Consider the following 54,950-nt stretch of genomic DNA (forward strand, 5'->3'; position numbering starts at 1 on the left):
GCCTCGCGGACGCCACAGTGAACCAATGCTTGGCATAAGGTCGGCACATCAGAATTTTGATCCATAGACGGCTCCAGCCGGCAACGTTGCAGTAATTCGGCTCGGATTGCGCCTTGCTATGGCCAGTGGACGCGACCCTTGTTTGGAGAATCCTGATAAAGCGCCACAGGCTTTGGCGTTGTTCCCGCGCCTCGCGCCGTAGGCTGGCCCGTCATGCAGGAAGCAAGCCCACCTGCACCGGCAATCGCCGCGCCGGTCATCGACACCTTCAGAAATTTCCGGCGAGACAGCGTTTGGCTTGGCGCACCGTGTGCCGACCCGCCGTTTGCCTCACCACGATCGTCTTTCATGATCTTTCCTCCCTTAGCAACCCAAAGAAGCGCCGGTGCCGTCAAGTGCCGGGTCAGATCGATTTGAGGTACTCGATCAGATCACGCTTTTCCTGATCGGTCAGATCAAGGCCCAGATGGTCGTCATAGTGTTCGACAACATCGTTGAGCGTGGCGAACCGGCCGTCGTGGTAAAATCCGCCCTTGTGGATCTTTTCCACGTCCCACAAGGCCCGCAAGGACGCCGTCCTGTAGCGCTCGTCCGGAGATCGCATCGCCTGGAAATCGTCGATACCGATCTCATCGGCGGTATGCAGGTTCCAGCCGGGTTCGGTGAAGAGCGGCGGGACGTGGCAAGTGCCGCATTTGGCCTTGTCGTTGAAGAGAGCCTCTCCCTTCTCCGCGGCGGCGCTGTTGAAGGCGCCCTCCGGCGGTTTCGGGGTTGGCAGCGAGAGCTGATAGAAGTGAAGCGCCGGCAGCTTGGCGGTGATCCGATCTTCCTTGTCCTGCTTGTGGCCCTGCTTCGTTCGTGCTGCGACCGGATACTTCTCGGCGTCATCAAGGCGTGGATCGTAAAACACACCCTTGCCGTGCATCTCGAGATTGCCGACATAAGCGTTCCAGTAGCTAACCGTGCCCCAAGCTCCGGTCCAGGTGTGGTTGTTTACACCGGCCAATCCGAACGCCGCCGATTGAGCGTGGCGGCCGTCTTGCCGTCCGGCCGGAATGCTTTGCCGTCGAGGTTCAGTTCGGCATCGAACTTCCCGGGACCCCACGCCTCAACCGCCTTCTTCACCTCCGCTTCGGATATCTGCAGCATCTCGGTGAACGCCGTGAGATCAGGTGCGAGGGCAACGATCGCCCCTATGTTGAGGTCGCGGTTGGGCCAGCCATCGAGCCTGTGCCCGATGCCAGGGGCGTAGGTATCGTCGACCGTCGAATGGCACACGGCGCACTGGATGCCGACCGAGGTCAGCGTCTTTCCATCCTCGGCAAAAAAGCCGGTCACACCGACAACGGCGTTGGCCCTGAGTAGGACGAGCGTGCTGGCCGGGTCCGCGAGATCGACCTCGCCTTTGTTGAGCGCCTCGGCCACGTCCTTGGGAATGGCATTCACATCGACCTTGAGCCCGAGTTCGAGGGCTTTCTGCGGGCTCAGGCCGGGCCCTGTGCCGCCCAGCTTCTCGCCGGCAATCGCTTCATGCAGCTTAAGCTTGCCGCCCCAAAAATCCTCGCTGCCGAACGTGTCGAAGCGGAATGTCTCGCGGCCTTCTCCAGATATCGCTTGGCCTGCTCGGCGGCCGCGTCGTCAAAATCCTTCCCGCTTATCGGTCCTTTTGCGCTCATTTGAGCGACGGCGGGGATCAGCGTTGATGATAGGAAAACAGCGAAAAATACACCGTGGAGACGCTTTTGCATGTCACGATCCTCCCGAAGAAGATTGCCACTCGGGGAACATCTCGGGTTCGCGGGTTCTGGTTCCGCGAAACGGAATGCAGCCGAACGATAATAAACGCTGCACGGGACCAAAAAATTCCGTCACCCCCTGCCGCCTCGTGAGCGATGCCGACAACATGGTGCGGGGACTATCGGGCCGCCTATCTGCCCGTGCGCGAAATCGATGAAGAGAGCGAAACAGACGGGAGCGCGTAGGGCTTCAGTCTACCGCTCTCGCGTAATTAGCGGGTTCGCCAAGCTCGATACTATTCACCGCGGCGAACCCCATCCGGCCGGCCGGCGCCAATACAGGCTATCTATCCCAACTCCCCTAAGCGGCGCCGGCCTTCCCCTTGGTGTTGCCCAATCAGCAATCGTCGGTGGTTTTCTTCATTTGGCCGGGGGCGGCGGTCTTGGCGTCCGTGTCCTGCTGACCAGGGGCGGCCTCCTGCGCGCTGCCGGTCTGCTGGCCAGGTGCGCAATCCTTGGCCGGGTTCGTGCCGCTGGTGGTGGTTGTGTCAGTTCCCTGATCAGTGCTGGGCGTGGTCGTGGTCGTTGTCGTTGTCGTAGAAGTTCCGCCCGAAGTTCCGCTCGTCGTCTGGGCAAAGGAAAGCCCGGCGGAAAGCGCCAACGCGGCCGCTGCCAGAAGTATCCGTTTCATATTTCTTTCTCCTCTGTTAAGCGCACGAACGCGCTCACAAACCAACCTGCGGACAAAAGGAATGTTCCAGTGATGGTGCTCATCCCCGGAATCTTTCCGTGTGCCAAAGGATCTTGCCGTCCACCTTAATCGGCTTGTGGATCATCAATCGCTTGGGAAGGTACTTGGGATGCAATTCGAGCAGGGTAATCGTGATCTGCGGCTTGCAACGAAAAGCATCGGGAGGCAGTAGCATGAACCGCGAACCGCAGCAGCTTGAGGTTATCGTAGAGTCCCGAAACCTCGGCGGCGCCGCGGTCAACGATCCGTTAATATCGGAACTAATCCCAATGAAGCGAGCCGACGGCTTCCAGACAGCTGCTTGGCGGTGAGCTAGTGATGATTGTGGGTCTCCCGATCGAGGGCGCGACGGGCTTCGGCCAAATTCTCGATCAGAACTTCTAGCAGGGTTTCGCTTTCCGGGAGGATATGTCCGCACCGGCGCTCATGCTCTACAGCTCTGTCTTGGAATGACACCGCCCTCTCATAGTGAGTGACGAGGTTGGAATAGAGCTGGTGCATCGTGCTTCTCCCTGGTCAGGCGAAAGCACGTTGCTCGCTCTCAAGCGCTCAATTGCCGGAAGGTTTGGGCGACCGGGAAACCTTACTCTCCCTAAGGGCAAAGCGCCACCGTAAGCCCGCGGTGCCGCGAGGTGCCAACCGCCGGTTGCTAGACGCGACGCAGCCGGCGCGCGTAGGATTTCCGCGCACTGGGCACACCACCCCCGCCCACCCCTCGTGCCTGGTGAACGACTAGGACTCTCGCCCGCCGTGCCGAATGGTGCGGCGGGCTTTTTTGTTCTCTTAAAGGAACACGATCTCGCTACAGCGGTTCGGTGGGGCAAGGCTGCACCGCGTCAGATCGGTGCCAACAATCAGGGAAAGGCAAACCTTCGCCCATAAAACACGACAGACAGGAGCGCACGTCAGACGCTGCTCGGGCGTTGATAAAGGTTTAGCGCCTGGCACGAGATGCAAAGACGGCTCGGCTGCGGGAGCAACGACTAAAGGCCGAAACCACACTTCCTGCTGAATCGGCAGCGAAACCGAAGAGGAACCGAAAGGACAAGAAGGCCTAGCTGCACCCCGCGGATTTCCTTATGGAACGCAACCTTGGGCCCGCGGGTTAGATATCCGCAGCATTGATACGAGACCAATGCTGTGATCGGGGGTCCTCCGATCGGCCCGCGTCCTCTCCCTCAGGACGCGGGCTTTCTTGGCGGAACACCGGGCGCGGGTGCGCGTTTCGCCGGCATGAAGCGACTTCTCAGCGAAATGGCCGCTTTGGCAGATCCAGCTTTTGGGTGGCGTTGGCGGTTGTTCTGATTCCCTACGCCATCGGCGTCGCACTGCTTGTCTGGGTGGCTGGTTGAGGGTTGGTTGTGTTGTTCCTTCCCGGCGCCGTTGGACCGGCTCTTGGTCAAAATTTTACATTAGAAACTTGGAACATAAGTGAGGCAGAGAACATTGTTGGCGCCATGGACAAGAACGATGGCGACAATCTTCCTGAGGGGTTTCGGGGCAACCTGCCCGAGGATCCAGTGATCCTCGCCGATATCAAGAAAAGAATTTCAAGAGAGATCGACGGTAAAATTGGGCCGGACGGTTTGGCGGTCACGGAGGCCGGGCGGGATCGCAATCTGGTTGAGGAATGGGAAGAAGCTGACGCCGCCCTCGACAGCCAACCGTCCGTGGTTCCGTTTTTCCTGGTTCTGTATGTGCTCTCAATGTTGGGCTTGGTAGGGTACGCCATCGCTCGTTGGTACTTTCTATGGCGTGCTTGAGTTTCCTTCTCTCATTTAACTCACAGGCGGCAGCGCCCTGGGGGAGCTGATTTCCTTCACGGTCAACCTCGCCATGGAACAAGCCACGCTGCCTCACGGTGGCGGGCTACCTACCTTGCAGGTCGCTAGTCAGAACTCTAACGCGGCCCATCTCGTCCAACTGCCCTGCATCGTATTTTTTAGATGCCATTTCACGGACGGCATCCAAGCCGAAGTCTTCGATCGCTTCGGTCGATGTCACGACGAGGACACGCTCTGTTCCATCAAAGGCTTCAAGCAACAACTCGAACCGCTCAGTGATTCCCTCTTCGCCAGTAAAAACCAGACCCATATGCCCTCTCCCTGACCAAATAGGAGGGTCTACTGTTCTACCGGAAGCGGCTGGTGCTCCGGCTCGGCATGATGAAGCACCTGGCCAAGATCGCGCTTGTCGAAGTCCTGTCCACAAACGGGGCAATGCTCGAAATGCTCCGCCTCGGGCTTGATTGGCTGGTCGTGGTCCTTGCCTCGATATCCTGTGCCTTCGTTGTTGGTCCGATATCTCATTTCCGCTCCCGCAATACCCTCGCGGCTTCTATCAGGGCTTCACGATCGTTGCCGTTGGCTTCGATGAGTTCGCGGACCTGCTCGATCGTCACGTCATTCTCGCGAGCGAAATATTCCAATTCGTAATCTTCGTCGGCGGACACGCGATTGCGATCGCGAAAGTCTCGCTTGCTCTTATCGTCGGCCATGTCATTCTCCTGATGAGCTTCGGATCGGTGGCAACGTCGAAAACGGGATTTTGTTGCTGCAGCCCTGGGAATCACGTTCCGTTCACTCTGGCTAATGTAAGCCTGCCGCCTAGAATCGAACGGGTGCGTAAAATTGTAAGTACCGGCGTCGGCCGGCTTGAATTCATTCCGCCGATGATGCCTACCTTGGTCGCCAAGCCGCCCCAAGGCGATGACTGGATGCATGAAGCCAAATTCGACGGCTACCGCTCCCAGATCATCATCGACGCCCGGCGGTGCGCGTATCTTCACCCGCCGCGGTCTCGACTGGACCTCCAAATACCGCGATCTGGTCGAGGCAGCCAAAGGTCTCAACGTACAGAACGCCATCATCGACGGCGAAGTCGTCGTCTTGAATGAGGCTGGCCTTTCGGATTTTGCCGCGCTGCGCAAGGCAATCACCAGGCGCCAGCACGACCTCTATTTCGTCGCGTTCGATCTGCTGCATCTCAACGGCCACGACTTGCGCGACATGGCACTGGAGGATCGGCGGGAAATCCTGGCCGGCCTTATAGGGTCTGATAGTCGAATCCGGTTCAGCAAGACGATGCCAGGCGAGGCTAATGCGATCTATCATCTGATCGACGCTACCGGCCTGGAGGGGATGGTATCGAAGCGTCGAGACAGCAAATATCGCAGCGGTCCGACCACCAATTGGCTGAAAACCAAGTCCTTCACCGAAAGCGAGTTCGAGCCTCTCGGAGTTGAACGCGAGAGGGGCAGCCGGCGTTTGCTCTGATGGCTGAGCCAGGCACCAGGAACTATGTCGGCAGTGCGTTTGTGAGCGTCAACCGCGAGATGCGGGAGCGGTTATGGAAGCGCGTGCAGGAACATGCCGGGCCACCGCCCAAGGATATGCCAAAGCGGCCGGCAACGCAGTGGGTCAAGCCGGGCATCAAGGCCCGCGTCAAGCACCTACGCGGCGAGGAAGACTTGCGCCACGCCCTCGCTGCAGGATTTTTGGGATGAAAGCTAGCGGTTGAAAAGCCGTCGGGCGAGCTTGCCGGCGCTAATCTCAGGATTATATTCCTCCCGTTGCGGCGAGCCCTTCAACGGAGAATCGCCATGCCTCAAAAGACCTCGCCGACACTCTGGCCGCCCGCGAAAGCATCTATGTCAATTGCGGACACCCGATGTGCTAAGCTCGACATCCAGGCGCTGATTGACAGGCTTGGCCGCGCCCACGGCTCGATGCATGACGACCTGGTCGGGCTCTTTGTCTGCTCAAATTGCAAGGCTGCCGGCCGTGACCGCCGGCAGGTGTTCTTCACATGCATTCCTGACTACGAAGGCCAGCAGCGGGCACGCAATCGCGATTGGAAGCCAACTTTCGAACGAAGGGGCTGAGGGTGGCCGGCACCTTAGTCAAGTGATGGCTAATATAATGGACCGCTTCATCCAATCGATGGACGAAGCCTATCAAGGGCCGGTGCTATTTTGATGCATGTCGCGAGCTTACTTATCCCCGAGCCACCTTGCTTTCGCTATCCTCGCGATCAGCGTCAGCTATGCCGAAGCCGCGGACCGTAAGGTCGAAACCGCGACGCTCGGTACGTACGCCAATTCGAAGAATCTGCCGGTTTGCACCGCGTCAAGCTCACTCTTCGACGTCCTCGGTGATAAGTGTTTTCTCGTCAAAGGTTCGATGATCTACGGCGACATCGCCGAACTATCCCAGATAGTCACTTTTAGTCGGTAGCCGGCGAAGGTCATGGTTATGCTGCCAGATGGTCCGCGGCACGCCGTCAGGTGCGCACGGGGCGGGCAGTTTGCTCCAGTCCGGAATTCCGATTTGGAGGCCGCCATTGCACAGCTGCCCTGCGACATGCGAGTTTGTCAACCAAATGGCTCATCATGGAGTCTCGTCATGTCCATTCGCCGGATTGCGTTGACCTCGGCAGCGGTCATGCTTGCCTTCACCAACCTCGCCCAGGCCAGGCCGGACACCCGCGCCATGACCTGCCAACAGACGCAGGCGCTAATCCAGAGCCAAGGCTCGGCGGTGCTGACCACCGGACCGAACACCTATGCCCTCTACGTCCGCCGGTACAGCAATGCGTGCGACTGGTCGTTAATCCCAGCGGTAGGGTTTGTGCCGACGCGCGATGGCCAGTGCTTGGTTCATCGATGCGCAGAGCCGCTCTACACTCCTCCCGGCTGACGGTGACGACCATAGCTATTCTGCCGCGCTCTTCGGTAGGAAGCGTAGGAAGCCTTGCCTATGCGAGGTCTGACCTGCACGATTTAGGTGACTTAGTGATTTAGGCGACTTGGGGGAACGTGGGTGGCTAAGATTTGGATGGTGATATTTCTATGCGCCATCGGCGGATGCCAATCCGACGGCAAGTCCAAAACAGTTGCGTGGCTACAGCAGCAGGGCATGGACGAAGGCTCCGCTACATTACTCGCGAGTAACAAGCCGGCGCTTCGCCAATACCTCATGAATAGATCAATGGCTCCTCAGGACGACGCCTATTGCCGATTGCTTGGCGCGCGAGTCGGAACGGATGCCTATGTGCAATGTCGCACGAGCATATCCGCCAATCGGCCGGTAAACGAGCCGCCGCCGCGTCCCAAGCCGGTCACGTGCACGTCGAATGTAGTGCCAGGTGCGGTAAGAACTACATGTCTGTGAGTCCGCGCTTCGATGGAGAGCAGTTGAATGTCCCGACACTACCTTTTTCCCAATGAAGGGGAGCCTCTGCGCATGTCGCTCCGGCTAGTCGAAGGCCTAATATCGGCAAGGATACTCTGCCCCAATATGCCGGCACCAGGCAGCGGGTTCTATCTGCAACTTTAGAATTCGACGAGGCTAAAAAGCCAACACGCATTCTGAGAACCGAACCTTCAGTTTGGGTGTTCGACCAAGATGGTGGCATCCGGCAAGGCTTGCATGAAGCGTTAGCTCTCGCGATGAATATCTTACCAACTCCCGCGCGGGACGGTACGGTTGTTGAACTGCGGCCCCGCACAAAAAAGCAGAAATTGGAGAAAGAGTTTCGCTGGGAGCCGGGCAAGGCATGAGCGCCGGCGTCAAGACAAAGGCGCTGGCTGCATTCGTGCAGCAGTGCCTTGATCCGCTGCCCGATGCCGTCCTCATCGACACCACAATCAGCTCATGCGTCAGGCGCGCCGCCTACCTTGGCGCAAGGCTGATGCTGTCACCAGCCTGGCAAGAGCGGAAACGGCTTACTGGCAAGAGAAAAGCATTCACGCGATGTACGTCCTAGAGGACGAGGATCGATCTAGCGCCTATTCTGACAAACGGATGATCAGCGTCGACAGGAGCCGGCAGGCTGTGGCCGATCAAATCCGAGTTCCAGCGCCCGATCTCCTGGCCGTCCAATGAAAACGAGAAGCCGCAAAGGACCGATACCTGCCGATCAGTGCGGATGAAGTCGCCAAGCTCATCGCGGCGGACGAGGCGTTTCTTGCAGCGCATCCGATTACGAAGCAACCCCGTAGAAAACGCGGGTTGGGCGACCATCACTGAACCCCGGCAAAAACTGCCTAAGCCCGCCGCTGCCTCACGGTGGCGGGCTTTTCATTTAGCGGGATAGCGGCCAAATCTTAGGCTTTTGAACCTTTTGAGTGTTTCCCGTAGGGCCGTTGCAAAAATTCGCCACCTGCACCGCTATCAGAACGGCCCGTTGCTATAGCGTGGTAATCGCGGCCATTACCCCCTATTCGGAATGTAATTTCGCGCATGCTCCCGAGGGGGAGTTAGTTCAAAAAGCTTTATAAGAGCCAATGGCTTAGGCCAATTTAGTTAACAGGTTTCCGGTTAATAGGTCGCTTGGCCGCAGCGCATCGAGGACCACTTCGTAGACACTCCCTGTCTTCCTCGATCTCGACTTCGCCGATACCTACAGCTGCTTACTGCCGGTCCGGGCGATAGACGAGGAAAGCGAGACGGACGGCAGCGCGTAGACTGGGACGCGACCTCTATGCAGAAGACCCGCCGCTACATTTGCGAAGCGACGGGCCTCCGCCCCATTCCCCCATACCTGACCATGCAACTGCCGTGCCAGACTTATTGACCCATCGCGGGACACCTTATGGCTTCTGCGCAGGCCTGGATGTTGCAAACAAGGATATGCCAGTCGGACCAGGCTCGGCTGTGGGAATTCCCACACCGGGGAAAACATTGGAAAAATGCGCTCCCAGTTTTGCTTTCCATGGGCAACCCATCACTCCGTTTCCCTGCCGTGCACGCCGCAGCCTGAATTTCATTCGAGCAGTCGGCCAGACTTTGCCTCGCCCCAAATGTCGAAGCTGGCCAGCGTCGTCTGACCGCCTCATGGAAACTGTCAGGGTGTCTAAAATAGATGGTGAGTAGATGGCTGCTGGACAGAAATCCGCAGTCGCGAGCCGCCCCGCAAGGTCTGGTCGACCAGGGGCTCGCTGTCCGTCGCTTTGGCCAAGGTTTTGGTGATGTCACATCGCCCGCGAAAGGATCTGGACTTTCCGCAAGTCTGCCCGAAAGTCAGGGCCTGGAGCAAAAATATTATTTCGGGGCTGAAAATGCGTCTGGGGGTGCCCCTGCGGTGCCCCGGATGATTTTCGCGGATGCGGGCAAAACCGGCCATCAACTAAGCAATTGATTTTGCGAAGAGAAAACTGGTGCCGCTTAGGTGACTCGAACACCTGACCCCATCATTACGAATGATGTGCTCTACCAACTGAGCTAAAGCGGCCCGGGAAGCCAAGGCCTCCAAGATGCGCTGGGTGATAGACGCAACCCGCCACAAATTCAAGATGGGACTTGGCAATTCGTGCCGGCTCATCCCGGGCCTATAAGCGACCGCCGCACCGATCGGCCATGCGGTTGTGCGAAGCTTCAACGCCAGGTTGTGCGACGTCGCGTTGGCGCTGCATCGGGAAACCGGCGAAAAATGTTGATTCCTTTACCGAAAACCGCCGAAATCGGCTTTGGATGCATCGCCAAGGCAGAATGCGGCCGCTGGCCCGTTGATTGATCGGTCGCCTGCGGCTAACGATCATGACAATGTGACCATTACGTGCAGGGGGTCCCCGTTGGACGCGATCGAAAAAGCGATCCGGAATGCCTTCGAGAAAGGCAATGCCGAAGACCGCGCGTTTCGCGAGCGGGTCTACCGATCGGCCTTCGCCGCACTTGATCGTGCCCTGCAGGCCAACCCGAACGTGACGGTGGAAGTCGCCATCAAGCGCCGCAAGGCGGTGCAGGCCAAGATAACCGAAATCGAATCCGAATTCCTGCCGGCGGTTCCCGCTGTCGGCCGGCCGACCGATGACGACTCTGCAGCACCGGATGTGGAGCAGCCGGCTGGCAGCGACGCCGATGCCGATGCCGAACCCCATGCCGATGCCGAACCGGATGCCGGCGCCGACGCTGAACCGGCGCCGCCGCCCGAGGTCGTTGTCGACGGTCCGGCGGAGCCTCCTGCATCGGTCGCGCCTCTTGCTTCCGACGCCCCCCCAGCTTCCTATGCGCCTCGCTCGCGCGTCTTGCCGGTCGTTCCCGACATCATGCCCGAAGCGGCTTTTCCCGATGCGCCGGAGATCGACTTGTCGTCCCCCCGATCGGCCGGAGACGGCGACGCAGAGGTGATGCCCGACCGCGACGACAGGCGGGTGAGAGGCCCCCGCCTGCCTCTCACCGCGATCTTCCTCGGCGTGACGCTGCTCGCAGCCGCCGGCATCGGCCTCTATTTCGCTGCCCAGACCGGCGTCTTCAAGTCGGCGGCCGAACTCGACACCGCCCCGCCGCAAACGCCACCGACGGTGGAAGACGATGATTTCACGCCGCCAGGCGACACCGCCCCGCCGCTGAACTCCGGCGAGGCGGAGCGCGACTGGATCAATGTGTTTTCACCCAGCGACCCGACGCTTGTCAGCGCGCCTTCGGACGCCAAGGCCGAAGTCATGCAGGACGACAGCGGTTCTTTCCTGCGCATCCGGTCGGGCGCCTCCGGTTCGGCGATCAGCTTCGACGTCGAGCAAGGGGTCTTGGACAAACTCGCCGGCAAGCACGCCACGTTCGACATCATCGCCCGCTCCGAGGAGGGCCAGGAGACGCAGATCTCCGTCGACTGCAATTTCGGCGAACTCGGCGACTGCGGCCGCAAGCGCTACGCGGTCGGCCACGAGCGCAACGAATACCTCTTCGATGTGCGGTTTCCCGACAAGCGTCCGGGCGCTGCCGGCACCATCGCCATCAATTCCGACTTCGACAAGCAGGGCAAGTCGGTCGACATCTACGAGATCCGCGTCGCGATTGTTCCTTGAGCCTCAACGCATCGGCCCGAAAATCGGAATCGATTTTCGGAAAGCACGATGCGTAGATTATAACTGTTAGAGCGTACTTTGTGCGTCCAATTGGACGCACGTCGCTCTAACTATCGAGCAGCGCCTGCAGCGTCTCGATGCGGTCGGCTTCGGCCGCCGGCTTGTCCCAGCGCAGCCGTGAAATGCGCGGAAAGCGCATGGCGACACCGGATTTGTGCCGTGTCGAGCGGTTAAGCCCTTCGAACGCCACCTCCAGCACCAGGCCTTGTCTGCGGTCGGCCCGCACCGAGCGGACCGGGCCGAAGCGCTCGATCGTGTTGTCGCGGACATATTTGTCGATCTGCCTCAGTTCCGCGTCGGTGAAACCGAAATAGGCTTTCCCCACCGGCACCAGTTCCTCCGATCCTTCCGGGCCGGACCACACGCCAAACGTGTAGTCGGAATAGAAACTCGAACGCTTGCCGTGGCCGCGCTGGGCATACATCAGCACGGCGTCGATTGTGTGCGGATCGCGCTTCCATTTGAACCATGGACCTTTCGGCCGGCCGGTGAGATAGGGCGAATCCCAGCGCTTCAGCATCACGCCTTCGATCACCGGATGCAGCGGCTTGCGGCGCAATTCCTCCAGCGCCTGCCAGTCGGAGAATTCGACAAGCGGCGAAAGATCGAAGCGGCTCGGATCGAGCGTCTGCACGAAGCCTTCGAGGCGGCCGCGCCGCTCGCGGAAAGGGTGCATGCGCAAGTCCTCGTCGCCGATCTGAAGCACGTCGTAGCAGCGCATGAAGGCCGGGTATTGCTGCTGGATCTTCGGTCTCACGCTCTTGCGGTTCAGCCGCTGCTGCAGGTCCGAGAACGTGCCGGTCGCCTGCCGGGGATCGCCGACCAGAAGCTCGCCGTCGAGGGTGGCGGAGAAATCCATCGCCTCTGCGAGGTCAGGAAAAGCCCGGGAGACATCGTCGCCGGTGCGCGAGTAGAGCCGGCGAACACCGCCTTCCGATACCGCCTGGACGCGGATGCCGTCCCATTTCCACTCGGCGGCATAGTCGGCCGGATCGAGCTTTTCGAGGTCGCCGTCGTGGATCGGGTTGGACAGCATCACCGGCCGGAACAGCGCCAGCGCTGTCTTTTTGGGTTTTTCCGCCTTGCCCTCCAGCCAGGCGAACAGCTCGGCATAGGGCGGCGTCAGCCCATGCCAGAGTTCTTCAATCTCGGCGATGTCGACCTTGCCGAGATCGGCCAGCGCCTGCTTGGCCAATCGCGCCGAAACGCCGATGCGCAGGCCGCCGGTGACCAGCTTGATGATGGCGAAGCGCGCCGAGATGCTGGCGCTGTCGAGCAGCCGGGCCAGCACCTTCGGCCCGTCGGAACGGCTCGCCGCCTGCAATTTCGCGACGACCTCGGCGAGCGTCGGCTCATGGTTGGCGATATCTGCCGGCGATTGCGGCCAGACCAGCGACACCGTCTCCGCTAGGTCGCCGACATAGTCGTAGGAATAGCCGAACAGCACCGGGTCCATGCGCTCCATGACCAGCGCGCGCAGCATCGCCGGCTTGACCGCCGCGATGGTCAGGTCGCCCGTGATGGCAGCCAGCGCCAGACCGCGATCCGGATCCTCGACGCTGCGGAAATAATCGCTCAACAGCTTCAGCTTGCCGTTGCGCGACGGCGTCAGCACGAGGCGGTCGAGGAGTTCGGCGAAGCGGTTCATAATGCGGGCCGCGCCAATGGGCCAGCCTTGCGTTCTGTCGCGCCGCCGTGAAGCGCTACATCGGCCGTGACCACCATCAATCGCCCTCATCCTCATAGCCGACGAGATGCAGCGGCCTGGCAGCGATGCCTTCGAGTTCGCACCAGCGCACCAGGGCCTCCTCGCGGCCATGCGTCACCCAGATTTCCTCCGCGCCGGTTTCCCTTATCGTGGCGGTCAGTTCGTCCCAGTCGGCATGGTCGGAAACGATCAGCGGCAGCTCGACGCCGCCCTGCTTGGCGCGCTGGCGGATGCGCATCCAGCCGGAGGCAAAGCACGAGATCGGATCGGGAAAGCGCCGCGCCCAGCGGTCGGCGAACGCCGATGGCGGGCCGACGACGATGGCGCCGGTGAAATCCTCCTTGCCGCTGCTTTCGACGGTCGCCGGCTCCAGCGCCCCGAGCTCGATGTCCTGGCTCTGATAGTAGTCGCTTAGCTTGGCCAGCGCGCCGTGGATATAGATCGGCCTGTCGTAGCCGGCGTCGCGCAGCAAGCGCATGACGCGCTGCGCCTTGCCGAGCGCATAGGCGCCGACCAGATGCGCGCGTTCGGGAAACTGCGCCGTCGATTTCAGCAGGCGGGCGATCTCTTCGGTATCGGGCGGATGACGGAACACCGGCAGGCCGAAAGTCGCCTCGGTGATGAACACGTCGCACTTGACCGGTTCGAACGGCTCGCAAGTCGCGTCCCTCTGGCGCTTGTAGTCGCCCGAAGCGACGATGCATGAGCCCTGATGCACGACCTCGATCTGCGCCGAGCCCAGCACATGGCCGGCCGGATGGAAGGTTACGGTGACGCCGTTCAGCGCAATCGCCTCGCCAAGTGCTGCCGCTTGCGTCGTCCCGGCAAAACCCTCGCCGTAGCGCAGCCGCATGATGTCCAGCGTCTGTTGTGTAGCCAGCACCGAGCGGTGGCCGGAACGGGCATGGTCGGAATGGCCGTGTGTGATCAGCGCCCGGCTGACCGGCCGCACCGGATCGATGAAGAAATCGCCGGGCGGGCAATAAAGGCCCTCGGGCCGAGGGTGAAGCAGGTCGCTGGCGCGCATGGCTCCAAGATAGTTGCTAATTCCGGCGCGGGAAGCCTGTTGCAAGTGACTGCTGACTCGGCATACAGGCAACTGTCGGCGGGATCTCCATCACGAAATCGCATCAGGCCTTGTCCGGCGACCCTTTTCGTTCACCTGCGCCACACGTGGCGGCGGCTGCGAAAAAGTCCGATTCGCATGCCCGAAAGGGCAGGACACCGACAAGGAGGACGTTGCATGCGCTGGAACTTGGTGGTCTTGGCATCTTGCCTGGCAATAGCCGGTTGCGTCGGCACCTCGATCGCCGAGCGACAGGACGCGAATGTCCAGTCCTCGCTGCAATATGACAGCGTGCCTTGCGATCAATTGGTGGCGCAACGAAACCGGCTGGCGCAGCAATATCGCCTTCCGCAGGATGCCAAGCCGTCCTTCTCCGATCCCGGGGTGGGCCTCGGCCCGTTCACGCCGGATGCCCGTTCCAAGGCCCAGCGCGACGTCGAACAGGCAAGTGGCCGGATCGACGCCATGAACCGGTCGATCGCCCGCCGCGAATGTGGCAAGCCGGGTTAATACCCCGCGTTGCGATCGACGACGTTCTCGAGCTTCTCGCCGCGCTCGAAGGCGGCCATCTGGCGCAGCATGATCGGCACCAGATGCACGGGATCGGAGGTCGCCGCCGCATGCGGCGTCACTAAGACCTTTGGGTGGCTCCATAGCCGGCTGGTCTTCGGCAGCGGCTCGACCTCGAACACGTCGAGGCTTGCTTCCTTGAGTGTGCCGTCCTCCAGCGCACGCAGAATGTCGGCGTCCTTCTGCAACTTGCCGCGCCCGGCATTGATCAGCACCGAGCCGCCTAGGCCGTTGCGTTTCCTCAACTCCTTCAGCACGCCATAGTTGATGATGCCATGCGTCTGCGCAGTGAGTGGCAAAAGCACCACCAGAATGTCGGTGGCGTTGAGGAAGGGGATCAATCCGGCCTCACCCGCATAGGTTGCAACGCCGTCCATCGGCCGCTCGCTGCGCGACCAGCCATTGACCGCAAAGCCGAGCGACAAAAGCACCGACGCTGCCGCGCGGCCAAGCGTGCCGAGCCCCATGATGCCGACGGAGATGTCGCCGGCCGGCCGCTGCGGCGGCTCGTGCCAGATCTTCTTTTGCTGCTGCGACCGGTAGAGCATGCCCTGGCGATGGTGATCGAGCACCCGCCAGACGACATATTCAGTCATGTAGTGGGTCAAATTGTCGGCCACGACCTTGACGATCGGCACGTCGGGCAAGGTGGGATCGGCGAAGATGTGGTCGACGCCGGCGCCGATCGAAAAGACAACGCGCAGATTGGGCAGGGACGACAGAAGGTTCGGCCGCTGCTTCCAAACCACCGCATAGGTGATTGAAGGATCGCTGGCGCCTTCCGGCTCGAGCGCCACCTCGCGTTCGGTCGATAAGAGTTCGCGCCAACGGCCTGGATGGATACCGGTGAGGGCAAGCAGGACGCGGCCTTTTTCCATGGCGGGTTCGTTTTCCTTTATGCGGGTACAGGCTACTCGCTGACGATGCCGACCGGCGCCGTTTCGATCCTGAATGCGGCCGAGATCAGCGCCTTGGTATAGTCGGTCTGCGGCCGTTCGAAAATCTGTTCGGACGGGCCGGCTTCGACGATCCTGCCATTGCGCATGACGATGACGTCGTTGGCAAGCGCACGGATGACCTTCAGATCGTGGCTGATGAACAGATAGGCGAGGTCGTGCTTCGCCTGCAGGCTGCGCAGGAGGTCGACCACCTGCGCCTGGACGCTCATGTCGAGCGCCGAGGTCGGCTCGTCCAGCATGACGAAGCGCGGGTTGAGCACCATGGCGCGGGCGATGGCGATACGCTGGCGTTGGCCGCCGGAAAACTCGTGCGGATAGCGATTGCGCGTGGCGGGATCGAGCCCGACTTCCCCGAGCACATCGACAATGCGCTTGTCGCGCTCATCGGGCGACAGCTTCGGTTCGTGGATCTTCAGCCCTTCCTCGATGATCTCGGAGACCGACATGCGCGGGCTCAACGACCCGAACGGATCCTGGAAGACGATCTGCAACTCGCGCCGCAGCGGCCGCATGGCGTTGAATGACAGTTCGTTGATATCGCGCCCGTTGAACTGAATGGTCCCGGTCGACGAGATCATCCTGGCCAGCGCCAGGCCGAGCGTCGTCTTGCCAGAGCCGGATTCGCCGACGACGCCGAGCGTCTGGCCGGCGCGCACGGTGACGTCGATGCCGTCGACCGCCTTCACATTGTCGACGATGCGCCGGAAGAAGCCTTTCTTGATAGGAAACCAGACCTTGACGTCCCGGCCCGTCATCACAGGTTTGGCGGCAGCGTTGGGGGCGGGCGGCTTGCCCTTCGGTTCGGCGGCAAGCAGATGCCGCGTATAGCTGTGCTGCGGCTTGGCGAAGATTTCCTTCGTCGGCCCGGTCTCGACGATCTTGCCCTTGGTCATCACGCAGACCCGGTCGGCGATCTTTCTGACGATGCCGAGATCATGGGTGATGAACAGCATCGACATGCCTTTGCGGCTCTTCAACTCCGCCAGCAGCTCGAGGATCTGCGCCTGCACGGTGACGTCGAGCGCTGTCGTCGGCTCGTCGGCGATCAGCAGTTCCGGCTCGTTGGCCAGCGCCATGGCGATCATGACGCGCTGGCGCTGGCCGCCGGAAAGCTGGTGCGGATAAGCGTCGAGCCGCTTCTCCGGCTCGCGGATGCCGACCTCGTTGAGCAGCTCCAGCGTGCGCGCCTTGGCCTGGCGGTCGCCTAGCCCCTGGTGCAGCGTCAGCACCTCGACGATCTGCTGCTCGATCGTGTGCAGCGGGTTGAGCGAGGTCATCGGCTCCTGGAAGATCATGGTGATCTTGTTGCCGCGCACGCGGCGCAATGCCTTCTCGTCGGCAGCGAGCAGGTCGGCGCCCTGGAACAGGATCTTTCCCGACGGATGGCTGGCGGCGGGATAGGGCAGCAGCTTCAGCACCGACAGCGCCGAGACCGACTTGCCGGAGCCGGATTCGCCGACCAGCGCCACCGTCTCGCCCTTGGCGATGTCGAAGGAGATGTGGTCGAGGGCCATCGACTGGCGGCCTTCCTGCGCGAAGGCGACACTGAGGTCGCGCACCGAAAGGAGAGGGGCTTCGCTCATCTGAACGTCTTGCGCGGATCGAAGGCGTCGCGGGTCGCTTCGCCGACGAAGACCAGCAGCGACAGCATCAGCGAGATGACGACGAAGCCGGAAATGCCCAGCCATGGCGCGTTGAGGTTGCGCTGCGCCTGCTTGAGGAGCTCGCCCAGCGAGGCCGAGCCGGGCGGCAGGCCGAAGCCAAGATAGTCGAGCGAGGTCAGCGTCGAGATCGAGCCGCTGAGCAGGAAGGGCAGGAAGGTCAGCGTCGCCACCATGGCGTTGGGCAACAGATGCCGAAACATGATAGTACCGTTGGGTACGCCCAGCGCGCGCGCGGCGTTGACATATTCGAAGTTGCGGGCGCGCAGGAACTCGGCCCGCACCACGCCGACCAGCGCCACCCAGGAGAACAGCAGCATCAGCCCGAGCAGGATGAAGAAGCCGGGCGGCAGGATGGCGGCGACGATGAGGAGCAGATAAAGCACCGGGATCGCCGACCAGATTTCTATGAAGCGCTGGAACAGAAGGTCGGTCCAGCCGCCGAAATAACCCTGCAATGCGCCGGCCGTCACGCCGATCACCGCCGAGCCGGCGGTGAGGATAAGGCCGAACAGCACCGAGACCCTGAATCCGTAGACGACGCGCGCCAGCACGTCGCGGGCCTGGTCGTCGGTGCCCAGCCAGTTCCAGTTGCCGATGACGCAATTGGGGTCGGCGGCACCTTGCGGATACTGGTTGCAACGTGTCTGGACGTCATAGAGCCAGGACGGCTTGGTCGGCGCCGCCTCCGGGATGGCGTTGTTGACGGTCCGGTACGAGTAGCGGACCGGTGGCCAGATCATCCAGCCATGGGCATTGATCTCGTCCTGGATGACCGGGTCGCGGTAGTCGGTGACCGCATAAAAGCCGCCGAACTTCTCCTCGGGATAAGCGACCACGACCGGAAACAGGATTTCGCCCTTGTAGGAGACGAGGACCGGCTTGTCGTTGGCGATCCATTCGGAAAACAGCGACAGCACGAAAAGCACGAGGAAGATCCACAACGACCAGTAGCCGCGCCGGTTGGCCCTGAAATTCTGCAGCCGCCGCTGGTTGAGCGGCGACAGCCAGGGCCGTGCGATCCGGCCCGGCGCTGTTTCGGCTGCGGCCCCGGCCATCAGACGTCTCTCCGCTCGAAGTCGATGCGCGGGTCGACCCAGGTATAGATCAGGTCGGACAGCAGCCCGACGATCAGACCAAGCAGCGAGAAGATGTAGAGATTGGCGAACACCACCGGATAGTCGCGCTCGACCACCGACCTGAAACCGAGCAGGCCGAGGCCGTCGAGCGAAAAGATGTTCTCGATCAGCAGCGAGCCGGTGAAGAAGGCCGAGATGAAGGCGCCGGGAAAGCCGGCGACGACGATCAGCATGGCGTTGCGGAAGATGTGACCGTAGAGAACCCGCCGTTCCGACAGACCCTTGGCGCGCGCGGTCACCACATATTGCTTGCGGATTTCCTCGAGGAACGAATTCTTGGTCAACAGCGTCGTGGTGGCGAAGGCCGACAGCACCAGCGCCGTCAGCGGCAAGGTCATGTGCCAGAGATAGTCGACGATCCGCGCCGGCCAGGACAACTGGTCCCAATTGTCGGAGGTGATGCCGCGCAGCGGGAACCAGTCGTAGAACGATCCGCCGGCAAACAGCACCATCAGCAAGATGCCGAACAGGAAGCCCGGAATGGCGTAGCCGACAATGACGACGCCGCTGGTCCATACGTCGAATGCCGAGCCGTCCTTGACTGCCTTGCGGATGCCGAGCGGGATCGAGATCAGGTAGGACAGCAGCGTGATCCACAGTCCGATCGAGATCGACACCGGCATCTTCTCCAGGATCAGATCGATCACTGAAATGTCGCGGAAATAGCTGTCGCCGAAATCGAACCGGAAATAGTTCCACAGCATCATGCCGAAGCGCTCGAGCGGCGGCTTGTCGAAGCCGAACTGCTTTTCCAGCTTGGCGATGAATTCGGGGTCGAGCCCTTGTGCGCCGCGATATCTCGAACCGGCATCGCCGGCCACGTCGAAATTGCTGGCGCCGGCGTCACCGCCGCCGCCGCCAAGGCGATCGCTGCCGCCCTGGTTGGTCAGCCTGGCGATGACCTGTTCGACCGGCCCGCCCGGCGCGAACTGGATGACGGCGAAAGACACTGCCATGATGCCGAACAGGGTCGGGATCATCAGCAGGATGCGGCGCAGGATATAGGCGCCCATCAGAAATGGTCCTCCGTGAGGAGGGGCACTGTGTTTGGACGGCCTCCCAAGGCAGTCGCGTCAGACCAATTATCGACGCCAGCGCCGCCCCTCGTTGTCCTACCGGACATTTCTCCCCGTGTAGTGACGGGGAGAAAGGGGCTGGCCGCAATCTCGGCGCTTTTACTGCCACGCTTGTGATTGGCGAAACCATCGATGAAGGCGCCCCTCTCCCCGTCACTATACGGGGAGAGGATGCCGGCAGGCAGGTGAGGGGCGGCGCCGACGCCTGCAAGAAATTCACCCTTTGCCAATCTTTGCCGCCTTGTCCTTGTCGAACCACCACAGCGCCTCGACCGGAAAGCCGAAATCGGGCTTCTGCTCGGGAAAGCCGAACATGTCCCAATAGGCGACTCGGTGATTCGCGAGATAATATGTTGGAATCCAGTCTAGCCGCGCGCGCAAGACCCGATCGAGCGCTTTGAGCGCCGTGATCAGTTCGACCCGGCTCTGCGCCTTGCCGGCTGCCTCGATCAGTGCATCGATGGACTTGCTCTCCGTGCCGGGATAATTTCGCATCCCCGGCGTTTTCGCCATCCGCGAATCGTAGAGTATCTCCAGGCCGTCGGCAGTCGGCGTCGCCCCGATCGACCAAGCGAGCAGGGTGAAATCGAAATCGAAATTGCTCTGCCGCTGTTCATATTGCGTCGAATCGACCTGCCGGATCGAAGCGTCGATGCCGATCGTTTTCATGTTCTCGGCCCACGGCGACAAAAGCCGAACGATGCCGTCGTCCTCGGCCAGCATTTCCACCCGCAGTGGCTCGCCCTTTTCATTGACAACGAAATTGCCCGCCCGCTTCCAGCCGGCTTCGGCAAGCAGTCTCGAACCCGCGCGCAGCAGCTTGCGGTCGTGGCCCGAACCGTCGGAGACAGGCTGCATCACCGCTTCGCCGAAGGTTTCCGGCGGCAACTCGGCTCGGAACGGCTCCAGCAGGGCCAATTCCTCGGGCGAGGGCAGGCCCTCGGCCTTGTAATCCGACCGCTCGAAATTCGATTGCGAGCGCTCGTAGGCGCCGTAAAACAGAACCCGCTTGGTCCATTCGAAATCGAAGCAATTGGCGATCGCGCGTCTGACGCGCACATCGCGGAATTGAGCACGACGCTGGTTCAGCGCGACAGCCTGCATGGATGGCGTTTTCTCGCCGGGAAATTCGCGTTTGACGACCCGGCCGTCCTTCAGTGCCGGAAAGTCGTAACCGGTTGCCCATACCCGCGAGGTAAATTCTTCGCGAAAATGCGTGTCCCCCTTCTTCAGGGCTTCAAACGCTGCCTGGCGATTGATGTAAAAATCGATGCGGATGCGGTCGAAATTATAGACGCCGCGGTTCACGGCCAGATCCCTGCCCCAATAGTCGGCGACGCGCTCATATTCGACGGTCTGTCCGGCCGCCACGCGCCCTATTTTGTAAGGTCCGGAGCCGAGCGGCGGTGTCATCGTCGAGGCATCGAAATCATTGACCGTATAAAAGGCTTTGGACACGATCGGCATGGCGACGATCGCAAGGATATTCTGCGCGGATTGTTTGCCGTTGAAGGTGAGGTCCACGGTAACCGGATCGGCCGCAACCGCTTCCGTCATATGCCGCAACGCCTGGGAGAGGTTCGGATGGCCCTTGTCCTTGTAAAGCTTCAATGCGAAGGCGACGTCCTCCGCGGTCATTGGCGAGCCGTCATGGAAGCGTGCTTGCGGTCGTAGGCTGAAGCGGAAGCCATTGCGGTCCGGCGACAAGGTAACCGACTCGGCAAGCCGGCTATAGACCGCATCCGGCTCATCGAGTGCGCTAGCCATCAGCGAATCGAAACAGAGTTCGGTGCGCGGCGGCGATTCCCCTCTCAACACCAGCGAATTCAGCGTGTTGAACGTCAGGAAGCTCTGATTGAAAGTGGAGTTCGGCGGTGCGAAATTCATCTGGCCGCCCTTGGGCGCGTCCGGATTGACATAGTCGAAATGCGTGAAACCTGGGGAATATTTGAGGTCGCCGAAGGCCGACAGACCATGCAGCTTGACCCCCGTCGGGATGGCGGCGAAGGCGCGGCCGGGCAACAGCGCTGCCGTCGTGGCCGCGACGCCCAAGGCCAGAAAGTCGCGGCGGGCCAGCGAGACGCGGCGGGGGAGCGCCGCCATCAATTGCCACTCTTGTATTTTGCCGCCAGCGCGTTTTCCTTGTCCGCATCGATCCACCAGGAATTCTGGTCGACGCCGCTATAGGCCGGCTGCTTTTCCGGGATGCCGAACTTGTTCCAGTAGGCCATCCAGACCGCCGACCGATGGTGTTGCGGCACGACATAGTAATTCCACAGCAGCACCCGGTCGAGCGCATGGGTGGCAGCAACCAGATCGTCACGGTCGGTCGCGAAGATGACGCGGTCGACCAGCGCATCGACGACCGGATTCTTGATGCCGGCGTAGTTGCGCGATCCAGGCGTGTCTGCGGACTTGGAACTCCAGAAGTCACGCTGCTCGTTGCCAGGCGAATCCGACTGCCCCAACTGCGATATGGTGACGTCGAAATCGAAATTGTTGACGCGGTTGATGTATTGGGTCTGGTCGATCAGCCGCAGCGTGGCGTCGACGCCGATCTTGCGCAGATTGGCGATATAGGGACTGGAAAGGACCTGGTCGGTATCGTTCCAGCCGAGGATTTCGAACTTGAACGGCTCGCCTGTCTTGGCATTGACCATCTTGCCGCCCTTGATCACCCAGCCCGCCTTGGCGAAGAGATCGACCGCAGTCTTGAGATACTTGCGTTCCGCCTGCGGCGAATCGTAGACCGGCAGCTTGAATTCCTGGGTGAAGACTTCGGGCGGCAGCTTGTCGCGATATGGCTCAAGGATTTCCAGTTCCTTGCCTTGTGGCAGGCCGCTTGATGCCAGTTCGGTGCCTTGGAAGTAACTGCTGGTACGGGTGTTGGAACCGAAGAACAAGGTACGATTCATGGCCTCGAAGTCGAGCGGGTAAGTCAGCGCGGCGCGCACCAGACGATCCCCAAACAGCGGACGCCTTGTGTTGAGCATGAAGGCCTGCATCGGTTCGGGTGAGGCGGTCTTGAATTCCTGCTTGATGACGTCGCCTGCCTGGACCGCCGGGAAATTATAGGCGGTGTTCCAGCGCCTCGAACTGTTTTCCGACCTGATGTCATGCAGTCCGCCCTTGGTGAAGGCCTGCCAGGCGGCATTGTCGTCGAGAAAGTAGCTGAAACGCTGCCTGTCGAAATTTTCTCGGCCGATCTTCACCGGCAGCTTGGCACCCCAGTAGTCCGGAACCCTCTGCCAGATGATTTCAGAGCCCGGCTTGAAGCTGGCGATCTTGTACGCGGCCGACCCCAGCGGCGGCTCCTGCGTCGGCCTGGTGATGTCGCGCTTCTTGCCGGTGGCGTCGGTACCTTCCCACCAGTGCTTCGGCAGCACGACGAGATCGCCGAGAATCTTGGGCAGTTCCCGGTTGCCCTTCTGGTCGAAATGGAATTCCACCTCGCGGCCGGAAACCGCGACCGCATCGGTGACATTCTCGAAATAGCGGCTGTACATCGGGCTATTGGCCTTCAGCACCTGAAACGACCAGATTACATCGTCGGTGGTGATCGGCTTGCCGTCATGCCATTTGGCCCGCGGATCAAGTCGGTAGGTCGCCGACGAATAGTCGTCGGGATGTTTGTAGGCGTCGGCGATCAGCGGATGGCTGACGCTGCCTTCGTCAGTCGCCTGCTCCATCAGCGTGTCGTAGAGCAATCCGCCGCCGAACGGGGCGAAGCCAGCCGCGGCGGAACCCTGGACGATATAGGGATTGAAGCTGTCGAACGTGCCAAGCACCACCGAATTCAGCGAGCCGCCCTTCGGCGCGTTCGGATTGACGTAATCATAGTGCTGGAAGTTGTCGCCATATTTGGAGTCGCCGATCAGTGACGAGGTGGTGCGCCATTCATCCGCCAAGGCTGCCTGCGGGCCGCCGGCAAAAGCCGCCACAACCAGCATCGATCTGAGAAACGTTCGGCCAACCGTCATGCCTTCTCCTCTGTGCGATAGCTGTTAGCGGACAATCTAGTTCATTTGTCGCTCATGAAAACCGCGACAGGCCGGCTTTGTCGCCGCACATGCGCTTTTCCAATTGAAAAAGCCGGGCTGAACCCGGCTTTTCTAAGAGTTTGTCCATGACAATTGCGTTATTGCGCTGGAGCCGGTGCGGGAGCAGCAGGGGCTGGAGCTGGTGCGGGAGCAGCAGGGGCCGGAGCTGGTGCGGCCGGTGCCGCACCCTCTGCCGGCTTGGCCGGCGCCGCGCCTTCAGCAGGCGCGGCTGCATTCTCGGCCGAAGCGCCGGGTGTCGGCAGCGGCTTCGGATTGTCCGACAGCGTGCGCAGATAGGCGATGACGTTGGCGCGGTCCTCGTCTTTCGGCAGGCCGGCGAAGCCCATCGCCGTGCCCTTCACCAGCTTCTTCGGCGAAAGCAGAAAGTTATTGAGGTGGTCGTACGTCCATTTTTCCGCGCCGCCCTTGGAAAACTCCTTCATGCCGGCCGAATAGGCGAAGCCCGCATGCTCGGCGATGGGACGGTCGACGATATCCCAGAGATCAGGGCCGACCTTGTTCGGTCCGCCTTTTTCGCCGGTGTGGCAGGCCTGGCACTTCTTGAACACGGACGCACCCGCCTCGACATTGGCGTTGGCCAGGAGGTCGGCGATCGGCTTGGCTTCGGCGGGGGCTGCCGGGCCGCCCTCGGCAGGCTCCTCGGTCGCCTCGATGGCGTAGCCGGGTTTTTCCGGTGCTGGGGAGGCGAACAGCGCGTCGGATATGATGCCGACCGAGAAGACGACGAACACGGTTCCGAGCAGGCCGCCGATCAGCTTGTTGATTTCGAAAGAGTCCATACGCCCCAGGCTCCCTTTTCCGGCGGACCGATCCGTCCACTCCGTCCGTCGGTAATCGTGAACCACCCCGCGAGGCGGTCAAATCGGGCGGAAACTAGGTCTTTTGCTCTGGCGTTGCAACACCTATAAGGGCGCTTCCAGTGAGACCTTTTGCCACTTTTCCCTTCCTCTTTTTCGGATGCTTCATCACCCGATGTCCACGCTCATCCTCATCCCGGCCCGCATGGCCTCGACCCGCCTGCCGGGCAAGCCGCTGGCCGACATCGCCGGCGTTCCGATGATCGTCCATGTCGCCCGCCGCGCCGCAGAGGCCAGGCTCGGCCGGGTGGTGGTCGCCACCGATACCCAGAGCGTGGCGGCGGCGGTGCGCACGCACGGTTTCGAGGCGGTGATGACGCGCGTCGGCCATGAATCGGGCTCCGACCGCATCTTCGAGGCGCTGGCCACGCTGGATCCCGGGCGCAAGGTCGAAACCATCGTCAATGTGCAGGGCGACCTGCCGACCATCGATCCCGACATCATCAATGCCGCACTGAGGCCTTTCGAGGATGCGACGATCGACATCGCCACGCTTGGCATCGAGATCGTCCGCGACGAGGAAAAGACCAATCCGAATGTCGTCAAGATCGTCGGCTCGCCGCAGTCGGAGACACGGCTGCGGGCGCTCTATTTCACCCGCGCCACCGCACCTTGGGGCGATGGGCCGCTCTATCATCACATCGGCCTCTATGCCTATCGCCGCTCAGCGCTCGAGCGCTTTGTCGCGCTGCAGCCGTCGCCGCTGGAACGGCGCGAGAAGCTCGAGCAGTTGCGGGCGCTGGAGGCCGGCATGCGCATCGACGCCGAGATCGTGCAGTCGGCGCCGTTCGGCGTCGACACGCCGGACGATCTCGAACGCGCCAGAACCATCCTTTCAACCTGAGACATCTGGACACCTGAGACATTTGGCATGCCTGAAAAAACCAACAGAATAGCCTTCCAGGGCGAGCCGGGCGCCAATTCCGACACCGCCTGCCGCAACATGTTCCCTGATATGGAGCCGTTGCCGTGTCCGACCTTCGAGGATGCTTTCAACGCGGTCGAGACCGGCAAGGCCGACCTCGCCATGATCCCGATCGAGAACACGATTGCCGGGCGCGTCGCCGACATCCATCATCTCCTGCCGGAATCGAAGCTGCACATCGTCGGCGAATATTTCCTGCCGATCCATTTCCAGCTGATGGTTCTGCCGGGCGTCAGGCGCGACCAGATTAAGACCGTGCACAGCCACATCCATGCGCTCGGCCAGTGCCGCAAATATATCCGCAAGAACGGCTGGAAGCCGGTGGTCGCCGGCGACACGGCGGGCGCCGCCAAGCTGGTCGCAGAGCTGAAGGACCGCACCATGGCGGCGCTGGCGCCGGCTCTGGCCTCGACGCTCTATGGGCTCGACATCATCGAGCAGAATGTCGAGGACACCGACAGCAACGTCACCCGCTTCGTCGTGCTGACCAGGAACAGGCAGTGGGCCGAACGTCCCTCGGCCGATGCCAGGATGATGACGACGTTCATCTTCCGCGTCCGCAACGTGCCGGCCGCGCTCTACAAGGCGATGGGCGGCTTCGCCACCAACGGCATCAACATGACAAAGCTCGAGAGCTACCAGCTCGGCGCATTCACCGCGACCCTGTTCTACGCCGACATCGAGGGCCATCCCGACGATCCGCTGGTAAAACTGGCGCTCGACGAGCTTGCCTTCTTCTCGCGCGAAATGCGGATTCTGGGCGTCTACCCGGCCAGCCAGTCGCGTGAGCAGTGGAAGGTGGCGGACTAGCTCAGCGCCTTGCCAGGTGACGAGCATCGGGCGACATTGCTGCGATGTGGCTTCTGAAACTGACGCTCGCGGTCGCTGGATTGTATGCGGCGATTGTTGCGGTCGTGTATGTGCTCCAGTCCTGGCTGATCTTTCCGGCCGGCCTTGCGGGGTTCGGACCCGATCTGCCGGCTGGGGCACGCCATGTCGAACTGGCGACTGAGGATGGCGAGCGCGTCGTTCTGGTCCGCCTGCCGGCGAGGCAGGCGCCGGCCGAGCCACGCCCGCTGCTGATGGGGTTCGCCGGCAATGCCTGGAACGCCGACGCACTTGCCTTCATGCTGCACCAGCTATTTCCCGAACATGAGGTCGCTGCGCTGCACTACCGTGGCTATGCGCCGAGCAGCGGCAGCCCATCGGCCGCCGCCCTGCTCGAGGACGCCCGACGCGCCCATGACCAGCTGGCCAGCGATGCCAAAGCCGGCATCCTCGCGATCGGCCTTAGCATCGGCGCTGCGGTTGCGGCCGATCTGGCGACGTCCCGGCCGTTGCGCGGCATCGTCATGGTGACCCCCTTCGATTCGCTGAGAGAACTCGCCGCTCACCACTATCCCTGGCTGCCGGTGCGCCTCTTGCTGCGGCACCGCATGGAGGCAGCGGAATCTCTGCGCGACCTCGATGTGCCCACGGCCGTCATCACCGCCGAGAACGACACCATCGTACCTGCGGCGCGTTCGGCGCCCCTGCGCGAGGCTGCCCGCGACCTGCGCAGCCACATCGCCATAGCGGCTGGCCACAACGACCTCTATGACCATCCCGACTTCGCCGGAGCGCTACGTGCCTCCGTCGCGGCGGTCATGAGCGATTGAAAAACAATTCGCAGATGTCGGAATTCCGGCGCGACATTCGTCCTTTGCTTGCCGCAATCGAAGAAGGGAGACGACGAGATGAAGGCCTGCCCATGACCCCTACCATCACCGCCTTTGAACGGTCGCCCGATCGCGGCAGGGGACTGGCGCGCGACATGCGTGTTCGCTGGGCGCTCGAAGAAGTCGGCCAGCCTTACAAGGTTCGTCTCGTTTCGTTCAAAGCGATGAAGGAACCCGCGCATCTCGCGCTTCATCCTTTCGGGCAGATTCCGACCTTTGAAGAAGGCGATCTCGCGCTGTTCGAGTCGGGGGCGATCGTGTTCCATATCGCCGAGCGCCATGCGGGCCTGCTGCCAGACGAGGCGAATGCCAGGGCGCGCGCAATCTCATGGATGTTTGCCGCGCTAAACACCGTGGAGCCGCCGATCCTTGAACGCCAAACCGCCGTGCTCCTGGAGCGCGACGAGACCTGGCACGAACAGCGCCTGCCTATGGTCGAAGATCGCATCCGTGACCGGCTGGGCGAGCTTTCCGGTCGTCTTGGCGATGCCGACTGGCTCGATGGCGCGTTCAGCGCCGGCGACCTGATGATGGTGCACGTGCTGCTAAGGTTGAGCGGGTCGGGTATACTGGACGAATATCCGAACCTCTCCGCCTATGTCGCCCGCGGCGAAGCCCGGCCCGCCTACAAGCGTGCTTTCGCCGCTCAACTGGCGGTTTTCACCGGCAAGTCACCAACTTAGCTCAGCGGCGCGTAGTCGATCTCCAAAAACGCCGCGACTTCCGGGATCCAGCGGTCGCGGACGAAGGCGACGTGGTCGGGATGGTCGTTGTAGCCGGAATAGGCAGCCTGGTCGGCGAACTCCATCGAGAAGCCGAAACGATAATCGTTCTTCGGGCTGACCTGCCGCAACTGCTCGAATTTCTCGACGCCCGGTATCGCCGCCAGTATTTTGGCGTCTGCCAGAAATTTTGCCTCCTCGGCCGAGTTCTCCTTGTGCTTCAGCCTGAACACCACTGTATGACGGATCATTTTTGCTTCCCCTGCAGGCTATGCGCTGTCGGCCCAGGCGCGGATGAGGTTGTAGGCGATCGCCCCCTTCGGCGGCGTGACCAGGCCGCCCGGATGCTCGCGGGCCAGCATCGACAGCACGTCGTCGCGAAAGAACCAGCGGCAGTCTTCCAACTCGTTGAGGTCGGCCTGGATGTCGTCGTTGAGCGGCTCGCCGAAGCAGCCGATCATCAGCGAATAGGGAAACGGCCAGGGCTGGCTGGCGTGATAGACGACGCGGCCAAGCCGGATACCGGCTTCCTCCAGCGTTTCACGGCGCACCGCCGCCTCGATCGTCTCGCCCGGCTCGATGAAGCCGGCAAGCGCCGAATACATGCCGGGCGCGAAATGCCGGCCGCGGCCGAGCAGGCATTTTTCACGCGTCGCCGTCAGCATGATCGCCACCGGGTCGGTTCGCGGAAAATGCTCGGTGGCGCAGGCCGGGCAAAGCCGCTTGTAGCCGCCGGCCCGCATCGCGGCTTCAGCGCCGCATTTGCTGCAGAAGCGGTGGCTGGCATGCCAGGCGAGCAGCGCTGCTCCTTGCGCCATCGCGCCGGCCGCCGCCTCGTCGATCAGCCCTTGCATGTAGACCGAGCGATAGTCGATGGCCTTGATGGTATCGGGCAGCTGTTCGGGGTCGATGCCGGCCGGTACGGCGAGCACCGGGCCGCTGTCGGAAAAACCGAGCAGGACGCCACGGTCGAGCGACGCCTCGAGCGGCCGGCTTTCCTCGGCGCCGAACCAGGGGTCGAAGCCGCCACCAATGAGCTTCAGGTAGAGCCGCCCGCCATGCATCAGCAAAAGCCTGGCTGAAGGATCGGCGAACGCCTTTTCGACGGAATCGTCGGCGCGGTTTTCCGATTGCCGGTCGATCATGTTGCCGGCAAAGCCGACGAACTGGCTCGGCTCGCGCAAGGGCGCGTCAAACAGGCGGAAGCTCATCGAGACTCAACTTCAGGATGGACACGGGACAGGCTTATAGCGCCGCCTTTATCTTCTGCGCAAACCGGCGGAGGTCCGAGCGCTCGTAGGGCTCGCGCATACCGTGCCCCCACACCGGGCCCGGCCAGCCGGGATCGCCTTCCGAGCGCGCGATGACATGAACATGCAACTGGCGGACGATGTTGCCAAGTGCACCGCTGTTTATCTTGGTGCAGCCGGTCACGCTTTTCAGCGCCTGCGCCACCATATTGGTCTCGAAGGTCAGCATCGCCTGGTCGAGCGGCGTCAAATCATGGATTTCCTCCGCGCCCGGCCGCTGCGGCACCAGAAGCAGCCACGGCCAGCGGCGGTCGTTCATCACGCGCAACTCGCACAGGCCGAGCCACATCAACTGCTCGCTGTCGGCCTCCAGACGAGCATCCAGCGTGAATCCGGCCTCGAGGCCCGGCGACATCGGCGTTTCCTTCACTTTTGTAGTATTTTTTTACTCCATGGACGCTAGAGCCGCCGCCGTTAGCCCGCAAGAGGGCGGCAAGCGAATCAAGGCCTATCGTGGCGATGATGGTCCGGCGAAGAACTCAGGGTATGGCCTGCCAAGACTTTGGGCTGGAATGAAGTCACCATCTCGCCCCCTCTGGTCTGCCGGCCATGGCTTTCGTTCATCTGTTCTTGCTTTGTGCCGGCCGCTATGCCAGTAGTTTCAACATGGTGCTTATTCGCGCCAGCGATCCGCCTCCGAGGCGGTTTTTTTATTTTCTGGTTTCGCCGCCTGTCACTGCGCCCTTGCATTTCATCGCCGGATTGCCGATATGGGAGCCGGGAGGTTGGTGGTGGACGGTCCACTCGCCAACCGGGTCAGGTCCGGAAGGAAGCAGCCCTAACGAGCCCGGAACGGGTCATTGTTCCAGCCTCCCACCTCTTCGCCTTTCTCCCGCGACATTGACGGCGCCAAGCCCTGCGGGCGAAACTATGCGCAGGAATCGGCCGCCTTGAGCCGCGGCCCTTGGAGCTTTACGGGCGAATGAGCGAAGCCGGAAATTCGGGAACGGAAAAAGCCGCCGCCTATCGCGTTCTGGCGCGCAAATACCGTCCTGCCAATTTCTCCGAACTGATCGGCCAGGAGCCGATGGTCCGCACCCTCACCAACGCTTTCGCCACCGGCCGCATCGCCCAGGCCTGGATGCTGACCGGCGTGCGCGGTGTCGGCAAGACGACGACGGCGCGCATACTCGCGCGGGCCCTGAACTACAAAACATCGACCGTCGACCAGCCTTCGGTCGATCTTGCCGTGCCGGGCGAGCATTGCCAGGCGATCATGGAAGGCCGCCATGTCGACGTCATCGAGATGGACGCCGCCTCGCACACCGGCATCGACGACATCAGGGACATCATCGAGCGCGTGCGTTACGCGCCGGTGTCGGCGCGCTACAAGGTCTATATCATCGACGAAGTGCACATGCTCTCGACGCAGGCCTTCAACGGCCTGCTGAAGACGCTGGAAGAGCCGCCGCCGCACGTCAAATTCATCTTCGCCACCACCGAAATCAGAAAAGTTCCGATCACCGTTCTGTCGCGCTGCCAGCGCTTCGATCTCAGGCGTATCGATGCCGGCACGTTGGTCGCGCACCTCTCCTCGATCGCCGGAAAAGAAGGCATCGCGGTCGATGACGACGCGCTGGCGATGATCGCCCGTGCGGCCGAGGGCTCGGCGCGCGATTCGCTGTCCATTCTCGACCAGGCGATCGCCCATGGCAGCGGCGCGGTCAGCGCCGAAGCGGTGCGCGCCATGCTCGGGCTGGCCGACCGCGCCCGCATCGTCGACCTGTTCGAACATGTGATGAAGGGCGATGTGGCGGCCGCACTGGCCGAATTCCGCAACCAGTACGACACCGGCGCCGATCCGGCCGCTGTGCTGACCGACCTGGCCGAGTTCAACCATCTCGTCACCCGGCTGCGCTTTGTGCCGACAGCCCTCGAGGACGCCTCGCTGTCAGAGGACGAGCGACGGCGCGGCGCCGATTTCGCCAAGGCGCTGTCGGTCAGGGTGCTGTCGCGGACCTGGCAGATGCTGTTGAAAGGCATTCCCGAGGTGCAGTCCTCCAACCGGCCGGTCAGCGCCGCCGAAATGGTGCTGATCCGGCTGGCGCATGCCGCCGACTTGCCGACACTGGACGAGGCGCTGAAATCGCTGGAGGGCGCAGCGTCGGTGCCGAATGGCGCGCCACGTGCGAATGGTGCACCCGCAACCTCTGCCGCCGCAAATCCCGGCCCGGCAAATCCCGGCCCAGCAAATCCCGGTAATGGCGGCGCCAGCGTGGCGCAGACGCGGATGCCGGCGGCCAATGGCGGCGCCCAGACCATGCGGCTGGTCGAACCCGAGCCGATGCCTGCGCCTTTCGTTCCGGCGCCGGAGCCGGTCGCCGATGCGCCGCCGGTGCCGGTGAAATCGCTGGCCGACATCATCGCCCTTGCCGACGCCCAGCGCGACATCGCCTTCAAGGTGCTGGTCAAGCGCTGCGTGCGCCTGGTGCGCATCGAGCCGGGCCGGATCGACGTCAGCCTGACCGACGACGCGCCGAAGATGCTGCTCAACGATCTGACCGCCAAATTGCGCGCCTGGACCGGACGCACCTGGCTGGTGTCGCTGTCGAAGGAAGCGGGCGGCCAGACGCTGGCCGAGATGGAATCGACCAAGCGCGAAAACGCCCTCCTTGATGCCAAGAGCGACCCGACCGTCGCCGCCATCCTGGCGCGTTTTCCCGGCGCCAAGATCATCGACGTGCGCATTCCCGACGCACCGGAAGCCGATGCGGTGGAGGCCGAGGTTCCGATCGAGCCGGCCACCGACGAAGACGAAACCTGAGCAACCGAAGGTCAGCGAAGCAAAAAAATGGGAGCCGGTTTTCGGAGACGATCATGCTTAAAAAAGAAACAAATCAATCGTAGAGGACCACGCGATGAAAGATCTTCTCGGCCTGATGGGCAAGGCGAAAGAAATGCAGGCCAAGTTCCAGGCCATGCAGGACGAGATCGCCACGTTGGAAGCCACCGGACAGGCCGGCGGTGGCCTGGTCAGCGTGACGCTGACCGGCAAATTCGAGATGAAGTCCTTGAAAATCGACCCGTCGCTGTTCAAGGAGGACGAGGTCGAGATTCTGGAGGATCTGCTTCTCGCCGCCCACAATGACGCCAGGGCCAAGGTCGAACAGATGATGCAGGAAAAGACCCAGGCACTGACCGCAGGACTGCCGATACCGCCGGGAATGAAGCTGCCGTTCTAAGAGGCTGTATGCCGGTCGAGCGAGACCATGGCTTTGGCCCGGCCGGCCGCTGCGAAGCTGCGACACTCGAAGGCCATGCCGTCACAGGTGGCCGAAGAGCGCAGCGATCAACACCCACCTGCCGGCCAGCTGTGTCCATTCGGCAACTCTGCTCACTTAATAACGCTTTAGCCATCTTTTTGCCCGAAAGTGTCTCATTCTTGCCGCAACCAGGGGCGGGCTGGCGACAGAATGAGGGGATATCTTTGATCGTGACCCGATGGAAGACGCCGTTGCTGCTCGGCGTCATCACCTCTCCGCTGTTTTTGGCCGCCTGCAGTCAGACCACGCACGGCCTGTCCGTGGCCAGCCTGACTGATACCGCTAGGTCCCGGCCCTACAATCACACAGCGAAGGACAAGGAGTGCCTCCAGCGCGCGATGTTCTTCGAATCCAACCGGTCGAGCCGCGACGGCATGATTGCCGTCGGCACGGTGGTGATGAACCGGCTGCGCTCCGGCAAGCACGGCAACACCATCTGCCAGGTGGTCGGCGAACGCGGCCAGTTCGCGCCGGGCGTGATGACACGGCCGATGAATTCGAAGGCGATGCCCGATGTCGAGGAAGCCGCCGAGGCGGTGCTCAGGGGCGAGCGCAAGGCCAAGCTGAAGAACTCGATGTTCTTTCACACCGCCGGTCTGCGTTTCCCCTACAAAAACATGCACTACACCATGGTCGCCGGCGGCAACGCCTTCTACGAAAAGCGCGGCCGGAACTGGAAACCATTGCCGGACGAGCCCACGGTCGCGGTGGCACAGGCGACGCCGCGGCGGTCGCGCGCCGCAGGGGTGACGCTCATGGCCTCTGCTGCGCCGGCCGCCAAGGCGGCGCCCAGCAAGGTGACCTATGTGACGGCGGTCGCATCGCAACCGGCAAAGGCTACTCCAGGGAAGGCAACGCCGGAGAAGGTGACCTTTGTGGCGATGCAGGAGCCGGACGCTGCCCGTTTCGGCAGCACCGCCGGTGCGCAACCAGCTACGTCATTTTCGGCGGCGCCGGCCGAGCCGACGATGTCGTTTGAATCGACACCCGAGAACACCGATGCCATCGGTGCGATGATCGCCGGCCAGGGCAGGCCGCTGGAAGCCTACTGAGGCGATCGACGGTCGACGTCGGCGCCGCCCCTCATCTGCCTGCCGGCACCTTCTTCCCGGATAGTGACGGGAAGAAGGGATCTGGCCACAACCTTGGCACCCTTCCTGCAACGCCGGAAATTGGCGAAATCATTTGAGATGGCGTCTTTCTCCCCGTCACTATACGGGGAGAAATGCCCGGCAGGGGCAATGAGGGGCAGCGCAAACCTGAGCGATTGTTCGCAGCAGCCGCGCCGCAGGAGAGTTCCAAAACCAATTGAAAAATCCTAAACCGATGCGATGTCGAAGCGAATCGCCGGTCCCGAGATCGAACGCCTGATCCAACTCCTGGCCAAGGTGCCGGGGCTTGGGCCCCGTTCGGCCAGGCGGGCAGCGCTTCACCTCATCAAGAAGAAGGAGCAGTTGCTGTCGCCGCTCGCCGCCGCCATGAGCGAGGCGGTCGACAAGGTGCGCATCTGCTCGACCTGCGGCAATGTCGATACGTCCGACCCCTGCATGATCTGCACCGATCCGCGCCGCGACGCCGGCACGCTCATCGTCGTCGAGGACGTGGCCGACCTGTGGGCGCTGGAGCGGGCGGCCGCCATGAATGTCCGCTATCACGTGCTCGGCGGCTCGCTGTCGCCGCTCGACGGCATCGGCCCCGAGCAGCTCAACATCCGCTCGCTGGTCGACCGCGTCGCCGGCGGCGAGGTCAAGGAGGTGATCCTTGCCGTCAACGCCACCGTCGAGGGTCAGACCACCGCGCATTATCTCACCGATCAATTGTCCGGCTTCGATATCAAGGTGACGCGGCTGGCGCATGGCGTCCCGGTCGGCGGCGAACTCGACTATCTCGACGAAGGCACGCTGGCCGCCGCGCTGCGCTCGCGGACGGCGTTTTGAGGAAGGGGGGCCTATTGAGATGATTGCATTCCGTCGCGCCCCCCTCTGTCCTGCCGGACATCTCCCCCACGAGGGGGGAGATTGGCTGTCGCGCCTGTTTTCGCCAGTCTTCAATGTTGCAAGATTGGCGACAAAATCAAAGCTGCGAATCTCCCCCCAAGTGGGGGAGATGTCCGGCAGGACAGAGGGGGGCGCGACAGAACGCGGACTTTGCAGATTGGCTGCTTTTTTTCTCGCCGCACTGACTGCATTCCTCCTCGCCACCCCCGCCTCCGCCACAAAACTCGACACCCAGTTCCGTGCCTGGCTCAAAAACGACATCTGGCCCGAAGCCAACGCCAACGGCATCTCCAGAAAAACCTTCGACGCCGCCTTCGACGGCATCAAACCGAACCTCAAACTGCCCGACCTGGTAATGCCGGGCAAAAAGGCGACGACGCCGCAAAAGCAGCATCAGGCGGAGTTCGGTTCGCCCGGCGCCTATTTCGCCGAAAAGACGGTTCGCGCCGTGACCGCTGGTGGGCGCACCCGCAAGGCGGCCAATGCCAGGACCATTGCTGCGATCGAGAAGCGCTACGGCGTGCCGGGCGAGGTGCTGCTGGCGATCTGGGGCCGCGAGAGCGGCTTTGGCGCGGCGAAAATGCCTTACGACGCCTTCGAAGTGCTGGGGACCAAGGCCTTCATGGCGACCAGGAAGGATTTCTTCCGCACCGAGCTTATGGCAGCGCTCGAGATCGTCGAGCGCGGGCTGGCCCCGGTCGGCGCGATGAAATCGTCATGGGCCGGCGCACTCGGCCAGCCGCAGTTCATGCCGAGTTCGTTCCTCAAACATGCCGTCGACTTCGATGGCGACGGTCGGGTCGACATTTGGAACTCGGTGCCGGACACGCTGGCCTCGATCGCCAACTACCTCGTCCATTATGGCTGGGTGAAGGGCCGCGGCTGGGGTTTTGAGGTGACGGTGCCGGAAGCGGTCTCCTGTTCGCTCGAAGGCCCGGACCAGGGCAAGAGGATTTCCGAGTGGGCTGATCTGGGCATCAAGCGCATCGCGGCAAGACCGTTCCCGGCGCGCGAATTGAAGGCCGAAGGCTTTCTTCTGATGCCGGCCGGGCGCAGCGGTCCAGCCTTCATCGTCACGCCCAATTTCTACGTGCTGAAGCAATACAACACCAGCGATCTCTACGCCCTGTTCATCGGCCACGGCGCTGACCGCATCGCCAACGGCGACAGCAATTTTTCGGGGCGCTGGGGTGCGGTCGGCGGGCTCCACAGGTCCGACATCGCCACCTTGCAGCGGGCGCTGGAGGCCGAGGGCTACGACGTCGGCAGCGCCGACGGCCTGCCCGGTTTCAAGACGCGCCGGTCGATCGGCAAATGGCAGGCCAGGAACGGTCGCGCCGCCACCTGTTTTCCCGACGCCGACCTGGTCACCGCGTTGAAATAGGGCGACTGCGGGTGTCGATTCCGGCGGCGGCGTCTGGCTGATCCTGGCCCAACAAACAGCTTTGCAAATGCTCGTTGCCGCGCCTGAAACCGCCGGATATGGTGAGGCGGAACTGGATAAAAATCACCAGGGCGACCGGTTCAGGGTCACCGTTCGATTAGAGCGCCGCGCGTCCGTTGGACGCGCAAAGGACGCTCTAAGACTTTGAACTACACATCGTGCTTTCCGAAAATCGATTCCGATTTTCGGGCCGATGTGTCAAGTGAATGCCAAACCCTGAGCCGGGAACTCAGGTCAACAAAAACAGGGAACAGTTAAAAATGATGATGGAAAAGTTTGCCCTACGCTCCCGCTTCGTGCTCGCCGGCGCAGCCATGTCCGCGCTGCTTCTGGCCGGTGCGCCTGCCCTTGCGGTCACGCCGGCCGACACGCTGGTCGAGGGTTTCGCCATCGACGACATCATCTCGATGGATCCGGGCGAGGCGTTCGAGCTGTCGACCGCCGAGGTCACCGGCAACACCTACGACCTGCTTGTCCGCCTCGACTTGAGCGACACCTCCAAGGTCAAGGGCGATCTCGCCGAAAGCTGGACTGTCTCCGACGACGGATTGACCTACACTTTCAAGCTCAAGCCCGGCCTGAAATTTGCCTCGGGCAATCCGATCACTGCGGCTGATGTCGCCTATTCGTTCGAGCGCGCCATCAAGCTCGACAAGAGCCCGGCCTTCATCATCGGCCAGTTCGGCATCAATGGCGACAACGTCACCGAGAAGGCCAAGGCCGTCGATGACACGACGTTCCAGTTCACGGTCGACAAGGCCTATGCGCCGAGCTTCGTCCTGAACTGCCTGTCGGCAACGGTCGCGTCGGTCGTCGACGCCAAGCTGGTCAAGGAACATGCTGCCGCGGTGACGCCCAGCGCCGACTACAAATACGACAACGACTTCGGCAACGCCTGGCTGAAGACCGGCTATGCCGGCTCCGGCGCCTTCAAGCTGCGCGAATGGCGGGCCAACGAGGTCGTCGTCATGGAGCGCAACGACAATTACCACGGCGAAAAGGCCAAGCTCGCCCGCGTCATCTATCGCAACATGAAGGAAAGCTCGGGCCAGCGCCTGGCGCTGGAGGCCGGCGATATCGACGTTGCCCGCAATCTCGAGCCGAACGACCTCGACGCCATCGCCAAGAACGCCGATCTCACCACCACCAGCGCGCCGAAGGGCACGGTCTTCTACATCAGCCTCAATCAGAAGAACCCGAACCTCGCCAAGCCGGAGGTTCGCCAGGCCTTCAAATATCTCGTCGACTATGATGCCTTGAGCTCGACCATCCTCAAGGGCATCGGCGAGATCCACCAGACCTTCCTGCCAAAAGGCGTGCTTGGCGAGCTGGACGAAAATCCGTTCAAATTCGACCTCGCCAAGGCCAAGGAACTGCTCGCCAAGGCCGGCATGGCCGACGGCTTCAGCGTCACCATAGACGTACGCAACACCCAGCCGGTGACCGGCATGGCGGAATCGTTCCAGCAGACGCTCGGCCAGGCCGGCGTCAAGCTGGAGATCATTCCCGGCGACGGCAAGCAGACGCTGACCAAATACCGCGCCCGCAATCACGACATCTATATCGGCCAGTGGGGCCAGGATTATTTCGATCCGAACTCCAACGCCCAGACCTTCGCCAGCAACCCCGACAATTCGGATGAAGGCAAGACCAAGACGCTGGCCTGGCGCAACGCATGGGATATTCCGGACTTGACCAAGCAGACCGAAGCGGCCCTGCTCGAGAAGGATCCGGCCAAACGCGCCGCAATGTATCAGGATCTGCAGAGGAAGATTCTCGAAACCAGCCCTTTCATCATCGTTCACCAGCAGCTGGAAGTGGCCGGCCTGCGCAAGAACCTCAAGGGTTTTGCGCTCGGCCCGAGCTTCGACACCAATTTCGTCAGCCAGATCACCAAGGAATGATGCCGGCGGACGCGCCGCATGAGTACTGTTGAAAGCGAAGCGACCGCAGGGCGCGGCAGCGCCCGCGCTGTCGCTGTCGCCTCGTCGATCGCCCGTTTCCTGGTCATCGCGATAACCACCTATCTCGGTCTTCTCGCGGTGACCTTCTTCATCGGCCGGGTCATCCCAATCGACCCGGTGCTGGCGGTGCTCGGCGACCGGGCGCCGGCCAATGTCGTCGAGCGCACCCGCCGCGAGATGGGGCTCGACCTGCCCCTGATCGAGCAGTTCTACATCTATGTGAAGAATGCCCTGAACGGCAATTTCGGCACCTCGGTGCTGACCACCAATCCGGTGATGACCGACATCCGCCGCGCCTTTCCGGCGACGATCGAGCTGGCGACGCTGGGAACGCTGATCGGTGCTTTGCTTGGTGTGCCGCTCGGCGTGCTGGCCGCGGTCCGGCGCGGCAGCATCATCGACCAGATCGTGCGGATCATCGGCTTGGTCGGCTACTCCGTGCCGATCTTCTGGCTGGGACTGCTGGCGCTCGTGCTGTTCTACGCCAGGCTGCAATGGGTGGCTTTTCCCGGCCGCCTCGATATCGTCTACGAATACACCTTCACCCCGATCACCGGCTTTTATCTCCTGGATGCGCTGTGGCAGCGACAGTGGGATGTGTTTCGCGATGCCTTCCGCCACATCATCCTGCCGGCCTCGCTGCTTGGCTATTTCTCGCTCGCCTATATCAGCCGGATGACGCGATCGTTCATGCTGAACGAGCTTGCCCAGGAATATATCGTCGCGGCGCGCGCCAAGGGCCTGTCGGAAACACGCATCATCTGGGGCCACGCGCTGCGCAACGCCGCCGTGCCGATGGTCACCGTGATCGCGCTCTCCTATGCCGGTCTGCTCGAAGGCTCGGTGCTCACCGAGACCGTGTTTTCCTGGCCGGGTATCGGCCTCTACATCACCAATTCCCTGCAGAACGCCGACATGAACGCCGTGCTCGGCGGCACCATCATCATCGGCTCGGTGTTCATCGGCATCAATCTCCTGTCCGACCTGCTCTACCGGGTGCTCGACCCAAGGACCAAGGTACGATGAGCGCTGAAGCAATCCAGAGCCGCCGCGACTGGCTGCTCAGCGAGCGGCCGGCGTCGCGCATGCAGGCCAGGCTCGGCCGCGCCTATGTCGCGTGGCGGCGCTTTTCAGCCAACCGGCTGGCGTTTCTCGGCCTGCTCATCATCATCGCTTTGCTGGTGGTCGCCGCCTTTGCCAATGTGCTGGCGCCCTATTCGCCGACATTCGGCGACCTCAAGGGCTCGCGGCTGCTGGCGCCAAGTGCCGAGCACTGGTTCGGCACTGACGACCTTGGCCGCGACATCCTTTCGCGCGTCATCTTCGGCTCGCGATGGACGCTTTACGTCGTCATTCTCGTCGCAGTCATCGCCGCTCCTATCGGCCTGCTGGTCGGCACCGTCGCCGGTTATGCCGGCGGCTGGATCGATGCGATCCTGATGCGTATCACCGACATCTTTCTCGCCTTTCCGAAGCTGATCCTGGCGCTGGCCTTCGTCGCCGCACTCGGCCCCGGCATCGAGAATGCGGTGCTCGCTATTGCCGTCACCTCATGGCCGCCCTACGCCCGTATCGCGCGTGCCGAAACGCTCACCGTGCGCAATTCGGATTACATCAAGGCGGTGCAATTGATGGGCGCCTCGCCGTTCCGCATCGTGCTGCGCCACATCATGCCGCTCTGCATCTCCTCGCTGATCGTCAGGGTGACGCTCGACATGGCCGGCATCATCCTGACCGCCGCCGGTCTCGGCTTCCTCGGCCTCGGCGCGCAACCGCCGCTGCCGGAATGGGGCGCGATGATCGCGTCGGGCCGCCGCTTCGTGCTCGACCAATGGTGGGTGGCCGGTGCACCGGGCTTTGCCATCCTCTTCGTCAGCCTCGGCTTCAACCTGCTCGGCGACGGCCTGCGCGACGCGCTCGACCCCCGCAGTGGTGACCAATGAGCACGCTTCTCGAGGTCGACGATCTGCGCGTCACCTTCCCGACGCGCACCGGCCGGATCGAGGCTGTGCGCGGCGTCTCCTTCTCGCTCGGCCGCGAACGGCTCGGCATCGTCGGCGAGAGCGGTTCCGGCAAGTCGCAGACCGGCCGCGCCATCATGGGCCTGACCCCGCCGCAGGCCGAGGTCACGGCCAGGAAACTTGCCTTCGACGGCACCGACCTGCTCGCGGCCTCGCCCCGCGACCGCCGGGCGCTGCGCGGCAAGCGCATCGCCATGATCCTCCAGGATCCAAAATACTCGCTCGACCCGGTGATGAGCATCGGCCGCCAGATTGTCGAGACGCTGCGCACGCATGAGAAGGTCGGCAAGGCGGAGGCCCGCGACCGGGCGCTCGCCATGCTGGAGGCGGTGCAGATTCGCGATCCCGCCCGTGTCTTCGACCTGCATCCGCACGAGGTGTCGGGCGGCATGGGCCAGCGCGCCATGATCGCCATGATGCTGATTGCCGGGCCGGAGATGATGATCGCCGACGAGCCGACCTCGGCGCTCGACGTCACCGTTCAGCTCGACGTGCTCGGCATCCTCGACAGGCTGGTCAGCGAGCGCGGCATGGGCCTGATCTTCATCTCGCACGATCTGCGCCTGGTCTCGTCGTTCTGCGACCGGGTGATCGTCATGTATGCCGGCAGGGTGGTCGAGCAGCTCAAGGCGTCGGAGCTCGGCCGCGCCCAGCATCCCTACACGCGCGGCCTGCTCAACTGCATGCCCAAGATCGGCGCCGACCGTCACCCGCTGCCGGTGCTCGACCGCAAGCCGGAGTGGGCGGCATGACGGCAGCACTTTCTGTCGACCGGCTGGAGGTGGTCTTCGACCGCTTTCGCGCGCTGAAGGGTGTCAGCCTCGAAGTGCAATCCGGCGAATCCTTCGGCCTGGTCGGCGAATCCGGCTCCGGCAAATCGACGCTGCTGCGGGCGATCGCCGGCCTCGCGCCGGCCGCTTCGGGCAGCATCACCGTCAACGGAAAAAAACTCGGCAAGCGCCGCGACAAGGCCTTCTATCGCGAGGTGCAGATGGTCTTCCAGGACCCCTACGGCTCGCTGCATCCGCGCCAAACCGTCGACCGACTGCTGCAGGAGCCGCTCGCCATCCACGGCTTTGCCGATGGCGAGAAACGCATCCAGCGGGCGCTCGACGAGGTCGGGCTCGGCACCGGCTTCCGCTTCCGCTATTCGCATCAATTGTCGGGTGGCCAGCGCCAGCGGGTGGCAATTGCGCGGGCGCTGATCCTCGAACCGGCGATCCTGCTGCTCGACGAGCCGACCTCGGCGCTCGACGCTTCCGTGCAGGCGGAGGTGCTCAACCTGTTGGAAGACATCCGGCGGCGGCGCAAGCTGACCTTCCTGATGGTCAGCCACGACCTCGCCATCATCACCCATATGTGCGAGCGGCTGATGGTGATGCAGAACGGCGAGGCGGTCGAGCATCTCACCGCTGATGACCTCGTCGAGCGCCGCGTCAGCAAGGATTATACGCGCAATTTGCTCAGGGCGAGCGACGGGTTTGTGCGGACTGCGTGAGTCAAATCAGCTGTCCGCGTCGCGAAGGAATGCGACCTTAGCGGCGGCAGGCCCAATGACCCGGCGACGGTGCCAACTTGAGGAAAACATGAAATAACGCCAGAACAAATCTGAACCACCACCAACCGAGAACGGGCGCCGGCCCGGTGAGGGAACATCATGAAGAACTCAGCCATCTCCGAACGCAAGAACCAGTCGATCTCGCGCGGCGTCGGCATGACCACGCAGATTTATGCCGACCGCGCCGAGAACTCGGAAATCTGGGATGTCGAGGGCCGTCGCTACATCGATTTCTCGTCCGGCATCGCCGTCGTCAACACCGGCCACCGCCATCCCAAGGTGATCGAGGCGGTCAAGGCGCAGCTCGACCGCTTCACCCATACCTGCCACCAGGTGGTGCCCTATGAGAGCTATGTCAGCCTGGCCGAACGGCTGAACGGCTTGCTGCCAGGCAAATTCGACAAGAAGACGATTTTCGTCACCACCGGTGCCGAAGCGGTGGAGAACGCCATCAAGATCGCCCGCAACGCAACCGGCCGTCCGGCGGTCATTGCCTTTGCCGGCGGCTTCCATGGCCGCACCTTCATGGGCATGGCGCTGACCGGCAAGGTTGTGCCCTACAAGGTCGGCTTCGGCGCCATGCCGGCCGATGTTTTCCACGCGCCGTTCCCGGTGGCGCTGCATGGGATCACGGTCGCCGATTCGCTGGCCGCGCTCGACCGGCTGTTCAAGGCCGATGTCGATCCGGCCCGCGTCGCCGCCATCATCGTCGAGCCGGTGCAGGGCGAGGGCGGATTTTACGAGGCGCCGCGCGACTTCATGACGGCGCTGCGCAAGATCTGCGACCAGCACGGCATGCTGTTGATCGCCGACGAGGTGCAGACCGGTTTTGCCCGCACCGGAAAGATGTTCGCCATGGATCATCACGAGGTGGCGCCCGACATCACCACCATGGCCAAGAGCCTTGCCGGCGGCTTCCCGCTGTCGGCGGTCACCGGCCGCGCCGAGATTATGGATGCGCCCAGCCCCGGCGGGCTCGGCGGCACCTATGGCGGCAGCCCGATCGGCGTTGCCGCGGCGCATGCCGTGCTCGACGTGATCGAAGAGGAAAAGCTCTGCGACCGCGCCAACACGCTGGGCAACCGGCTGAAGCAGCGGCTGCAATCGATCCGCGACGACACGCCGGAGATCGTCGATATCAGAGGCCCGGGCTTCATGAACGCTGTCGAGTTCAACGATGTGAAGAAGGGCCTGCCGTCGGCCGAGATCGCCAATGCGGTCCGGCTGAAGGCGCTCGACAAGGGCCTGATCCTGCTCACCTGCGGCGTCTACGGCAACGTCATCCGCTTCCTCGCGCCAATCACCATCCAGGACGGCGTCATGAACGAAGCGCTCGACATCCTGGAAAGCTCGATCCGCGAGGTCCGCGCCGCCTGAGCGGATCTTTCTTCCCTTGTTGTGGGAGAAGGGAAGGATCAGCGCAGAAAACCGCCGTTCGCCGGCATCAACACATCCTTATTCGGCGGCGCGGACGGGCTCTACCTGCTGGAAAGCGGCGAGCGCCGCCTTCAATCCGTCCGGTCCCGTCGCAACCGTCTGCGGCGTCGGCGAAAAGCCGGCGCCGAGCATCTTGCGGCCAAGCATGTGGTCGCCAGGCCGGTTGACCGATTCGATGCCGAGCAGACGATTCCCAGCATAGTGGTAGATGGAGAACCGGTTCTCGTTGACGTCGCCCAGCACGACATGGCTGTCGCCGCCCGAAATCAGGCCGACCATCTGCAGCTTGATGTCACCGATATCGGACCAGAACCACGGCACCGCCGCAAAGGCGTCCGCATGGCCGACAACGGTGCGTGCTGCAAGACGCGCCTGGTCGGTCGCATTCTGCACCGATTCCAGCCGCACATCGCCGCCGGTGAGCCAGTGCCGGTAGGAGGCGGCATCGCCGATGGCGAGGATTTCGGGCACCGACGTGCGCATCTGCTGGTCGACGCGGATGCCGTTGGCGATAGTGATGCCGGCGGCTTGGGCCAGTTCGACATTCGGCACGACGCCGATGCCGATGATGACCATCTGCGCCGGCAGCCGCTCGCCGGATGCGGTGATTGCCGCCGAGACATGGCCGTTCTCGGCTTCGAGCCGTGCAATCGTGGTGCCACTGAGAATGCGCACGCCGGTCGCTTCCAGCCGCTGCCGCACATGGCGCGCGATGATCGGCGCCACCGCCCGGCCGAGCAGCCGGTCGACCGCCTCGACCACGATGACCTTGCGGCCGGCCGCTGTGAGCGTCGCGGCGATCTCCAGCCCGATGAAGCCGCCGCCGAGGATGACGACATCCTCGCTCTGCGCGCTCAATTCGCGGATCAGGCGCGCGTCGGCGAGTGAGCGCAGCGACACCACGCCCGAAAAATCCGAACCCGGCAGCGACAGCATGCGCGGCCGCGAACCGGTCGCCAGGATCAGCCGGTCGAACGGCAGTGTGCCGCCATCCGATAGCTCCAGCCTGCGGCCGCCGGCATCGATGCGATCGATGCGGACGCCCGGCCGGTAGTCGATCGCGCTGCCGGTATAAAAAGCCTCGCCGCGCAGCGGCTGCGGTCTGGCCTCCTGATCCTTGATGAAGGTCTTCGACAGCGGCGGCTTGTGGTAGGGCAGTTCGTCCTCATCGCTGATGAGGATCACGGGTTCGTCGTAGCCGTCCTCGCGCAGGCTGGCGGCCGCTTGCACGCCCGCATGACCCGCACCGACAATGACCACACCGTTTTTCATCGCAGCCCCAATTCCTCATCTCTCCTAGGCGTTATCCAAGTCTAGGACGTCTCGCCAAGTGGCGATTGTCTGACGCCGCCGCAAGACCACCCTTGCGGGTCGCACCCGGAATGGCGGTCTGTCAATCGTTCGTTCGACGGCGGCGCGGCAAATACGGCTAAAGTTGATACTTGCAGTTTAGAATAATTCTAAACTGTTGTTTCAATTGGCTTTTCTCTCTGAAATTGGTTGACATCCGGCACCTTCATCGCTTTATGGAAGCGTGCGCGTCAAGTGCATCCCTTTGATGTCTGGGCCTTGAACCCTTTCGATTGGAGGCATTTCGATGTCTTTCTTCCGCAAACCGCGCTATGCCGCGGCCTGTATCTCGCTCAATGGCATGGCCTGCCTTGGCGCCGATTGCCTGCCGACGCGCCTTTGGCGCCGGCATTTTCACTGAATTCCCGAGGGAGATGACAATCATGAGAGCGATGATCACGGCGCGATATGGCAGCAGGCTTGCAGCGATCGGCGCCACGGTGGCCTTGACGGCGGCGATATTCGTGCTGCCGGCCAAGGCGGAAACCGATGCCAAGGCGGTCATCAAGACCTATTCCGATATTGCGCTCGCCAAATATGAGGATTCGCTGACGGCGGCGCAGGCGCTCGGCAAGGCCGTCGACGCGCTGCTCGCCAAGCCTTCGGTGGAAACGCTCACCGCCGCCCGCGAGGCCTGGAAAGCGTCGCGCGTTCCCTATCAGCAAACCGAAGTCTATCGCTTCGGCAACGCCATCGTCGACGACTGGGAAGGCAAGGTGAACGCCTGGCCGCTGGACGAAGGCCTGATCGATTATGTCGCCGAGAACTACGGCACCGAGTCGGACGCGAATGCGCTGTATACCGCCAATGTGATCGCCAACAAGTCGATCGAGATCGACGGCAAGAAGATCGACGCCACCAATCTTACTCCCGAGTTCCTCTCCGGCACGCTGCAGGAAGCCGGCGGCATCGAGGCCAATGTGGCGACTGGTTATCACGCCATCGAATTCCTGCTGTGGGGCCAGGACCTGCACGGCACCGGCCCGGGCGCTGGCGAACGGCCCTATACCGACTACGACCTCGCCAACTGCACCGGCGGCAATTGCGATCGTCGCGCGCAGTACCTGAAGTCGGCGAGCGAGCTTCTGGTTTCCGATCTGCAGGACATGGTCAACGACTGGAAGGAAGGCGGCGCCGCGCGCAAGAACCTTGTCGATGGCGAGCCGAAAGCCGGCATCTCGACCATCCTCACCGGTATGGGCTCGCTGTCCTACGGCGAACTCGCCGGCGAGCGCATGAAGCTCGGCCTGCTGCTGCACGACCCGGAAGAGGAGCATGACTGCTTCTCCGACAACACCTACGATTCCCATCTCTACGATGCCGTCGGCATTCGCGCCGCCTATAAGGGCAACTACACCCGCCTCGACGGCACCGTCGTCGAAGGACCGTCGGTATCCGACATGGTCAAGGAGGCCGATCCGGCGGTCGACAAGGAACTGTCGGACAAGCTGGATGTCACCGTCGCCAAGATGGAGGCCATCAAGGCGCGGGCGCTTGGCGGCGAGGCCTATGACCAACAGATCGGCGAAGGCAATACGCAAGGCAACGCCACTGTGCAGGCGGCGATCGACGCGCTGGTCGACCAGACCAAGTCGATCGAACGCGCCGTCGGCACCCTGAAACTCAATGCCATAGCCTTCGAGGGCTCGGACAGCCTCGATGCGCCGGACAAGGTGTTTCAGTAAGGCGTCGATGCCCGGAGCCCGAACCGAAAGTCCAGGCTCCACTAAGAAAATAAGCCACATGGCGCCGAGCACGCGCCGTCAGCCACACAGAGCAAATAATGCTGATCTGCCATTGCAACATCATCACCGAGAAGGAGATTGAGCAGACGATCGTCGGGCTGCTGGATCAGGATCCCTGGCAGCTCATCGTGCCGGCGAAGATCTATCATGCCATGCAGAAGCGTGGTCGCTGTTGCGGCTGCTTCCCAAATGTGGTCGAAACGATCATTCGGGTAACCGAAAATTACCACGCCCGCTCGGAGGCGAGCGGCGTGGACGTCGTTTCACACCTGGATCGCGTCAGAGGCCTGCGCGTCCAATACGGGAGCAGAACCCATGAAAGGCGAACAACAGATCATAGAGCGGCTTAACGAAGCTCTGTTTCTGGAACTTGGAGCAGTCAATCAGTACTGGGTGCACTTCCGGCTGCTGGAGGACTGGGGATACGCCAAGCTGGCAAAGAAGGAACGCGCGGAATCGATCGAGGAGATGCACCATGCCGACCGGCTCGTGGCCCGCATCATCTTCCTTGAAGGCCATCCGAACCTGCAGTCGGTAGCGCCGCTGCGCATCGGCCAGAATGTCAAGGAAGTGCTCGAATCGGATCTTGCCGGCGAGTATGACGCGCGCACTGCCTACAAACGGTCGCGCGAGATTTGTGACGAAGCAGGTGACTATGTGACGATGAAGCTGTTCGAGGATTTGTTGTCCGACGAGGAAGGTCACATCGACTTCCTCGAGACGCAACTCGACCTGCTCGCCTCGATCGGCGAGGAAAAATACGGCCAGCTCAACGCCGCATCGGCCGACGAGGCGGATTAGGGACATGCGGGAATGCGGCGCCGCTTAGACTACTTGCGCCGCTTGCGGCGGGCCGAGGATTGCGGCCTGCCGTCCCAGCACAACCCGCGATACGGCTGGCTTCGCCGGCTTTCGCCTGCCGTAGTGGTCGCGCTGACCGCCTCGGCGCTGGCCGGCGCGCCCGAACCGGCGGGTCTCGCCACCAGCCGTGCCGATCTGACGCCGAAGGATCTGGCGCGCGTCATTGCCATCGCCAGGCCGACCAGGGATTTCTCCAAGCCCGAGCAGTTCGAGCCGATGCAGGGCGGCGCCGGCACGTCGCGGAAAGGCGCCAACAAGGACGCTTTCTCGCAATCTTCCGCCAATATCACTTTCGAGGAACAAGGCACCTTCAAGCTCGGCAATGCTCTTTTCCGCAAGAACTGGGTGTCGTCGCCCTCGTCGACGCAGGCATCGGACGGGCTTGGTCCGCTGTTCAACGAGCGGGCGTGCCAGAATTGCCATCTGAAGGACGGTCGCGGTCATCCGCCGCAAGCCGACAGCGGCACCACCTCGATGTTCCTGCGGCTGGCGCGGCAGGCGAGCACCGAGGAGGAGAAAGCAGCGCTGGCCGCCGGCAAGGTGCTCAACTTCCCTGATCCGGTCTACGGCTCGCAATTGCAGGAACTGGCCGTTCCGGGCCTTCGCGGCGAAGGCAGGATGCGTGTCGTCTATCAGGAGCAAAAAGTCACCCTGCCGGACGGCACCGTGGTTTGGCTGCGCAAGCCGAGCTATTCGGTCGATGATCTTGCCAACGGGCCGCTCGATCCGCACACCACGCTTTCGCCGCGCTTGACGCCGCCGATGATCGGCCTCGGGCTGGTCGAGCAAATCGCGCCGGCCGACATTCTCGCCAGTGCCGATCCGGACGATCGCAACAGTGACGGCATCTCCGGCAAGCCCAACATCGTGCGCGACGGCCACAGCGGCGAGCCGACGCTCGGCCGCTTTGGCTGGAAGGCGCAGACCCCTTCGATCCGCCAGCAAGCGGCGGACGCATTTGCCGGCGACATCGGCATTTCGACGCCGGAAGTGCCGAACCACTGGGGCGATTGCACCGCGGCCGAAAAGAACTGCTTTGCCATGGCCAACGGCGTCCAGAAGCGCCTCGGCCCGGTCGAGGCGCCGCCGCCGGTCATGGACCTGGTCACCTTCTATTCGCAAAACCTCGCCGTGCCGGCGCGGCGCGATCTCGACAAGCCCGATGTGCTGGCCGGCAAGAAGCTGTTCTACGACATGGGCTGCATTTCCTGCCATACGCCGAAATTCGTCACCCGCCGCGGCACGCCCAACAAGGCACAGGCCTTCCAGCTGATCTGGCCCTATTCCGATTTTCTGCTGCACGACTTGGGGCCGGGCCTCGCCGACGGGCAAGCGGTGGGCGATGCCAGCGGGAGCGAATGGCGCACGCCGCCGCTGTGGGGCATCGGTCTTACCCAGACCGTCAACGGCAACACCTTCTTCCTGCACGACGGGCGGGCGCGCACGCTGACCGAGGCGATCCTGTGGCATGGCGGCGAGGGGCAGAAGGCGCGCGACCGCTTTGCCGCCGCCGCCGCGCCCGATCGCGCCGCATTGGTCAAATTCCTGGAGTCGTTGTGATGTCGAAGCGTCTGGCGTTTGTCCTGGTTCTCCCGCTGGTCCTCGCCGGCGCATTGCCGGCGTCCGCAGCGGTGAAGGCTTCCGACGTGATCCAGCGAGCAATCGACGGCTTTGTCCGCCCGGCCTATGCACGCCTGCAAGACCATGCCGACAGCCTGAGCAAGGCAGTGCGCACGCTGTGCGACGCGCCTTCGCAGGACCATCTCGATGCGGCGCGCGCCGAATTCTCCGGCACCGTGGATGCCTGGTCGGTCGTCGAGATCATCCGCATCGGACCGATCACGCAGAACAACCGGCTGGAACGCATGCTGTTTTGGCCGGACCGCAAGAGCATCGGCCTGAGGCAGGTGCAGGCGGCGTTGGCCAGTAAAGACCGGACCGCCGCCGATCCGGCCCATCTGGCGACAAAGAGCGTCGCCATGCAAGGGCTCGGCGCGCTGGAATTCGTGCTTTACGGCGATGGCGCCGAGCGGCTCGCCGGCAAGGACGATCCCTATCGCTGCGCTTACGGCGCGGCCGTCGCCGGCAACATCGAAACGATTGTCGCCGAGGTCAGCGACGCCTGGAACAAGCCCGACGGCTTTGCAGCACTTTGGGCCAATCCGGGGCCGCAAAACGCACTCTACCGCGACGGCACGGAAGCGGTGACCGAATTGGTCGGCGTCTTCATCAACGAACTGGAGATGGTCCGTGACGTGCGCCTGAAAGGTTTTCTGGGCAGTAGCCCGCAGGCCGACAAGCCGAAACAGGCGATCTACTGGCGTTCACAAAACACCGCGCGTTCGCTGACCGGAAATCTTTCGGGCATGGACGCTCTGTTCCAAGCTTCGCAGCTTGGCGACGCGCTGTCGCCCGATGCGCGCTGGATGGCGGAATCGATCCACATCCAGCTCGTCAACGGCGCCGCCGACGCCACCGCCATCAGAGGCCCGATCGACAAGGCGCTTGCCGATCCGGCGCTGCGCCAGAAGCTCGACCACTTCTCGCTTGTGACATCCAGCCTGTCGACCCTCATCGGCACCAGGCTAACCGCCGAATTCGGCCTGACCGCCGGGTTCTCGTCGCTCGACGGAGACTGATTCTGAAAACGTCGCTGATCGACCGCCGCGACTTCCTGAGGGCTGCCGGGGCAGGCTTTGTTGCCGCGATGGCGCCGTCGGCATGGGCGAAGACGCTTGCCGCCGACGCCGTCTTCGCCACCGCTTTCGTCAAGCGCGACGGCAGCTATGGCGCGGCGATCCTGTCCGAGGCCGGCAAGGTGCTGCATGCCATCGACCTGCCCGCCCGCGGTCACGACGTCACCTTCGATCCGCTGTCGAAACGCTCGGTGGTCTTTGCCAGGCAGCCCGGCACTTTCGCGGTTGTGTTCGACCATACCGGCCGCGACGAGCCGCTGACCATTGCCAGCATCAGTGGCCGGCATTTCTTCGGCCACGGCGTGTTTTCGACCGACGGTGCGCTGCTCTACACCACCGAGAACGATTTCGACAATGCCGCCGGCGTGGTCGGCGTCTATGACACGCGTGCGAAATTCAAGCGCGTTGGCGAGTTCCCGACCTATGGCATGGGTCCGCACGAGCTGCTGCTGCTCGGCGATGGCAGGACGATTGCCGTCGCCAATGGCGGCATCGAGACGCATCCCGATTATGGCCGCGCCGAGCTCAACATCGCGACGATGAAGCCATCTTATGTGCTGGTCGACCGCCTTACCGGCGACCTTGTCGAAAAGCACGAATTGCCGCCGGCGCTGCACCAGCTTTCGATCCGGCATATGGATACCTACAAATCCGGCGCGGTCTGGTTCGGCTGCCAGTACAGGGGGCCGGGCGGCGATCGTCCGTTGCTGGTCGGCCGCGCCGCGCGCGGCAAGGCTCTGCAACTGCTCGACATGCCGCAGGACGTGCTGTCCGGCTTCAGGAATTACATCGGCTCGGTCGCCGCCAACCCTGCTGCCGGTACCGTCGCGGTGTCCTCGCCGGAAGGCAACTCGCTTGCCATCATCGATGCGGCCAGCGGCCGGATCGTCGCCACCAGCGCACTGGCCGAGGTCTGCGGCGTGGCGCCCGACGGGGCGAGCTTCATGGCGACGACCGGCACGGGGCAGATAGCCCAAGCCGGCGGCGCGACACGGTCCGAGCCGGACTATGTCTGGGACAATCACATGCTGCGCATCGACCAGGCCGCATAGTGCGGCACTGGTTCATTGACGGTTGTGGTCGCCGAGAGTTACCTCTTTTTGGGCGAGGTCGAAGCGAAGCCGCCAAACGCATTATGCATTATCCCCTTGCAGGGACGAGCCATGGCAGGCACAGGGAAATTGTCTTTCGAACCCCCTGTGCCCCAAGCGGGCGCTGCCAACCGGCCGTCTCATGAAGTTGCTTGCCATCGATTGTGCCGCCAATCTCTGCGCCGCCTGTGTCTACGACGCCGCGGCCGGGAAGGAACTCGGCCGCTCGGTGCTCGATCTCGGCAAGGGCCATGCCGAACATCTGATGGCTGTGATCGAAGAGGCGTTGACGACCGGCGGCACCGACTATGCCGGTCTTGGCGCCATCGCTGTCTCCACCGGCCCGGGCTCCTTCACCGGCCTGCGCGTCGGCGTCTCGGCGGCGCGGGGCCTGGCGCTGGCGCTGAAAATCCCGGCAATCGGGGTGACGACGCTGGAAGCGCTGGCGGCGCAGGCGAAAGAGACATTTCCCGGCCGCGCCGTGCTGGCCGCGCTCGACGCCGGCCGCGAGGAGATCCATGCAGCGCTTTACGACGAAGCATCCGTTTTAATTTATGGTCCCGCGGTGGCCACGCTTTCGCAAGCCGCCGCCATGGCGGTTGACGGGTTTCCGGTTCTGGCCGGCACCGCGGCCACGCAAATTGCTGCATCGGCCGGGCGCGCCTTCGACGTCGGCCCGACAAGCGCCACTACGGATATCGCAATCTATGCCCGGCTGGCCGCTACCAAGAGTGAAGGCGAAAAGCCGAAACCGCTTTATCTGCGCGGAGCTGACGCCAAGCCGCAGGCCGGGTTTATCCTGTCCAGGAAGAAAGCCGGGAAGAAAAACTGATGCGCATTCCTTTCCTCCAGCCGCGCCGCAGGGACTTTGCGCTCGAGCCGCTGACGGTCGCCGACAGTGCGGCCCTGTCGGTGCTGCATCGCGAGGATTTCGTTCGGCCGTGGAGTGATGACGAATTCGCCGCGCTGATCGAGCAGGACACGGTGTTCGGCTATGCCGCGCGCGAGACCGGCCAGGGTGCCAAGCCGCCGGTCGGTTTCGTGCTGGCGCGCCTGGCGGCCGGCGAAGGCGAGGTCCTGACTGTCGCGGTGGCGCGCTCCCATCGCCGCCAGGGCCTTGGCTGGCAACTGATGGATGCGGTGCTGCGCGAACTGCATGCGCAACGCGCCGAGGCGCTTTTCCTCGAGGTCGACGAGACCAACGTCGCCGCGATCGCGCTCTATCGGCGACTGGGATTCCGCGAGGTCGGCAAACGTGCCAACTACTACAGATCGCCCGAGCACGGCCCGACCGGAGCGCTTGTCATGCGCCGCGATCTTCGCTAGCGCATCGGCCCGCAAATCGGAACCGATTCTCGGAAAGCACGATGCGCAGGTTGAGATGCGCAGATTAAAAAGCGCTAGAGCGTGCTTGGACGTCCAGTTGGACGCGTCGCTCTAGCCAGAACTCGGGACAGGGCCAAGAGCGAATGATCGGAAAAATCAGGATTTTCCTGGCGCTGGGCCTCGTTGTCGCAGGCTCGTTGATCCTCGTGCCGTTGCAGATCCTGTCGATGAAGACCGGCCTGTGGCGCGAGACGTTCATCCTGAAGATCTGGCACCGGCTCATCATCCGGGCGCTCGGCATGCGCATCCACGTCAAGGGGACCTTGTCCAATCAGCGCCCGTTACTGGTTGCGTCGAACCACGTTTCATGGACCGACATCATGGTGCTGGGGTCGATGGCCGACGTGACGTTCATCGCCAGGGCCGACATGGCCGGCTGGCCGTTGATCGGCATGTTGTCGAAGCTGCAGCGCACCGTTTTCATCGAGCGCGAGCGCAAACGTTCGTCGGGCGACCAGGCGAGCGAGATCGCCAGCCGCATGGCCAAGGGCGACGCCATGGTGCTGTTTGCCGAAGGTTCGACCAGCGACGGCAACATGATCTTGCCGTTCAAGAGCACGCTGTTCGGCGCCGCCTCGATGGCGATTTCGGAAGGGGCGGCCGAAACGGTCTTCATCCAGCCGGTGGCGATCGTCTATACGCGCCTGCACGGCGTGCCGCTCGGCCGCAGGCACCGGCCGATTGCCGCCTGGATCGGCGACGAGGATTTGATGCCGCATCTCAAGGTGCTGATGGCGGAGGGCGGGCTCGATGTCGAAGTGCATTTCGGCGAGCCGGTCGCCTTCTCCAAGGGCTCCGGGCGCAAGGAAACGGCCAGGCTGATGGAAAGTCAGGTGCGTGATATGGTGCAGGCGGCGCTCGCCGATCCGCGCCCGAGCCGGTAAGCCGGAAAAGCTCCAGCGCTTTGCGCGTCCAAAGGAGGCGCGGCGCTGTAAGGCAGAATCGTCTGTTTTTTGTCGGGGAAAGGCGTTAGAAGCCGCCAGATGGAATTGAACACGATCGAACGGGACGACATCGATACTGCGACCGAAACTGCGGTCGCGCCGCCTGCCGCGAGCCGGAAGGTCTTCGTCAAGACCTATGGCTGCCAGATGAACGTCTACGATTCGCAGCGCATGACCGACGCGCTGGCCGCCGACGGCTATACTGCGACGGATGCGATCGGCGAGGCCGATCTGGTGCTGCTCAACACCTGCCATATCCGCGAGAAAGCCGCCGAAAAGGTCTATTCCGAACTCGGCCGCATTCGTGAGATGAAGGCCGAACGGGCTCGGGCCGGCCGCGAGATGCTGGTCGGCGTCGCCGGCTGCGTGGCGCAGGCCGAGGGCTCCGAGATCATCCGCCGCTCGCCTTCTGTCGATCTGGTCATCGGCCCGCAGACCTACCATCGGCTGCCCGACGTGCTGGCACGGGTGCGCGGCGGCGAAAAGATCGTCGAGACGGACTACGCCATCGAAGACAAGTTCGAGCATCTGCCGCAGCCGAAGCGCGCCGAGATCATCAGGCGCGGCGTCACCGCGTTCCTGACGGTGCAGGAAGGCTGCGACAAGTTCTGCACCTTCTGCGTGGTGCCCTATACCAGAGGCTCGGAAGTGTCGCGGCCGGTGGCGCAGATCGTCGCCGAGGCCGAGCGGCTGGCGCAAGCCGGCGTGCGCGAGGTGACGCTGCTTGGACAGAACGTCAATGCCTGGCACGGCGAAGGCGAAGCCAAAGGGGGCAAGACCGTGGAATGGGGTCTCGGCCGCCTGCTGTTCCGGCTGGCCGAGATTCCCGGGCTGGCGCGGTTGCGCTACACCACCAGCCACCCGCGCGACATGGACGACGAATTGATCGCCGCTCACCGTGACTTGCCGGCGCTGATGCCCTATCTGCATTTGCCTGTGCAATCCGGCTCCGACCGCATCCTCAAGGCGATGAACCGCAGGCATACGGCAAAAGATTATTTGACGCTGCTCGACCGGATCCGCGCCGCACGGAGCGATATCGCGCTTTCGGGCGACTTCATTGTCGGCTTTCCCGGCGAGACGGATGCGGATTTCGAGGCGACGATGGACCTTGTCCACCAGGTGAACTATGCCTCGGCCTTCTCGTTCAAATATTCGCCGCGCCCCGGCACGCCGGGCGCGGAAATGGCCGATCATGTGCCGGAAGCGGTCAAGGACGAGCGCCTGCAGCGACTGCAGGCGCTGTTGCTGACCCAGCAGCAGGAGTTCGGCGCCAGCCTGGTCGGCAGCACCATCGACACGCTGATCGAGAAGCCGGGCCGCCAGGCTGGCCAGAAGGTCGGCCGCTCACCGTGGCTGCAGCCGGTTATTGTTGATGAAAAGTCCGGCGAAATCGGTGAGATTATCCAGGTACGAATCACGAAGACGGGTTACAACAGCCTGTTCGCCGAATTGGCCTGAAGGTCTCGGCAGATGAGGAGAGACGGTTGAGCGCTGCGGAAGTGAAGAACCTGCCCCAGAACCTACCATCGGGGGCTTCGGATATGGCGCACATCGTTCTGACTTTCGACAACAACAAGCTTGCCAGCGCCCTTTATGGCCAGTTCGACGAGAATCTGGCCAGGCTCGAGCAGAAGCTTGGCGTCGATATCCGCTCGCGCGGCAACCAGTTGACCATCAAGGGCTCCGCCTCGGCCGCCGAGCAGGCGCGCCGCGCCCTGGATAATCTCTACGGCATTCTCCAGAAAGGCGCTGACATCGGCCAGTCGGACGTCGACGGCGCCGTGCGCATGGCGATCGCCGCCGACGACCAGCTGACGCTGCCGACGCTGGAGCGCAAGGGCAAGGTGTCAGCCGCCCAGATATCGACGCGCAAGAAGACGATCTATGCCCGCTCGCTCAACCAGGACGCCTATATGCGCGCGCTGGAGCGGTCCGAGCTCGTCTTCGGCATCGGCCCGGCTGGCACTGGAAAAACCTTCCTGGCGGTGGCGCATGCGGCGATGCTGCTCGAACGTGGCATGGTCGAGCGCATCGTGCTGTCGCGGCCTGCCGTCGAGGCCGGCGA

The 54,950-nt window shown here is 62.7% G+C and carries 56 protein-coding genes, 1 tRNA gene and 1 other RNA gene (1 of these 58 running past the window's edge); 35 read left to right on the forward strand and 23 right to left on the reverse strand.

The window, feature by feature from the left end:
- Positions 1-116: 116 nt before the first annotated feature.
- The 5 genes from AC0L3O_RS29260 to AC0L3O_RS29280 all read right to left on the reverse strand — a co-directional run bounded on the left by AC0L3O_RS29260 (position 117) and on the right by AC0L3O_RS29280 (position 2,427).
- Entirely contained in the window at positions 117-350 is a 234-nt protein-coding gene (locus tag AC0L3O_RS29260) for a twin-arginine translocation signal domain-containing protein (protein WP_353685274.1), read from the reverse strand.
- A gap of 53 nt (positions 351-403) precedes the next feature.
- Positions 404-1,006 (reverse strand): hypothetical protein, encoded by a 603-nt coding sequence (locus AC0L3O_RS29265; RefSeq protein ID WP_473617371.1) that lies wholly within the window; start codon positions 1,004-1,006, stop codon positions 404-406.
- The gene (locus AC0L3O_RS29270) at positions 994-1,446 is read right to left on the reverse strand and encodes a hypothetical protein (protein WP_473617372.1); all 453 of its coding nucleotides are present in this window, start codon (positions 1,444-1,446) and stop codon (positions 994-996) included. Before AC0L3O_RS29270 ends, AC0L3O_RS29265 begins: the two co-directional genes overlap by 13 nt.
- 38 nt (positions 1,447-1,484) lie before the next feature.
- On the reverse strand, positions 1,485-1,748 hold the full coding sequence (locus tag AC0L3O_RS29275; protein WP_473617373.1) for a hypothetical protein: 264 nt from the start codon (positions 1,746-1,748) through the stop codon (positions 1,485-1,487).
- Positions 1,749-2,133: 385 nt separating this feature from the next.
- Entirely contained in the window at positions 2,134-2,427 is a 294-nt protein-coding gene (locus AC0L3O_RS29280) for a hypothetical protein (protein WP_128244406.1), read from the reverse strand.
- 1,517 nt (positions 2,428-3,944) lie between these two features.
- On the opposite strand from AC0L3O_RS29280, the gene AC0L3O_RS29285 reads away from it, so the two are divergent.
- Positions 3,945-4,250, forward strand: a complete 306-nt coding sequence (locus tag AC0L3O_RS29285) for a hypothetical protein (protein ID WP_128244404.1) — start codon at positions 3,945-3,947, stop codon at positions 4,248-4,250.
- 106 nt (positions 4,251-4,356) lie between these two features.
- Here AC0L3O_RS29285 and AC0L3O_RS29290 read toward each other — a convergent pair whose 3' ends face one another.
- Genes AC0L3O_RS29290 through AC0L3O_RS29300 form a run of 3 tightly spaced genes read right to left on the reverse strand, consistent with a single transcriptional unit; the run spans position 4,357 to position 4,984 of the window.
- Positions 4,357-4,581, reverse strand: coding sequence for a hypothetical protein (locus AC0L3O_RS29290; protein WP_128188045.1), 225 nt, complete (start codon positions 4,579-4,581; stop codon positions 4,357-4,359).
- 29 nt (positions 4,582-4,610) lie between these two features.
- Positions 4,611-4,796, reverse strand: coding sequence for a hypothetical protein (locus AC0L3O_RS29295; protein ID WP_128244403.1), 186 nt, complete (start codon positions 4,794-4,796; stop codon positions 4,611-4,613).
- Positions 4,793-4,984 (reverse strand): DUF3606 domain-containing protein, encoded by a 192-nt coding sequence (locus AC0L3O_RS29300; protein WP_128244402.1) that lies wholly within the window; start codon positions 4,982-4,984, stop codon positions 4,793-4,795. Before AC0L3O_RS29300 ends, AC0L3O_RS29295 begins: the two co-directional genes overlap by 4 nt.
- A gap of 223 nt (positions 4,985-5,207) precedes the next feature.
- Between AC0L3O_RS29300 and AC0L3O_RS29305 the strand changes: the two genes are divergently transcribed.
- From AC0L3O_RS29305 to AC0L3O_RS29325, 5 genes are all read left to right on the forward strand, one after another.
- Complete coding sequence (locus AC0L3O_RS29305) at positions 5,208-5,762, forward strand: ATP-dependent DNA ligase (protein WP_473617375.1); 555 nt, start codon at positions 5,208-5,210, stop codon at positions 5,760-5,762.
- A complete protein-coding gene (locus AC0L3O_RS29310; protein ID WP_473617376.1) occupies positions 5,762-5,992 on the forward strand; it encodes a hypothetical protein in 231 nt (76 codons plus the stop codon). The genes AC0L3O_RS29305 and AC0L3O_RS29310 overlap by 1 nt, the downstream gene beginning before the upstream one ends.
- Positions 5,993-6,136: 144 nt before the next feature.
- Positions 6,137-6,370, forward strand: coding sequence for a hypothetical protein (locus AC0L3O_RS29315; protein WP_473535866.1), 234 nt, complete (start codon positions 6,137-6,139; stop codon positions 6,368-6,370).
- A gap of 520 nt (positions 6,371-6,890) precedes the next feature.
- Positions 6,891-7,184, forward strand: coding sequence for a hypothetical protein (locus AC0L3O_RS29320; RefSeq protein ID WP_473535865.1), 294 nt, complete (start codon positions 6,891-6,893; stop codon positions 7,182-7,184).
- Between the two features lie 859 nt (positions 7,185-8,043).
- Positions 8,044-8,253 (forward strand): hypothetical protein, encoded by a 210-nt coding sequence (locus AC0L3O_RS29325; RefSeq protein ID WP_473535864.1) that lies wholly within the window; start codon positions 8,044-8,046, stop codon positions 8,251-8,253.
- On the opposite strand, the gene AC0L3O_RS29330 is transcribed toward AC0L3O_RS29325, so the two are convergent.
- Together AC0L3O_RS29330 and AC0L3O_RS29335 are read right to left on the reverse strand one after the other, a co-directional pair.
- The gene (locus AC0L3O_RS29330; RefSeq protein WP_473535863.1) at positions 8,250-8,510 is read right to left on the reverse strand and encodes a hypothetical protein; all 261 of its coding nucleotides are present in this window, start codon (positions 8,508-8,510) and stop codon (positions 8,250-8,252) included. The genes AC0L3O_RS29325 and AC0L3O_RS29330 overlap by 4 nt on opposite strands.
- Positions 8,511-9,644: 1,134 nt before the next feature.
- Positions 9,645-9,720, reverse strand: a tRNA-Thr gene (locus AC0L3O_RS29335).
- 340 nt (positions 9,721-10,060) lie between these two features.
- Here AC0L3O_RS29335 and AC0L3O_RS29340 point away from each other — a divergent pair.
- Entirely contained in the window at positions 10,061-11,293 is a 1,233-nt protein-coding gene (locus tag AC0L3O_RS29340) for a hypothetical protein (protein WP_473535862.1), read from the forward strand.
- A 106-nt stretch (positions 11,294-11,399) separates the two neighbouring features.
- On the opposite strand, the gene AC0L3O_RS29345 is transcribed toward AC0L3O_RS29340, so the two are convergent.
- Positions 11,400-13,001, reverse strand: coding sequence for a cisplatin damage response ATP-dependent DNA ligase (locus AC0L3O_RS29345; RefSeq protein WP_473617377.1), 1,602 nt, complete (start codon positions 12,999-13,001; stop codon positions 11,400-11,402).
- A 76-nt stretch (positions 13,002-13,077) separates the two neighbouring features.
- Positions 13,078-14,088, reverse strand: a complete 1,011-nt coding sequence (locus AC0L3O_RS29350) for a ligase-associated DNA damage response exonuclease (RefSeq protein WP_473617379.1) — start codon at positions 14,086-14,088, stop codon at positions 13,078-13,080.
- 216 nt (positions 14,089-14,304) lie between these two features.
- Here AC0L3O_RS29350 and AC0L3O_RS29355 point away from each other — a divergent pair, with 216 nt between their 5' ends.
- Entirely contained in the window at positions 14,305-14,637 is a 333-nt protein-coding gene (locus AC0L3O_RS29355; protein WP_023802068.1) for a hypothetical protein, read from the forward strand.
- On the opposite strand, the gene AC0L3O_RS29360 is transcribed toward AC0L3O_RS29355, so the two are convergent.
- The 7 genes from AC0L3O_RS29360 to AC0L3O_RS29390 all read right to left on the reverse strand — a co-directional run bounded on the left by AC0L3O_RS29360 (position 14,634) and on the right by AC0L3O_RS29390 (position 24,372).
- Complete coding sequence (locus tag AC0L3O_RS29360; RefSeq protein WP_128174064.1) at positions 14,634-15,575, reverse strand: 2-hydroxyacid dehydrogenase; 942 nt, start codon at positions 15,573-15,575, stop codon at positions 14,634-14,636. The genes AC0L3O_RS29355 and AC0L3O_RS29360 overlap by 4 nt on opposite strands.
- 32 nt (positions 15,576-15,607) lie before the next feature.
- Positions 15,608-17,239, reverse strand: coding sequence for an ABC transporter ATP-binding protein (locus AC0L3O_RS29365; protein ID WP_473617380.1), 1,632 nt, complete (start codon positions 17,237-17,239; stop codon positions 15,608-15,610).
- The gene (locus tag AC0L3O_RS29370; RefSeq protein WP_128247990.1) at positions 17,236-18,375 is read right to left on the reverse strand and encodes an ABC transporter permease; all 1,140 of its coding nucleotides are present in this window, start codon (positions 18,373-18,375) and stop codon (positions 17,236-17,238) included. The genes AC0L3O_RS29365 and AC0L3O_RS29370 overlap by 4 nt, the downstream gene beginning before the upstream one ends.
- Complete coding sequence (locus AC0L3O_RS29375) at positions 18,375-19,469, reverse strand: microcin C ABC transporter permease YejB (RefSeq protein ID WP_128247989.1); 1,095 nt, start codon at positions 19,467-19,469, stop codon at positions 18,375-18,377. Before AC0L3O_RS29375 ends, AC0L3O_RS29370 begins: the two co-directional genes overlap by 1 nt.
- A 279-nt stretch (positions 19,470-19,748) precedes the next feature.
- Positions 19,749-21,635, reverse strand: a complete 1,887-nt coding sequence (locus AC0L3O_RS29380; RefSeq protein WP_473617382.1) for an extracellular solute-binding protein — start codon at positions 21,633-21,635, stop codon at positions 19,749-19,751.
- Entirely contained in the window at positions 21,635-23,512 is a 1,878-nt protein-coding gene (locus AC0L3O_RS29385) for an extracellular solute-binding protein (RefSeq protein ID WP_473617383.1), read from the reverse strand. The genes AC0L3O_RS29380 and AC0L3O_RS29385 overlap by 1 nt, the downstream gene beginning before the upstream one ends.
- A 158-nt stretch (positions 23,513-23,670) precedes the next feature.
- Positions 23,671-24,372, reverse strand: coding sequence for a c-type cytochrome (locus AC0L3O_RS29390; RefSeq protein WP_473617384.1), 702 nt, complete (start codon positions 24,370-24,372; stop codon positions 23,671-23,673).
- Between the two features lie 193 nt (positions 24,373-24,565).
- Between AC0L3O_RS29390 and AC0L3O_RS29395 the strand changes: the two genes are divergently transcribed.
- The 4 genes from AC0L3O_RS29395 to AC0L3O_RS29410 all read left to right on the forward strand — a co-directional run bounded on the left by AC0L3O_RS29395 (position 24,566) and on the right by AC0L3O_RS29410 (position 27,776).
- Entirely contained in the window at positions 24,566-25,294 is a 729-nt protein-coding gene (locus AC0L3O_RS29395; RefSeq protein WP_473617386.1) for a 3-deoxy-manno-octulosonate cytidylyltransferase, read from the forward strand.
- Positions 25,295-25,321: 27 nt separating this feature from the next.
- Positions 25,322-26,185, forward strand: coding sequence for a prephenate dehydratase (locus AC0L3O_RS29400; protein WP_023802077.1), 864 nt, complete (start codon positions 25,322-25,324; stop codon positions 26,183-26,185).
- Positions 26,186-26,229: 44 nt separating this feature from the next.
- Positions 26,230-27,033: an alpha/beta hydrolase gene (locus AC0L3O_RS29405; RefSeq protein ID WP_473617387.1), complete on the forward strand. Its 804-nt coding sequence runs from the start codon at positions 26,230-26,232 to the stop codon at positions 27,031-27,033.
- Positions 27,034-27,125: 92 nt separating this feature from the next.
- Positions 27,126-27,776, forward strand: coding sequence for a glutathione S-transferase family protein (locus tag AC0L3O_RS29410; protein WP_473617389.1), 651 nt, complete (start codon positions 27,126-27,128; stop codon positions 27,774-27,776).
- Here the strand turns inward: AC0L3O_RS29410 and AC0L3O_RS29415 are convergent.
- Genes AC0L3O_RS29415 through AC0L3O_RS29425 form a run of 3 tightly spaced genes read right to left on the reverse strand, consistent with a single transcriptional unit; the run spans position 27,773 to position 29,480 of the window.
- Positions 27,773-28,066: a Dabb family protein gene (locus AC0L3O_RS29415; RefSeq protein WP_128174054.1), complete on the reverse strand. Its 294-nt coding sequence runs from the start codon at positions 28,064-28,066 to the stop codon at positions 27,773-27,775. The genes AC0L3O_RS29410 and AC0L3O_RS29415 overlap by 4 nt on opposite strands.
- 18 nt (positions 28,067-28,084) lie before the next feature.
- Positions 28,085-29,026, reverse strand: coding sequence for an NAD(+) diphosphatase (gene nudC, locus AC0L3O_RS29420; RefSeq protein ID WP_473617390.1), 942 nt, complete (start codon positions 29,024-29,026; stop codon positions 28,085-28,087).
- 34 nt (positions 29,027-29,060) lie between these two features.
- Positions 29,061-29,480 carry an HIT domain-containing protein gene (locus AC0L3O_RS29425; RefSeq protein WP_023802081.1) on the reverse strand — a complete coding sequence of 140 codons (420 nt, stop codon included), beginning with the start codon at positions 29,478-29,480 and terminating at the stop codon, positions 29,061-29,063.
- A gap of 365 nt (positions 29,481-29,845) precedes the next feature.
- Here AC0L3O_RS29425 and ffs point away from each other — a divergent pair.
- From ffs to AC0L3O_RS29485, 12 genes are all read left to right on the forward strand, one after another.
- Positions 29,846-29,942, forward strand: an RNA gene (gene ffs / locus AC0L3O_RS29430) — signal recognition particle sRNA small type.
- 105 nt (positions 29,943-30,047) lie between these two features.
- Positions 30,048-31,889 carry a DNA polymerase III subunit gamma/tau gene (locus AC0L3O_RS29435; protein ID WP_473617391.1) on the forward strand — a complete coding sequence of 614 codons (1,842 nt, stop codon included), beginning with the start codon at positions 30,048-30,050 and terminating at the stop codon, positions 31,887-31,889.
- A 94-nt stretch (positions 31,890-31,983) separates the two neighbouring features.
- The gene (locus AC0L3O_RS29440; protein ID WP_023802083.1) at positions 31,984-32,307 is read left to right on the forward strand and encodes a YbaB/EbfC family nucleoid-associated protein; all 324 of its coding nucleotides are present in this window, start codon (positions 31,984-31,986) and stop codon (positions 32,305-32,307) included.
- A gap of 245 nt (positions 32,308-32,552) precedes the next feature.
- Positions 32,553-33,440, forward strand: a complete 888-nt coding sequence (locus tag AC0L3O_RS29445; protein WP_287345331.1) for a cell wall hydrolase — start codon at positions 32,553-32,555, stop codon at positions 33,438-33,440.
- Between the two features lie 279 nt (positions 33,441-33,719).
- Positions 33,720-34,325 carry a recombination mediator RecR gene (gene recR / locus AC0L3O_RS29450; protein WP_023802085.1) on the forward strand — a complete coding sequence of 202 codons (606 nt, stop codon included), beginning with the start codon at positions 33,720-33,722 and terminating at the stop codon, positions 34,323-34,325.
- 169 nt (positions 34,326-34,494) lie between these two features.
- Positions 34,495-35,769 (forward strand): lytic murein transglycosylase, encoded by a 1,275-nt coding sequence (locus AC0L3O_RS29455; RefSeq protein ID WP_473617393.1) that lies wholly within the window; start codon positions 34,495-34,497, stop codon positions 35,767-35,769.
- Between the two features lie 323 nt (positions 35,770-36,092).
- Positions 36,093-37,733 (forward strand): ABC transporter substrate-binding protein, encoded by a 1,641-nt coding sequence (locus AC0L3O_RS29460; RefSeq protein WP_473617402.1) that lies wholly within the window; start codon positions 36,093-36,095, stop codon positions 37,731-37,733.
- Between the two features lie 18 nt (positions 37,734-37,751).
- Positions 37,752-38,819 carry an ABC transporter permease gene (locus AC0L3O_RS29465; protein WP_023802089.1) on the forward strand — a complete coding sequence of 356 codons (1,068 nt, stop codon included), beginning with the start codon at positions 37,752-37,754 and terminating at the stop codon, positions 38,817-38,819.
- Positions 38,816-39,736: a nickel transporter permease gene (gene nikC / locus AC0L3O_RS29470; protein ID WP_023802090.1), complete on the forward strand. Its 921-nt coding sequence runs from the start codon at positions 38,816-38,818 to the stop codon at positions 39,734-39,736. Before AC0L3O_RS29465 ends, nikC begins: the two co-directional genes overlap by 4 nt.
- A complete protein-coding gene (locus tag AC0L3O_RS29475; RefSeq protein ID WP_287068180.1) occupies positions 39,733-40,566 on the forward strand; it encodes an ABC transporter ATP-binding protein in 834 nt (277 codons plus the stop codon). The genes nikC and AC0L3O_RS29475 overlap by 4 nt, the downstream gene beginning before the upstream one ends.
- The gene (locus tag AC0L3O_RS29480) at positions 40,563-41,312 is read left to right on the forward strand and encodes an ABC transporter ATP-binding protein (protein ID WP_287068179.1); all 750 of its coding nucleotides are present in this window, start codon (positions 40,563-40,565) and stop codon (positions 41,310-41,312) included. The genes AC0L3O_RS29475 and AC0L3O_RS29480 overlap by 4 nt, the downstream gene beginning before the upstream one ends.
- Before the next feature lie 159 nt (positions 41,313-41,471).
- Positions 41,472-42,749 carry a 4-aminobutyrate--2-oxoglutarate transaminase gene (locus tag AC0L3O_RS29485; protein WP_473617394.1) on the forward strand — a complete coding sequence of 426 codons (1,278 nt, stop codon included), beginning with the start codon at positions 41,472-41,474 and terminating at the stop codon, positions 42,747-42,749.
- Positions 42,750-42,827: 78 nt separating this feature from the next.
- Here AC0L3O_RS29485 and AC0L3O_RS29490 read toward each other — a convergent pair whose 3' ends face one another.
- Positions 42,828-44,081 carry an NAD(P)/FAD-dependent oxidoreductase gene (locus tag AC0L3O_RS29490; protein WP_287248476.1) on the reverse strand — a complete coding sequence of 418 codons (1,254 nt, stop codon included), beginning with the start codon at positions 44,079-44,081 and terminating at the stop codon, positions 42,828-42,830.
- 470 nt (positions 44,082-44,551) lie between these two features.
- Here AC0L3O_RS29490 and AC0L3O_RS29495 point away from each other — a divergent pair, with 470 nt between their 5' ends.
- From AC0L3O_RS29495 to AC0L3O_RS29545, 11 genes are all read left to right on the forward strand, one after another.
- A complete protein-coding gene (locus tag AC0L3O_RS29495) occupies positions 44,552-45,844 on the forward strand; it encodes an imelysin family protein (RefSeq protein ID WP_473617404.1) in 1,293 nt (430 codons plus the stop codon).
- A gap of 98 nt (positions 45,845-45,942) precedes the next feature.
- Positions 45,943-46,254: a (2Fe-2S)-binding protein gene (locus AC0L3O_RS29500; RefSeq protein WP_023802096.1), complete on the forward strand. Its 312-nt coding sequence runs from the start codon at positions 45,943-45,945 to the stop codon at positions 46,252-46,254.
- Entirely contained in the window at positions 46,220-46,705 is a 486-nt protein-coding gene (gene bfr, locus AC0L3O_RS29505; protein ID WP_023802097.1) for a bacterioferritin, read from the forward strand. Before AC0L3O_RS29500 ends, bfr begins: the two co-directional genes overlap by 35 nt.
- 12 nt (positions 46,706-46,717) lie before the next feature.
- Positions 46,718-48,325 carry a di-heme oxidoreductase family protein gene (locus AC0L3O_RS29510; RefSeq protein WP_473617396.1) on the forward strand — a complete coding sequence of 536 codons (1,608 nt, stop codon included), beginning with the start codon at positions 46,718-46,720 and terminating at the stop codon, positions 48,323-48,325.
- A complete protein-coding gene (locus tag AC0L3O_RS29515; RefSeq protein WP_023802099.1) occupies positions 48,325-49,404 on the forward strand; it encodes an imelysin family protein in 1,080 nt (359 codons plus the stop codon). The genes AC0L3O_RS29510 and AC0L3O_RS29515 overlap by 1 nt, the downstream gene beginning before the upstream one ends.
- 2 nt (positions 49,405-49,406) lie before the next feature.
- Positions 49,407-50,513 carry a DUF1513 domain-containing protein gene (locus tag AC0L3O_RS29520; protein ID WP_473617405.1) on the forward strand — a complete coding sequence of 369 codons (1,107 nt, stop codon included), beginning with the start codon at positions 49,407-49,409 and terminating at the stop codon, positions 50,511-50,513.
- Between the two features lie 181 nt (positions 50,514-50,694).
- On the forward strand, positions 50,695-51,384 hold the full coding sequence (gene tsaB / locus AC0L3O_RS29525) for a tRNA (adenosine(37)-N6)-threonylcarbamoyltransferase complex dimerization subunit type 1 TsaB (RefSeq protein ID WP_023802101.1): 690 nt from the start codon (positions 50,695-50,697) through the stop codon (positions 51,382-51,384).
- Positions 51,384-51,878: a ribosomal protein S18-alanine N-acetyltransferase gene (rimI, locus tag AC0L3O_RS29530; RefSeq protein ID WP_023802102.1), complete on the forward strand. Its 495-nt coding sequence runs from the start codon at positions 51,384-51,386 to the stop codon at positions 51,876-51,878. The genes tsaB and rimI overlap by 1 nt, the downstream gene beginning before the upstream one ends.
- A 143-nt stretch (positions 51,879-52,021) precedes the next feature.
- Positions 52,022-52,822, forward strand: a complete 801-nt coding sequence (olsA, locus tag AC0L3O_RS29535; RefSeq protein ID WP_473617397.1) for a lyso-ornithine lipid O-acyltransferase — start codon at positions 52,022-52,024, stop codon at positions 52,820-52,822.
- Positions 52,823-52,921: 99 nt separating this feature from the next.
- Complete coding sequence (gene miaB / locus AC0L3O_RS29540) at positions 52,922-54,343, forward strand: tRNA (N6-isopentenyl adenosine(37)-C2)-methylthiotransferase MiaB (protein ID WP_023802104.1); 1,422 nt, start codon at positions 52,922-52,924, stop codon at positions 54,341-54,343.
- 83 nt (positions 54,344-54,426) lie between these two features.
- Positions 54,427-54,950, forward strand: partial view of a PhoH family protein gene (locus tag AC0L3O_RS29545; protein WP_287305617.1) — the 5' portion only. Its footprint extends 469 nt past the window's final position; 524 of the gene's 993 nt are visible here — the first part of the coding sequence; its start codon is at positions 54,427-54,429; its stop codon lies beyond the right edge, outside the window.

The sequence above is a fragment of the Mesorhizobium sp. WSM4810 genome (assembly GCF_055811235.1).

What these genes read in the sequence shown, in the direction of transcription:
- AC0L3O_RS29260 (WP_353685274.1), bottom strand. Translation starts at nt 350, where the DNA reads ATGAAAGACGATCGTGGTGAGGCAAACGGCGGGTCGGCACACGGTGCG.
- AC0L3O_RS29275 (WP_473617373.1), bottom strand. Translation starts at nt 1,748, where the DNA reads ATGCAAAAGCGTCTCCACGGTGTATTTTTCGCTGTTTTCCTATCATCA.
- AC0L3O_RS29280 (WP_128244406.1), bottom strand. Translation starts at nt 2,427, where the DNA reads ATGAAACGGATACTTCTGGCAGCGGCCGCGTTGGCGCTTTCCGCCGGG.
- AC0L3O_RS29285 (WP_128244404.1), top strand. Translation starts at nt 3,945, where the DNA reads ATGGACAAGAACGATGGCGACAATCTTCCTGAGGGGTTTCGGGGCAAC.
- AC0L3O_RS29290 (WP_128188045.1), bottom strand. Translation starts at nt 4,581, where the DNA reads ATGGGTCTGGTTTTTACTGGCGAAGAGGGAATCACTGAGCGGTTCGAG.
- AC0L3O_RS29295 (WP_128244403.1), bottom strand. Translation starts at nt 4,796, where the DNA reads ATGAGATATCGGACCAACAACGAAGGCACAGGATATCGAGGCAAGGAC.
- AC0L3O_RS29300 (WP_128244402.1), bottom strand. Translation starts at nt 4,984, where the DNA reads ATGGCCGACGATAAGAGCAAGCGAGACTTTCGCGATCGCAATCGCGTG.
- AC0L3O_RS29305 (WP_473617375.1), top strand. Translation starts at nt 5,208, where the DNA reads ATGAAGCCAAATTCGACGGCTACCGCTCCCAGATCATCATCGACGCCC.
- AC0L3O_RS29310 (WP_473617376.1), top strand. Translation starts at nt 5,762, where the DNA reads ATGGCTGAGCCAGGCACCAGGAACTATGTCGGCAGTGCGTTTGTGAGC.
- AC0L3O_RS29315 (WP_473535866.1), top strand. Translation starts at nt 6,137, where the DNA reads ATGTCAATTGCGGACACCCGATGTGCTAAGCTCGACATCCAGGCGCTG.
- AC0L3O_RS29320 (WP_473535865.1), top strand. Translation starts at nt 6,891, where the DNA reads ATGTCCATTCGCCGGATTGCGTTGACCTCGGCAGCGGTCATGCTTGCC.
- AC0L3O_RS29325 (WP_473535864.1), top strand. Translation starts at nt 8,044, where the DNA reads ATGAGCGCCGGCGTCAAGACAAAGGCGCTGGCTGCATTCGTGCAGCAG.
- AC0L3O_RS29330 (WP_473535863.1), bottom strand. Translation starts at nt 8,510, where the DNA reads ATGGTCGCCCAACCCGCGTTTTCTACGGGGTTGCTTCGTAATCGGATG.
- AC0L3O_RS29345 (WP_473617377.1), bottom strand. Translation starts at nt 13,001, where the DNA reads ATGAACCGCTTCGCCGAACTCCTCGACCGCCTCGTGCTGACGCCGTCG.
- AC0L3O_RS29350 (WP_473617379.1), bottom strand. Translation starts at nt 14,088, where the DNA reads ATGCGCGCCAGCGACCTGCTTCACCCTCGGCCCGAGGGCCTTTATTGC.
- AC0L3O_RS29355 (WP_023802068.1), top strand. Translation starts at nt 14,305, where the DNA reads ATGCGCTGGAACTTGGTGGTCTTGGCATCTTGCCTGGCAATAGCCGGT.
- AC0L3O_RS29360 (WP_128174064.1), bottom strand. Translation starts at nt 15,575, where the DNA reads ATGGAAAAAGGCCGCGTCCTGCTTGCCCTCACCGGTATCCATCCAGGC.
- AC0L3O_RS29365 (WP_473617380.1), bottom strand. Translation starts at nt 17,239, where the DNA reads ATGAGCGAAGCCCCTCTCCTTTCGGTGCGCGACCTCAGTGTCGCCTTC.
- AC0L3O_RS29370 (WP_128247990.1), bottom strand. Translation starts at nt 18,375, where the DNA reads ATGGCCGGGGCCGCAGCCGAAACAGCGCCGGGCCGGATCGCACGGCCC.
- AC0L3O_RS29375 (WP_128247989.1), bottom strand. Translation starts at nt 19,469, where the DNA reads ATGGGCGCCTATATCCTGCGCCGCATCCTGCTGATGATCCCGACCCTG.
- AC0L3O_RS29380 (WP_473617382.1), bottom strand. Translation starts at nt 21,635, where the DNA reads ATGGCGGCGCTCCCCCGCCGCGTCTCGCTGGCCCGCCGCGACTTTCTG.
- AC0L3O_RS29385 (WP_473617383.1), bottom strand. Translation starts at nt 23,512, where the DNA reads ATGACGGTTGGCCGAACGTTTCTCAGATCGATGCTGGTTGTGGCGGCT.
- AC0L3O_RS29390 (WP_473617384.1), bottom strand. Translation starts at nt 24,372, where the DNA reads ATGGACTCTTTCGAAATCAACAAGCTGATCGGCGGCCTGCTCGGAACC.
- AC0L3O_RS29395 (WP_473617386.1), top strand. Translation starts at nt 24,566, where the DNA reads ATGTCCACGCTCATCCTCATCCCGGCCCGCATGGCCTCGACCCGCCTG.
- AC0L3O_RS29400 (WP_023802077.1), top strand. Translation starts at nt 25,322, where the DNA reads ATGCCTGAAAAAACCAACAGAATAGCCTTCCAGGGCGAGCCGGGCGCC.
- AC0L3O_RS29405 (WP_473617387.1), top strand. Translation starts at nt 26,230, where the DNA reads ATGTGGCTTCTGAAACTGACGCTCGCGGTCGCTGGATTGTATGCGGCG.
- AC0L3O_RS29410 (WP_473617389.1), top strand. Translation starts at nt 27,126, where the DNA reads ATGACCCCTACCATCACCGCCTTTGAACGGTCGCCCGATCGCGGCAGG.
- AC0L3O_RS29415 (WP_128174054.1), bottom strand. Translation starts at nt 28,066, where the DNA reads ATGATCCGTCATACAGTGGTGTTCAGGCTGAAGCACAAGGAGAACTCG.
- nudC (WP_473617390.1), bottom strand. Translation starts at nt 29,026, where the DNA reads ATGAGCTTCCGCCTGTTTGACGCGCCCTTGCGCGAGCCGAGCCAGTTC.
- AC0L3O_RS29425 (WP_023802081.1), bottom strand. Translation starts at nt 29,480, where the DNA reads ATGTCGCCGGGCCTCGAGGCCGGATTCACGCTGGATGCTCGTCTGGAG.
- AC0L3O_RS29435 (WP_473617391.1), top strand. Translation starts at nt 30,048, where the DNA reads ATGAGCGAAGCCGGAAATTCGGGAACGGAAAAAGCCGCCGCCTATCGC.
- AC0L3O_RS29440 (WP_023802083.1), top strand. Translation starts at nt 31,984, where the DNA reads ATGAAAGATCTTCTCGGCCTGATGGGCAAGGCGAAAGAAATGCAGGCC.
- recR (WP_023802085.1), top strand. Translation starts at nt 33,720, where the DNA reads ATGTCGAAGCGAATCGCCGGTCCCGAGATCGAACGCCTGATCCAACTC.
- AC0L3O_RS29455 (WP_473617393.1), top strand. Translation starts at nt 34,495, where the DNA reads ATGTCCGGCAGGACAGAGGGGGGCGCGACAGAACGCGGACTTTGCAGA.
- AC0L3O_RS29460 (WP_473617402.1), top strand. Translation starts at nt 36,093, where the DNA reads ATGATGGAAAAGTTTGCCCTACGCTCCCGCTTCGTGCTCGCCGGCGCA.
- AC0L3O_RS29465 (WP_023802089.1), top strand. Translation starts at nt 37,752, where the DNA reads ATGAGTACTGTTGAAAGCGAAGCGACCGCAGGGCGCGGCAGCGCCCGC.
- nikC (WP_023802090.1), top strand. Translation starts at nt 38,816, where the DNA reads ATGAGCGCTGAAGCAATCCAGAGCCGCCGCGACTGGCTGCTCAGCGAG.
- AC0L3O_RS29475 (WP_287068180.1), top strand. Translation starts at nt 39,733, where the DNA reads ATGAGCACGCTTCTCGAGGTCGACGATCTGCGCGTCACCTTCCCGACG.
- AC0L3O_RS29480 (WP_287068179.1), top strand. Translation starts at nt 40,563, where the DNA reads ATGACGGCAGCACTTTCTGTCGACCGGCTGGAGGTGGTCTTCGACCGC.
- AC0L3O_RS29485 (WP_473617394.1), top strand. Translation starts at nt 41,472, where the DNA reads ATGAAGAACTCAGCCATCTCCGAACGCAAGAACCAGTCGATCTCGCGC.
- AC0L3O_RS29490 (WP_287248476.1), bottom strand. Translation starts at nt 44,081, where the DNA reads ATGAAAAACGGTGTGGTCATTGTCGGTGCGGGTCATGCGGGCGTGCAA.
- AC0L3O_RS29495 (WP_473617404.1), top strand. Translation starts at nt 44,552, where the DNA reads ATGATCACGGCGCGATATGGCAGCAGGCTTGCAGCGATCGGCGCCACG.
- AC0L3O_RS29500 (WP_023802096.1), top strand. Translation starts at nt 45,943, where the DNA reads ATGCTGATCTGCCATTGCAACATCATCACCGAGAAGGAGATTGAGCAG.
- bfr (WP_023802097.1), top strand. Translation starts at nt 46,220, where the DNA reads ATGAAAGGCGAACAACAGATCATAGAGCGGCTTAACGAAGCTCTGTTT.
- AC0L3O_RS29510 (WP_473617396.1), top strand. Translation starts at nt 46,718, where the DNA reads ATGCGGCGCCGCTTAGACTACTTGCGCCGCTTGCGGCGGGCCGAGGAT.
- AC0L3O_RS29515 (WP_023802099.1), top strand. Translation starts at nt 48,325, where the DNA reads ATGTCGAAGCGTCTGGCGTTTGTCCTGGTTCTCCCGCTGGTCCTCGCC.
- tsaB (WP_023802101.1), top strand. Translation starts at nt 50,695, where the DNA reads ATGAAGTTGCTTGCCATCGATTGTGCCGCCAATCTCTGCGCCGCCTGT.
- rimI (WP_023802102.1), top strand. Translation starts at nt 51,384, where the DNA reads ATGCGCATTCCTTTCCTCCAGCCGCGCCGCAGGGACTTTGCGCTCGAG.
- olsA (WP_473617397.1), top strand. Translation starts at nt 52,022, where the DNA reads ATGATCGGAAAAATCAGGATTTTCCTGGCGCTGGGCCTCGTTGTCGCA.
- miaB (WP_023802104.1), top strand. Translation starts at nt 52,922, where the DNA reads ATGGAATTGAACACGATCGAACGGGACGACATCGATACTGCGACCGAA.